This is a genomic window from Litoreibacter sp. JB4-2, from assembly GCF_055693445.1.
Genome location: NZ_CM146334.1, coordinates 1128758 through 1183510, shown reverse-complemented (window position 1 = coordinate 1183510; position 54753 = coordinate 1128758). Strand labels below are relative to the sequence as shown.

General features: G+C 60.4%; 58 protein-coding genes, 3 tRNA genes and 3 pseudogenes (1 of these 64 running past the window's edge). 25 read left to right on the top strand and 39 right to left on the bottom strand.

The features are described from left to right. Nucleotides 1-196: 196 nt before the first annotated feature. Together ACZ1G7_RS05945 and pepN are read right to left on the bottom strand one after the other, a co-directional pair. Nucleotides 197-946, bottom strand: a complete 750-nt coding sequence (locus ACZ1G7_RS05945; protein ID WP_472662903.1) for a VPLPA-CTERM sorting domain-containing protein — start codon at nt 944-946, stop codon at nt 197-199. A 389-nt stretch (nt 947-1335) separates the two neighbouring features. Beyond that, entirely contained in the window at nt 1336-3885 is a 2550-nt protein-coding gene (gene pepN / locus ACZ1G7_RS05940; RefSeq protein WP_472662902.1) for an aminopeptidase N, read from the bottom strand. 217 nt (nt 3886-4102) lie between these two features. Here pepN and ACZ1G7_RS05935 point away from each other — a divergent pair, with 217 nt between their 5' ends. The 5 genes and pseudogenes from ACZ1G7_RS05935 to ACZ1G7_RS05915 all read left to right on the top strand — a co-directional run bounded on the left by ACZ1G7_RS05935 (nt 4103) and on the right by ACZ1G7_RS05915 (nt 9493). Next, nucleotides 4103-5704, top strand: coding sequence for an FAD-binding domain-containing protein (locus ACZ1G7_RS05935; RefSeq protein WP_472662901.1), 1602 nt, complete (start codon nt 4103-4105; stop codon nt 5702-5704). Next, a complete protein-coding gene (locus ACZ1G7_RS05930) occupies nt 5704-5847 on the top strand; it encodes a DUF2256 domain-containing protein (protein WP_472662900.1) in 144 nt (47 codons plus the stop codon). Before ACZ1G7_RS05935 ends, ACZ1G7_RS05930 begins: the two co-directional genes overlap by 1 nt. A 90-nt stretch (nt 5848-5937) precedes the next feature. Continuing rightward, nucleotides 5938-8085, top strand: a complete 2148-nt coding sequence (locus ACZ1G7_RS05925) for a malate synthase G (protein ID WP_472662899.1) — start codon at nt 5938-5940, stop codon at nt 8083-8085. A gap of 99 nt (nt 8086-8184) precedes the next feature. Then, nucleotides 8185-8613 carry a GlcG/HbpS family heme-binding protein gene (locus tag ACZ1G7_RS05920; RefSeq protein ID WP_472662898.1) on the top strand — a complete coding sequence of 143 codons (429 nt, stop codon included), beginning with the start codon at nt 8185-8187 and terminating at the stop codon, nt 8611-8613. Nucleotides 8614-8715: 102 nt separating this feature from the next. Then, nucleotides 8716-9493: pseudogene (locus ACZ1G7_RS05915) on the top strand (gamma-glutamyl-gamma-aminobutyrate hydrolase family protein). Here ACZ1G7_RS05915 and ACZ1G7_RS05910 read toward each other — a convergent pair. The 4 genes from ACZ1G7_RS05910 to ACZ1G7_RS05895 form a co-directional block, all read right to left on the bottom strand. After that, nucleotides 9490-9780 carry an SCP2 sterol-binding domain-containing protein gene (locus tag ACZ1G7_RS05910; RefSeq protein WP_472662897.1) on the bottom strand — a complete coding sequence of 97 codons (291 nt, stop codon included), beginning with the start codon at nt 9778-9780 and terminating at the stop codon, nt 9490-9492. The pseudogene ACZ1G7_RS05915 and the gene ACZ1G7_RS05910 sit on opposite strands and share 4 nt — an antisense overlap. Nucleotides 9781-9857: 77 nt before the next feature. Then, nucleotides 9858-10733, bottom strand: a complete 876-nt coding sequence (locus tag ACZ1G7_RS05905; protein ID WP_472662896.1) for an amidohydrolase family protein — start codon at nt 10731-10733, stop codon at nt 9858-9860. Between the two features lie 45 nt (nt 10734-10778). Then, on the bottom strand, nt 10779-12374 hold the full coding sequence (locus ACZ1G7_RS05900) for an ATP-dependent DNA ligase (RefSeq protein ID WP_472662895.1): 1596 nt from the start codon (nt 12372-12374) through the stop codon (nt 10779-10781). After that, complete coding sequence (locus ACZ1G7_RS05895; protein ID WP_472662894.1) at nt 12371-13381, bottom strand: ligase-associated DNA damage response exonuclease; 1011 nt, start codon at nt 13379-13381, stop codon at nt 12371-12373. Before ACZ1G7_RS05895 ends, ACZ1G7_RS05900 begins: the two co-directional genes overlap by 4 nt. 218 nt (nt 13382-13599) lie before the next feature. Between ACZ1G7_RS05895 and ACZ1G7_RS05890 the strand changes: the two genes are divergently transcribed. The 4 genes from ACZ1G7_RS05890 (at nt 13600) to ACZ1G7_RS05875 (ending at nt 16406) form a co-directional block, all read left to right on the top strand. Then, nucleotides 13600-13755 (top strand): RSP_7527 family protein, encoded by a 156-nt coding sequence (locus ACZ1G7_RS05890; protein WP_472662893.1) that lies wholly within the window; start codon nt 13600-13602, stop codon nt 13753-13755. A gap of 140 nt (nt 13756-13895) precedes the next feature. Beyond that, nucleotides 13896-14594: a DUF6778 family protein gene (locus ACZ1G7_RS05885; protein WP_472662892.1), complete on the top strand. Its 699-nt coding sequence runs from the start codon at nt 13896-13898 to the stop codon at nt 14592-14594. A gap of 59 nt (nt 14595-14653) precedes the next feature. Continuing rightward, nucleotides 14654-15862: an RSP_2647 family RNA methyltransferase gene (locus ACZ1G7_RS05880; protein WP_472662891.1), complete on the top strand. Its 1209-nt coding sequence runs from the start codon at nt 14654-14656 to the stop codon at nt 15860-15862. Nucleotide 15863: 1 nt separating this feature from the next. Next, on the top strand, nt 15864-16406 hold the full coding sequence (locus ACZ1G7_RS05875) for an RSP_2648 family PIN domain-containing protein (RefSeq protein ID WP_472662890.1): 543 nt from the start codon (nt 15864-15866) through the stop codon (nt 16404-16406). Nucleotides 16407-16509: 103 nt separating this feature from the next. On the opposite strand, the gene ACZ1G7_RS05870 is transcribed toward ACZ1G7_RS05875, so the two are convergent. From ACZ1G7_RS05870 to ACZ1G7_RS05845, 6 genes are all read right to left on the bottom strand, one after another. Then, nucleotides 16510-17202 (bottom strand): M48 family metallopeptidase, encoded by a 693-nt coding sequence (locus tag ACZ1G7_RS05870; protein ID WP_472662889.1) that lies wholly within the window; start codon nt 17200-17202, stop codon nt 16510-16512. Nucleotides 17203-17314: 112 nt separating this feature from the next. Next, nucleotides 17315-18502, bottom strand: a complete 1188-nt coding sequence (locus ACZ1G7_RS05865) for a vWA domain-containing protein (RefSeq protein WP_472662888.1) — start codon at nt 18500-18502, stop codon at nt 17315-17317. Between the two features lie 6 nt (nt 18503-18508). Then, nucleotides 18509-18679, bottom strand: coding sequence for a hypothetical protein (locus ACZ1G7_RS05860; protein WP_472662887.1), 171 nt, complete (start codon nt 18677-18679; stop codon nt 18509-18511). Further along, nucleotides 18679-20076 (bottom strand): DUF2927 domain-containing protein, encoded by a 1398-nt coding sequence (locus ACZ1G7_RS05855; protein ID WP_472662886.1) that lies wholly within the window; start codon nt 20074-20076, stop codon nt 18679-18681. Before ACZ1G7_RS05855 ends, ACZ1G7_RS05860 begins: the two co-directional genes overlap by 1 nt. Before the next feature lie 7 nt (nt 20077-20083). Beyond that, nucleotides 20084-20527 carry a GNAT family N-acetyltransferase gene (locus ACZ1G7_RS05850; RefSeq protein WP_472662885.1) on the bottom strand — a complete coding sequence of 148 codons (444 nt, stop codon included), beginning with the start codon at nt 20525-20527 and terminating at the stop codon, nt 20084-20086. 10 nt (nt 20528-20537) lie between these two features. Beyond that, complete coding sequence (locus ACZ1G7_RS05845) at nt 20538-21377, bottom strand: AAA family ATPase (protein ID WP_472663681.1); 840 nt, start codon at nt 21375-21377, stop codon at nt 20538-20540. A gap of 189 nt (nt 21378-21566) precedes the next feature. On the opposite strand from ACZ1G7_RS05845, the gene dksA reads away from it, so the two are divergent. Beyond that, entirely contained in the window at nt 21567-21989 is a 423-nt protein-coding gene (gene dksA / locus ACZ1G7_RS05840; RefSeq protein ID WP_472662884.1) for an RNA polymerase-binding protein DksA, read from the top strand. 68 nt (nt 21990-22057) lie between these two features. Then, nucleotides 22058-22651 carry a LysE family translocator gene (locus ACZ1G7_RS05835; protein ID WP_472662883.1) on the top strand — a complete coding sequence of 198 codons (594 nt, stop codon included), beginning with the start codon at nt 22058-22060 and terminating at the stop codon, nt 22649-22651. A 92-nt stretch (nt 22652-22743) separates the two neighbouring features. On the opposite strand, the gene xth is transcribed toward ACZ1G7_RS05835, so the two are convergent. Both xth and ACZ1G7_RS05825 read right to left on the bottom strand, forming a co-directional pair. Beyond that, nucleotides 22744-23526: an exodeoxyribonuclease III gene (xth, locus tag ACZ1G7_RS05830; protein WP_472662882.1), complete on the bottom strand. Its 783-nt coding sequence runs from the start codon at nt 23524-23526 to the stop codon at nt 22744-22746. Nucleotides 23527-23551: 25 nt separating this feature from the next. Then, nucleotides 23552-24283 (bottom strand): hypothetical protein, encoded by a 732-nt coding sequence (locus ACZ1G7_RS05825; RefSeq protein WP_472662881.1) that lies wholly within the window; start codon nt 24281-24283, stop codon nt 23552-23554. 174 nt (nt 24284-24457) lie between these two features. On the opposite strand from ACZ1G7_RS05825, the gene ACZ1G7_RS05820 reads away from it, so the two are divergent. Further along, the gene (locus ACZ1G7_RS05820; RefSeq protein WP_472662880.1) at nt 24458-24640 is read left to right on the top strand and encodes a hypothetical protein; all 183 of its coding nucleotides are present in this window, start codon (nt 24458-24460) and stop codon (nt 24638-24640) included. A gap of 16 nt (nt 24641-24656) precedes the next feature. On the opposite strand, the gene ACZ1G7_RS05815 is transcribed toward ACZ1G7_RS05820, so the two are convergent. Then, nucleotides 24657-24980 carry a HesB/IscA family protein gene (locus ACZ1G7_RS05815; RefSeq protein ID WP_472663680.1) on the bottom strand — a complete coding sequence of 108 codons (324 nt, stop codon included), beginning with the start codon at nt 24978-24980 and terminating at the stop codon, nt 24657-24659. An 80-nt stretch (nt 24981-25060) separates the two neighbouring features. On the opposite strand from ACZ1G7_RS05815, the gene ACZ1G7_RS05810 reads away from it, so the two are divergent. The 7 genes from ACZ1G7_RS05810 to ACZ1G7_RS05780 all read left to right on the top strand — a co-directional run bounded on the left by ACZ1G7_RS05810 (nt 25061) and on the right by ACZ1G7_RS05780 (nt 31984). After that, nucleotides 25061-26236 carry a deoxyguanosinetriphosphate triphosphohydrolase gene (locus tag ACZ1G7_RS05810; RefSeq protein ID WP_472662879.1) on the top strand — a complete coding sequence of 392 codons (1176 nt, stop codon included), beginning with the start codon at nt 25061-25063 and terminating at the stop codon, nt 26234-26236. 171 nt (nt 26237-26407) lie between these two features. Next, nucleotides 26408-28138, top strand: coding sequence for an arginine--tRNA ligase (gene argS / locus ACZ1G7_RS05805; RefSeq protein ID WP_472662878.1), 1731 nt, complete (start codon nt 26408-26410; stop codon nt 28136-28138). A gap of 88 nt (nt 28139-28226) precedes the next feature. Then, entirely contained in the window at nt 28227-29174 is a 948-nt protein-coding gene (locus ACZ1G7_RS05800) for an SPOR domain-containing protein (RefSeq protein WP_472662877.1), read from the top strand. Between the two features lie 51 nt (nt 29175-29225). Beyond that, the gene (gene nagZ / locus ACZ1G7_RS05795) at nt 29226-30218 is read left to right on the top strand and encodes a beta-N-acetylhexosaminidase (protein ID WP_472662876.1); all 993 of its coding nucleotides are present in this window, start codon (nt 29226-29228) and stop codon (nt 30216-30218) included. A 15-nt stretch (nt 30219-30233) separates the two neighbouring features. After that, entirely contained in the window at nt 30234-31061 is an 828-nt protein-coding gene (locus ACZ1G7_RS05790; protein ID WP_472662875.1) for a segregation and condensation protein A, read from the top strand. A 52-nt stretch (nt 31062-31113) separates the two neighbouring features. Beyond that, a complete protein-coding gene (gene scpB / locus ACZ1G7_RS05785) occupies nt 31114-31716 on the top strand; it encodes an SMC-Scp complex subunit ScpB (protein WP_472663679.1) in 603 nt (200 codons plus the stop codon). Nucleotides 31717-31789: 73 nt separating this feature from the next. Continuing rightward, nucleotides 31790-31984: a hypothetical protein gene (locus tag ACZ1G7_RS05780; RefSeq protein WP_472662874.1), complete on the top strand. Its 195-nt coding sequence runs from the start codon at nt 31790-31792 to the stop codon at nt 31982-31984. A 147-nt stretch (nt 31985-32131) separates the two neighbouring features. On the opposite strand, the gene ACZ1G7_RS05775 is transcribed toward ACZ1G7_RS05780, so the two are convergent. From ACZ1G7_RS05775 to ACZ1G7_RS05740, 8 genes are all read right to left on the bottom strand, one after another. After that, nucleotides 32132-33223, bottom strand: coding sequence for a 2'-deoxycytidine 5'-triphosphate deaminase (locus ACZ1G7_RS05775; RefSeq protein ID WP_472662873.1), 1092 nt, complete (start codon nt 33221-33223; stop codon nt 32132-32134). A gap of 63 nt (nt 33224-33286) precedes the next feature. Beyond that, nucleotides 33287-33363, bottom strand: a tRNA-Pro gene (locus ACZ1G7_RS05770). Nucleotides 33364-33447: 84 nt separating this feature from the next. After that, a complete protein-coding gene (locus tag ACZ1G7_RS05765) occupies nt 33448-34380 on the bottom strand; it encodes a MerR family transcriptional regulator (RefSeq protein ID WP_472662872.1) in 933 nt (310 codons plus the stop codon). Nucleotides 34381-34408: 28 nt separating this feature from the next. Continuing rightward, on the bottom strand, nt 34409-34711 hold the full coding sequence (ihfA, locus tag ACZ1G7_RS05760) for an integration host factor subunit alpha (RefSeq protein WP_472662871.1): 303 nt from the start codon (nt 34709-34711) through the stop codon (nt 34409-34411). 120 nt (nt 34712-34831) lie between these two features. Next, on the bottom strand, nt 34832-35803 hold the full coding sequence (locus ACZ1G7_RS05755) for a beta-ketoacyl-ACP synthase III (protein ID WP_472662870.1): 972 nt from the start codon (nt 35801-35803) through the stop codon (nt 34832-34834). Continuing rightward, a complete protein-coding gene (gene plsX, locus ACZ1G7_RS05750; RefSeq protein ID WP_472663678.1) occupies nt 35800-36861 on the bottom strand; it encodes a phosphate acyltransferase PlsX in 1062 nt (353 codons plus the stop codon). Before plsX ends, ACZ1G7_RS05755 begins: the two co-directional genes overlap by 4 nt. Before the next feature lie 95 nt (nt 36862-36956). After that, entirely contained in the window at nt 36957-37163 is a 207-nt protein-coding gene (gene rpmF, locus ACZ1G7_RS05745; protein WP_472662869.1) for a 50S ribosomal protein L32, read from the bottom strand. 442 nt (nt 37164-37605) lie between these two features. Further along, entirely contained in the window at nt 37606-38145 is a 540-nt protein-coding gene (locus ACZ1G7_RS05740) for a YceD family protein (RefSeq protein WP_472662868.1), read from the bottom strand. Between the two features lie 91 nt (nt 38146-38236). Between ACZ1G7_RS05740 and ACZ1G7_RS05735 the strand changes: the two genes are divergently transcribed. Beyond that, nucleotides 38237-38707, top strand: a complete 471-nt coding sequence (locus tag ACZ1G7_RS05735) for an outer membrane protein assembly factor BamE (protein ID WP_472663677.1) — start codon at nt 38237-38239, stop codon at nt 38705-38707. 3 nt (nt 38708-38710) lie between these two features. On the opposite strand, the gene msrB is transcribed toward ACZ1G7_RS05735, so the two are convergent. Then, a complete protein-coding gene (msrB, locus tag ACZ1G7_RS05730; protein ID WP_472662867.1) occupies nt 38711-39109 on the bottom strand; it encodes a peptide-methionine (R)-S-oxide reductase MsrB in 399 nt (132 codons plus the stop codon). Between the two features lie 119 nt (nt 39110-39228). On the opposite strand from msrB, the gene ACZ1G7_RS05725 reads away from it, so the two are divergent. The 3 genes from ACZ1G7_RS05725 to ACZ1G7_RS05715 are packed head-to-tail and all read left to right on the top strand — an operon-like array spanning nt 39229 to nt 42795. Beyond that, on the top strand, nt 39229-39966 hold the full coding sequence (locus ACZ1G7_RS05725; protein ID WP_472662866.1) for a GNAT family N-acetyltransferase: 738 nt from the start codon (nt 39229-39231) through the stop codon (nt 39964-39966). 41 nt (nt 39967-40007) lie between these two features. After that, nucleotides 40008-41825, top strand: coding sequence for an ABC-F family ATP-binding cassette domain-containing protein (locus ACZ1G7_RS05720; RefSeq protein ID WP_472662865.1), 1818 nt, complete (start codon nt 40008-40010; stop codon nt 41823-41825). Next, nucleotides 41818-42795 (top strand): Ldh family oxidoreductase, encoded by a 978-nt coding sequence (locus tag ACZ1G7_RS05715; protein WP_472662864.1) that lies wholly within the window; start codon nt 41818-41820, stop codon nt 42793-42795. Before ACZ1G7_RS05720 ends, ACZ1G7_RS05715 begins: the two co-directional genes overlap by 8 nt. On the opposite strand, the gene ACZ1G7_RS05710 is transcribed toward ACZ1G7_RS05715, so the two are convergent. The 11 genes and pseudogenes from ACZ1G7_RS05710 to murA all read right to left on the bottom strand — a co-directional run bounded on the left by ACZ1G7_RS05710 (nt 42792) and on the right by murA (nt 50032). Continuing rightward, nucleotides 42792-43238 carry a DMT family transporter gene (locus tag ACZ1G7_RS05710; protein WP_472662863.1) on the bottom strand — a complete coding sequence of 149 codons (447 nt, stop codon included), beginning with the start codon at nt 43236-43238 and terminating at the stop codon, nt 42792-42794. The genes ACZ1G7_RS05715 and ACZ1G7_RS05710 overlap by 4 nt on opposite strands. 67 nt (nt 43239-43305) lie before the next feature. Next, a tRNA-Phe gene (locus ACZ1G7_RS05705) sits at nt 43306-43380 on the bottom strand. Between the two features lie 102 nt (nt 43381-43482). After that, on the bottom strand, nt 43483-43689 hold the full coding sequence (locus ACZ1G7_RS05700; protein WP_472662862.1) for a DNA gyrase inhibitor YacG: 207 nt from the start codon (nt 43687-43689) through the stop codon (nt 43483-43485). A gap of 17 nt (nt 43690-43706) precedes the next feature. Next, nucleotides 43707-44729: a ribonuclease E/G gene (locus tag ACZ1G7_RS05695; RefSeq protein WP_472662861.1), complete on the bottom strand. Its 1023-nt coding sequence runs from the start codon at nt 44727-44729 to the stop codon at nt 43707-43709. After that, nucleotides 44726-45316 (bottom strand): Maf family protein, encoded by a 591-nt coding sequence (locus tag ACZ1G7_RS05690; protein ID WP_472662860.1) that lies wholly within the window; start codon nt 45314-45316, stop codon nt 44726-44728. Before ACZ1G7_RS05690 ends, ACZ1G7_RS05695 begins: the two co-directional genes overlap by 4 nt. A 90-nt stretch (nt 45317-45406) precedes the next feature. Continuing rightward, nucleotides 45407-45625, bottom strand: a complete 219-nt coding sequence (gene infA, locus ACZ1G7_RS05685) for a translation initiation factor IF-1 (RefSeq protein WP_007205486.1) — start codon at nt 45623-45625, stop codon at nt 45407-45409. 429 nt (nt 45626-46054) lie between these two features. Then, nucleotides 46055-46510: an arsenate-mycothiol transferase ArsC gene (locus tag ACZ1G7_RS05680; protein WP_472663676.1), complete on the bottom strand. Its 456-nt coding sequence runs from the start codon at nt 46508-46510 to the stop codon at nt 46055-46057. A gap of 9 nt (nt 46511-46519) precedes the next feature. After that, nucleotides 46520-46984, bottom strand: a pseudogene (locus ACZ1G7_RS05675) (UPF0262 family protein); the annotation flags it as partial. Then, nucleotides 46981-48281 (bottom strand): annotated as a pseudogene (hisD, locus tag ACZ1G7_RS05670) (histidinol dehydrogenase). The pseudogenes ACZ1G7_RS05675 and hisD, both read right to left, overlap by 4 nt. 6 nt (nt 48282-48287) lie before the next feature. Continuing rightward, on the bottom strand, nt 48288-48767 hold the full coding sequence (locus ACZ1G7_RS05665) for a DUF2948 family protein (RefSeq protein ID WP_472662859.1): 480 nt from the start codon (nt 48765-48767) through the stop codon (nt 48288-48290). After that, on the bottom strand, nt 48764-50032 hold the full coding sequence (gene murA / locus ACZ1G7_RS05660; RefSeq protein WP_472662858.1) for a UDP-N-acetylglucosamine 1-carboxyvinyltransferase: 1269 nt from the start codon (nt 50030-50032) through the stop codon (nt 48764-48766). The genes ACZ1G7_RS05665 and murA overlap by 4 nt, the downstream gene beginning before the upstream one ends. Before the next feature lie 273 nt (nt 50033-50305). On the opposite strand from murA, the gene ACZ1G7_RS05655 reads away from it, so the two are divergent. Then, nucleotides 50306-50380 (top strand) — tRNA-Thr (locus ACZ1G7_RS05655). 66 nt (nt 50381-50446) lie between these two features. On the opposite strand, the gene ACZ1G7_RS05650 is transcribed toward ACZ1G7_RS05655, so the two are convergent. Next, the gene (locus ACZ1G7_RS05650; RefSeq protein ID WP_472662857.1) at nt 50447-51223 is read right to left on the bottom strand and encodes an anti-sigma factor family protein; all 777 of its coding nucleotides are present in this window, start codon (nt 51221-51223) and stop codon (nt 50447-50449) included. Then, nucleotides 51220-51816 carry an RNA polymerase sigma factor gene (locus tag ACZ1G7_RS05645; protein ID WP_472662856.1) on the bottom strand — a complete coding sequence of 199 codons (597 nt, stop codon included), beginning with the start codon at nt 51814-51816 and terminating at the stop codon, nt 51220-51222. The genes ACZ1G7_RS05650 and ACZ1G7_RS05645 overlap by 4 nt, the downstream gene beginning before the upstream one ends. A 188-nt stretch (nt 51817-52004) precedes the next feature. Here ACZ1G7_RS05645 and ACZ1G7_RS05640 point away from each other — a divergent pair, with 188 nt between their 5' ends. Continuing rightward, the gene (locus tag ACZ1G7_RS05640; RefSeq protein ID WP_472662855.1) at nt 52005-52382 is read left to right on the top strand and encodes a COG4315 family predicted lipoprotein; all 378 of its coding nucleotides are present in this window, start codon (nt 52005-52007) and stop codon (nt 52380-52382) included. Between the two features lie 144 nt (nt 52383-52526). Here ACZ1G7_RS05640 and ACZ1G7_RS05635 read toward each other — a convergent pair whose 3' ends face one another. Both ACZ1G7_RS05635 and ACZ1G7_RS05630 read right to left on the bottom strand, forming a co-directional pair. Further along, complete coding sequence (locus ACZ1G7_RS05635) at nt 52527-54587, bottom strand: S8 family serine peptidase (RefSeq protein ID WP_472662854.1); 2061 nt, start codon at nt 54585-54587, stop codon at nt 52527-52529. Beyond that, nucleotides 54584-54753 carry the end of a phosphatase PAP2 family protein gene (locus tag ACZ1G7_RS05630; protein ID WP_472662853.1) on the bottom strand. Its footprint extends 940 nt past the window's final position, so 170 of the gene's 1110 nt are visible here — the last part of the coding sequence; the start codon falls outside the window, past its right edge; its stop codon occupies nt 54584-54586. Before ACZ1G7_RS05630 ends, ACZ1G7_RS05635 begins: the two co-directional genes overlap by 4 nt.

The window sequence follows — 54753 nt, the reverse complement described above, 5'->3', positions numbered from 1 at the left end:
GCGGTGCCGGGCATGCGAATCTCCAACTACACGTGCTGCGGCGCAGCATTGCACGTCGCGACCTTAGATGCACGCGGCTTGACATGGCGCGCCGAGGCGTGTGCAGCGGCCATGCCGGAAAATTGCCGCAGGCAGGCAACGAAAAAGGGCCGCCGGACTGCTCCGACGACCCTTTCAAACTTGAAGGTGTTTTGGCTTATGCTGCCTTGCGCTGCTTGCGGCGCATGTAGCCGAATGCACCGGCGCCGAAAGCCAGCAAAGGCAAGCTTGCAGGTACTGGAACAGGTGTCAGGCCAACTGTGACATCGTCAATCGAGAAGCCGTCGTTGCGCGCATTGGTGCTGCCGCCGAAGCTTGTGAAGTTCGACAACTCAACGCGGAGCGATGTCACGGCCGTGTCGAGCGAGATTTGCACCAGCGATGTGTTTCCGTCGCGCAAGCGGCCGCCGACACGTTGTTCCGCTGTCACACCATCGGCGATGACGCGCAGGAACGAGAACTCAGACGCATCCATCAGCGAAAAGACCAGCGTGTCGAACATGTTGCCCGCATTTGTCGCGTCCCAGCCGATGCCGAACGTGTCGTTGCTGTCGAGGAAGAACGATCCGTTGGGCGTCGTGTTGTGCCGGCCGTAAACATTGCCGTCGCGCAGTGCGACGTTTTTGCCAGTGTTGCCAGCTAGGTCATGGACTGTGCCGCCCGAGCCAGTGCCGCCGATGGTCGAGAACGTGCCGACATTGGTCGGAAGCAATGTGTTTGCGGCAATTTCACCTTCGCCGCGGGACGCGCCCAGGCCTTCGAATGTCTCTGAGCTGGACTTGCGCAGGTCAGTTGTCGCTGCGGCGAAATCGCCCGCAGAGAATTCGGAAATAGAGATTGTTGTGGCCGAGGCGGAAGTGCCCAAGGCCAGCGTTGTCAGCAATGCTGCGAGTGTAACATTTTTCATTTTTGGTACCATTTATGGGGGTCTGCTTGAGGATAGGTAGCAGGCCAACAGTCCCCGGATTAGGGGAATAATTGGAAACTATTGCCACCCATTCGGAAACACCCTTTCCGAAAGCTTAACCCGCGTATCCGGGCAATTTCTGGGCAGATTCGGGGCGAGGTTAAGGTTTTAAATAAAATTATTTTTATTCAGTGTGTTACGTTGCTTTTGGTTTTCCAAATTCGAAGGATTTTTGCTGTTCGAATATACGATCAGGCCAGTATCGTGCCGGCCGGGGCTTGCCACTGCGCGCAAGCAGGGCGCGCGCCGAAACCCTGCTCGCCATCCGACTGTCTTTCCGGGCGAAAAGATCACCCCCAAAACGGCGCGATTGTTTCGCCCAGTGCCGGTTAGTCGCCCAAAATCCGAGTCACCATTTCTGTCGTGTCGCGGCTCAGCCCGTCGGTGCCTTGGATACGCTTTAATTCATCGCGAATCATGGCTTGCCGGTCCACGTCGTAGCGGGTCCAGGTCTCAAACACGCTCGACATGCGGGCGGTGGTTTGCGGGTTCATCTTGTCCAGCGCAATCAACGCGTCGGCCATCACTTTGTAGCCTGCGCCTGACGGGTCGTGGAATCCCGCCGCATTGCCAGCCAAGGCGCCGTAAACCGCGCGGAACCGGTTTGGGTTGGTCATCGTGAAATCGGGGTGCTGGCTCATCTCGACGGCCTTTGGCGCGGCGCGGTCAAGTTTGGCGTAACTCACCTGCATCCCGAACCATTTGTCCATCACCAACCGGTCGTCTTTCCACTGGTCGTAAAACGCCGCGTTCTGTGCTTCGCCAACCTCTGCGCGCAGCAGACACCCCAAGGCGGAAAGTTGTTGCGACATGTTATCCGCGCTTTCATATTGCTTGACCGCCTGCGCCCCACCATCCAGGCGCGACAGCATAGCCAAAGCCGCATTGCCCAGGAACCGCCGGTCGGCATCCTCGCTGCGCGGGCTGTAGGGGCCGTCGACCTGCATTTCCGCGTACATGCGCGGCAGCAAGTCCTGCATCGCCTGGCTGATCGTCAGATTGAAGGTCTGCGCGGCAAGATAGATCTTGGTCGGATCAGGCGTCATGCCGCCATCGACCAGCGCCTGTTGGATGTCGTCATTGGAGGGGCCGGAGAAACACATCGCCTTGAAGCCCGGCTCCAATGTGTCGTCGCGCGCCACGGCAATCAGCGCGTCCAGATAGGCCTGATCCGGCGTGGCATCTTCCGTCACCATGCGGATCAGCACGTCGCGGGCAAGCGCGCGGCCCGCCTCCCATTTGTTGAACGGGTCGGTGTCATGGGCCAGCAGGAAGGCGCGTTCCGCGTTGGTCTGGTCGCGCTCTAGTATAATGGGCGCGGAGAACCCGCGATTGATCGACGGCACGGGTTTCGCGTCCAACCCGGTGAAACGGAATTTGTGAACCTCATCCGTTACCTCGCAAATCTTGGTGGGGTGAATTTCATCACCCGCATCGTTCAACAGCCCAACGGCCAGCGGGATGACGCGTGCGTCCTTTGTGTCCTGGCCCGGCGTCGGCGGCGTCGATTGGGTGAAGGTCAGCGTGTAGGTGCCGTCCTGAAAGCTCTCGTCCACGGCCACGCGCGGCGTGCCGGCTTGGCTGTACCACAGCTTGAACTGGGTCAGGTCGCGGCCTGTGGTGTCTTCAAAGCATTTCAGCCAATCCTCGATCGTGCAGGCCTGTCCATCATGGCGGGTGAAATACAGATCGCACCCTTTATAATAATCCTCATCCCCGATCAGGGTCTTGAGCATGCCGATCACCTCGGCACCTTTCTCATAGACTGTGGCGGTGTAGAAATTGTTGATCTCCACAAAGCTTTCGGGCCGAACCGGATGCGCCAGCGGGCCATTGTCTTCGCGGAATTGCCGCGCGCGCAGCTGCATAACGTCGGCGATGCGCTCAACCGCAGCCCCGCGCGTGTCGCCGCTGAATTGCTGGTCGCGGAACACCGTCAGACCTTCTTTCAGGCACAGCTGGAACCAGTCGCGGCAGGTGATGCGGTTGCCGGTCCAATTGTGGAAATACTCATGCGCGATGATCGTCTCGATCCGGTGGAAGTTATTGTCGGTCGATGTGTCGGGGGAGGCCAGAACGGCGGAAGAGTTGAAAATGTTCAACCCCTTGTTCTCCATCGCGCCCATATTGAAGTCGTCGACCGCCACAATGTTGAACAAGTCCAAGTCGTATTCGCGCCCGTAAACCTCCTCATCCCATTTCATCGAGCGTTTCAACGCGTCCATCCCAAACGCCGTCTTGTGCAAATCGCCGTCGCGCACCCAAATGTTCAGCGCGACCTCGCGGCCCGATTTTGTGGTGAAAGTATCGGCCAGATTAACCAGATCGCCCGCGACCAAGGCGAATAGATAAGCTGGTTTCGGATGCGGGTCGTGCCACTTTCCATCGCCAAGATCATTGCCGTTCGACAGTTTGATCTTTTCCGCGCCCTCAATGCTTACCGTGAACACTGCCATCACGTCGGGGCGGTCGGGGTAATAGGTGATCTTGCGAAACCCCTCCGCCTCGCATTGGGTGCAATACATGCCGTTCGACATATAAAGGCCCTCAAGCGCGGTGTTCGTCTCCGGGCTGATCTCGACCTCTGCCTCAAAAATAAACGGCGCGTCGGGCACCTGTGCGGTCAGCCCCAGATCTGTCAGCTTCGGCTCTATTGCCGCGCCGTCGATCTTGGCGGAGATCAGCTTGAGCTGCTCACCATGCAGATAGAACGTTTTATCCGTCGCCGCCGGGTTGGGCCGGAATGCGATTTTCGAACGCACCCGCGTGGCCGTCGGATGCAGTGCGAAAACCAGCTCGACCGTGTCGATCAGATAGGCCGGAGGGGTGTAATCTTTGAGAAAGATTTCCAAAGGGGCAGGGACAGCGGCGTCTTTCATGGGGGGCGAGCTCCTTGGTTTTGGACCTCGCCAATAAGTCACGGGCGCAAGTTCGGTGCAACCAAATTGGCCCGGAATCAAGCGGCGCAGCCGCGCCGGGCCAGCGGTCGTCCGTCCCGCAGGGCGACCGCATCTTGCCAGCGATGCGCGAAGCGGGAGATTGAAGATGCGTCTAGCCACCATAATGCGCACCGACGCACCCAAAATGCGGTCCCCCATGGACGACCACTGGCCCGGCGCTCTGGGCATTGTCGATCCGTTCACGCCACCTAGGTTCTATGCCATGTCGAGCCCAACCCTTCTCTGGTTCAAACGCGACCTGCGCATCCATGACCATCCGGCGCTTGCCATGGCCGGGCAGGGCAGCGTTGTGCCGCTCTATATTGTAGAGCCCGATTACTGGGCCTTGCCGGACACATCCGGACGGCAATGGGCGTTTCTGCGCGAAAGCCTTGAAAGTATGAAAACCCAGCTCGCCCATCTTGGTGCGCCGCTCGTGATCAGAATGGGCGATGCCGTTCAAGAGCTTGAAAAGCTACGCGCCGAAACCGGCGCGGACACCCTCATCAGCCATGAAGAAACCGGCAACGCATGGACCTTTGTCCGCGACCAGAGGGTCGCCGCTTGGGCAAGGTTGAACGGTGTTGCATGGCATGAGTTGCCGCAATCAGGCGTCACACGCCGCCTGAAAGCCCGCGACGGTTGGGCCAAAAAGCGCGACGGGTTTGTCTACCAGCCGCAAATCGCGCCGCCGCGCGCGCTGCCGCCCCATAAAGTCGAACCCGGGGTACTGCCGCAGCTTGATCTGCCCGATCACTGCCCCGCGCGCCAAACGGGCGGGCGCCAGCAGGCGCTGTCATTATTGGGCGGTTTTCTGACCGAACGCGGGCAAACATACCGCAAGGCGATGTCATCGCCACTGGCGGGCGAATGGGCCTGTTCGCGCCTGTCACCGCATATCGCGCATGGCACGATCTCGGTGCGGGAGGCCGCGCAAGCCGGCCGCGCGCGCAAGCAGGAATTAAAAGGCACGCGCACGGGCTGGCTGGGGTCCATGCGCTCGTTCGAGGCGCGGCTCGCATGGCGTGATCACTTCATGCAAAAGCTCGAAGATGAGCCGCGCATAGAGCTGGAATGCCTGCACCGCGCCTATGAAACCCTGCGCCCGCGCGAAACCGACCTGTCGCGCCTGAACGCGTGGCAGAGCGGGCAGACGGGCTTGCCGTTTCTGGATGCTTGCATGCGGTTTTGCGCGGCCACCGGCTGGCTGAATTTTCGCATGCGGGCGATGGTGACGGCTGTGGCGTCCTACCATTTCTGGCTCGATTGGCGCAGCCATGGCCCGGTGCTGGCCGCCATGTTCACCGATTATGAACCCGGCATTCATTGGTCGCAGGTGCAGATGCAATCGGGCACGACGGGCATGAACACGGTAAGGATTTATAACCCGGTCAAGCAGGGTCAGGATCAGGACCCGGACGGTATTTTCACCCGCCGCTGGTGCCCCGAGCTGGCCGAGGTGCCCGACCAATATCTGCAGGAACCCTGGCGCTGGGACAGTGCGGGCAAGGTGCTGGGCCGCGCCTACCCAGAACCGATTGTCGATGTCAAAGCCGCAGCCAAAGCCGCGCGCGACGCGGTTTGGGCGGTGCGCAAGGGTGATGCGTTTCGGCGCGAGGCGGCGCAGATCGTGCAGAAGCACGCCTCCCGCAAGGATCCGCGTTTCGTCAATGACCGTCAGGCAAAGCCGCGTCAGGCAAAACCGCTTCAGGCCAAGCGCGCTGCGCCGGCCGATGATCAGTTGGGCTTTGATTTCTGATGGCCAAAATGCGCAAAAAGGGCGATTTGCCGCAAAAGACTTGTGCAACCTGCGGCAAACCCTTCGCCTGGCGCAAGAAATGGGCCGATGTCTGGGATCAGGTGCGCTACTGTTCCGAACGGTGCCGTAGGCGCAAAGCGTGAATTGGTAAAATATTTTTACCAGTTATTGCATTTGCGAAAATTGTTTCGTATTGGAAACATGACGCCACAAGAATGCAAGGAAGACCAACGATGACCGACCGCGCCACCCGCTCGGAGCTGCAAGTTGACCCCATTTTAGCCGATTTCATTGAAAGCGAAGCGCTGGACGGGACAGGTATTTCCGCTGACACCTTTTGGGACGCGCTGTCGAAGCTGGCCCATGAGATGGGGCCGAAAAACCGCGCCTTGCTGCAAAAGCGCGAAGATATTCAGGCAAAGCTCGACGCTTGGCATGTCCAAAACCGCAATAAAATGCACGATCACGCGGCCTACAAAGCGTTTCTGGAAGAGATCGGGTACCTCGTGCCTGAGGGCGGGGATTTCCAGATCGATACCGCCAATGTGGACCCCGAAATTGCAACTGTCGCGGGGCCGCAGCTGGTCGTTCCCATCACCAATGCCCGCTATGCGCTGAACGCGGCGAATGCGCGCTGGGGGTCGCTCTATGATGGGCTCTATGGCACGGACGCCATGGGCTCCGCCGCGCCGAAGGGCGCTTATAACAAGGGCCGCGGCGCGCGGGTCGTGGCACGTGCGCGAGTGTTTTTGGACGAGGCTTTCCCGCTGGAAGGCACCAGCCACGCTGATGCCCGCCGCTACGCGATCACCGACGGCGCGTTGCTGGTCGATGATCTGCCGTTGGCGCAGCCGGAGAAATTTGTGGGCTATCGGGGCCATCCGAAAGCGCCCGATGCCGTGATCCTTCGCAACAATGGCCTGCATGTGGAGCTGGTGTTTGACCGCACCCACATGATCGGGTCGCGCGATCAGGCGGGCTTGGCCGATGTGCGGCTGGAAAGCGCGGTCTCCGTGATCATGGATTGTGAGGATTCTGTCGCTTGCGTCGATGCCGAGGACAAGGTGCAAGCCTATGGCAACTGGCTTGGGCTGATGAAAGGCGATCTTGAGGAGGAGATGCACAAGAACGGCAAGCCGATCATCCGTGCGCTCAGCCCCGATGTGTCATTTTACGGCCCCGGCGGCGAGAAAACCCACCTCAAAGGCCGCGCCTTGATGCTGGTGCGCAATGTGGGGCACCTGATGACGAACCCGGCGGTGCTGGATCGCGACGGAAATGAGATTTTCGAAGGCCTGATGGACGCGTTGGTCACCGTGACCATCGCTTTGCATGATCTCAAACGCGACGGCGGCAATTCGACGACGGGCTCGGTCTATGTGGTCAAACCCAAGATGCACGGGCCTGAGGAAGTCGCCTTCACCGACGAGATTTTCACCATGGTGGAGGCCGCGCTTGGCCTGCCGCAATACACGGTCAAAATCGGCATCATGGATGAGGAGCGGCGTACAACCGTTAACCTTAAGGAATGCATCCGCGCCGCCAAATCGCGCGTGGCGTTCATCAATACCGGGTTTCTGGACCGCACTGGCGACGAGATCCATACCTCGATGGAAGCAGGGGCGTTTTCGCGCAAGGATTTCATCAAACGCAAAGCGTGGATCGGTGGCTACGAGAACCAGAACGTCGATATCGGGCTGGAATGCGGGCTGTCCGGCAAGGCCCAGATCGGCAAAGGCATGTGGGCGATGCCCGACATGATGGCCGCGATGCTGGAACAGAAGGTGGAGCACCCCAAATCGGGCGCCAATTGCGCCTGGGTGCCGTCACCCACGGCCGCGACCCTGCACGCGTTGCATTACCACCGCGTCGATGTGTTTGCGGTGCAAGACGCGCTGCTCAAAGGCGGACGCCGTGGCCATGTCGAAACGATCCTGGAAATCCCGCTGGCCACCTATGGCATGTGGACCGAAGATCAGGTCATGCGCGAAGTAGAAAACAACGCGCAGGGTATTCTGGGCTACGTCGTGCGCTGGATTGATGCGGGCGTCGGGTGCTCAAAAGTGCCTGATATCAATAATATAGGGCTGATGGAGGATCGCGCGACCTGCCGCATCTCCAGCCAGGCCCTGGCTAATTGGCTGCATCATGACGTGGTCAATGGCCAGCAAGTCATGGGCGCCCTGCGCAAGATGGCTGCCGTGGTGGACGAGCAAAATGCGAACGATCCAGCCTACCGCCCGATGGCGCCAGAATTCAACGGGATCGCGTTTCAGGCGGCCTGCGATCTGGTGTTCAAAGGCCGTGTCCAGCCGTCAGGCTATACCGAGCCAATTTTGCATGCGCGCCGGTTGGAATTGAAAGCCGCTGTAAGCGCTTAATCAGGTTTTTCGCTGCGCCTGCGCGCATCGACAGGCTGGGGAGGGCTTTGCCCTCCCCCAGACCCCCACCCAGAATTTTTGTGACCAAACGGAGATAAGATGGCCGAGATATCAATGAACAAGGCGCGCACGATCATTCGCAAAACGATTGCGACGGGGCGCGAGATGGACCTGAAACCGCTCTCCGTTGTGATTGTGGACACGGGCGGCCATGTCAAAGCGTTTGAACGCGAAGATGGGGCCGCGCCGGGGCGGTTCGCTATTGCTTATGGCAAAGCCTATGGCTGCGTGATGACCGGCATGTCTGGCAGCGCGCAAATGGCCCGAGCAGAGCAGCAGCACTACTTCATGACGGCCTTAAATGGGTTGTTCGGCGGCAATGTGGTGCCGGTACCGGGCGGCGTTTTGGTGCGTGACAAACGTGGGTCGATCATCGGTGCGGTCGGGGTAACCGGCGACACCTCTGACAACGATGCCGCGGCTGCTGTTGCAGGCATCGAGGCCGCAGCGCTGCAGGCCGAGATTTAAACGCCTTATTAAGATGCACAAACTATGTGCTGTCTTGCGGGTCGACCTGACGTGTCTGTTCGCGTATGTATGCGTTTAGTTTGAACAAAATTTGGTATTGCCATGTCTCGGCCACTGATTGGTGTTTTTGGAAACCACTACATGATCAATGACGATTACCCCGCCTACGCGACGGGGGAAATGAGCTGTGACGCCGTGGTTGAGGCGACCGGCGGTATTCCAATGATCGTGCCGACCGACCCGAAATACGCAACCATTGCTGAGCTGATGGACGTCTGCGATGGGTTTGTCTTCACCGGCGGGCGCCAAAACGTGCATCCCGACGAATATGGCGAGCAACCGACCGAGGCGCATGGCGCGTTTGACCGGGGCCGCGACGCGGTCGCCCTGCCGCTGATCCGGGCCTGCGTCACTGCCGGGTTGCCGATTCTGGGCATATGCCGTGGCTTTCAGGAAGTGAATGTCGCAATGGGTGGCACTCTGCACCCTGAGATCTCGCGACCTTCCGGGCCGTGACAATCACCGCATGCCGCCGGATGGCACTTTGGATGAAAAATTTGCGCACCGCCATATTGTGACCGTCAGCGAGGGTGGTCCCTTTCACAAAGTGTTCGGACAGACTGAAGTGCTGACCAATACGCTTCACGGTCAAGGTATCAAAAACCCTGGTCCGCGCGTCGTGATCGACGGGACCGCGCCGGATGGCACGCCGGAAGCGATTTATATCAAAGACGCTCCGGGGTTTTCCCTGTCGGTGCAGTGGCACCCGGAATATAAGGCCAGCTCTGACCCTGTGTCGCGACCGCTTTATGAGGCCTTCGGCGAGGCCGCCAAACGGTGGAAAGCCGGCGAACGCCCGAAAGTCTTGAAAAGCGCCTAGGCCGTCAACAGCGCGCTGATCTTGAGCGCGCGCATCTGGTTGCCATCGACCTTCAATTTGCCCGACATCACCGCCATGACCGGATTTTGTGTGCCCGCCAGAATGGCGCGGAACGTTTCGGGCGATGCTTTCAAGGTGACATCAGCCTCTGTGTCGCCGGCGACCGCGCCTGTTTCAGACAACATCACGGCGCCGTGCTCCCCAAGGTCCAGCTTTGCCGTGCCCTTGATGGCACCAAGTGCTTTGGGGTGGAGGGTGGCGACAAATTCTTCAAGGATATCTGACATATAGGGCCCAGGATCTGATGATGTGACGTGAACGTCATTTAGCATCCCATCGCGTAACCGCACAGAAAGACGTTGCGTCAGACCTCAAAGCCGTAAAGCGCCACAGGCGCGTCCACCAGAATCGTGGCGCGATCGGCGGCACTGGTGACGACCCGGTGAAACGCATCCAATGCCATGCCTGCATCCGGCATCACCGCATCTGCCAACATGATATACGGGAAGTCGGACCCCCAGAGGCATCGTTCTGGGTTCGCGCGCACCAGTGCTGCGACAAGCGGATCAGTGTCAGCCCAAGGGGCCTGTGACACCCGATAAAGTCCCGATAATTTCACATAAGCCGCGCCATCGGCCACAAGCCGAACCATGTCGGCAAAGCCGGGCTCCGTTGGGCCCGCAGCGACATCGGGCCAGCCGATATGGTCAAACACGACCGGGCAGGGGAGCGCGCGTATCTCTGGCGCGATCTCGGACATGTGCTTGTCGGCATTCACCAGCATTTGCAGATGCATGCCACGCGCAGCCAAAGCGGGTGCAAGCGCTTTGGCGCCTTCCCAGCTCAGCACGCCGCCATGCACGTAATTCAGCCGAATGCCGCGAATACCGGCCTGGGCCAGATGGTCGAGTTCCGCCTCCGTCGCGCCGTCACGCACCAAGCCGATTCCTCGCGCGTCCGGGCCCAGGCGGCGGACGGCTTCCAGCGTGACCGCGTTATCGGCGCCGTAAACGATGGAATGGACGACAACCGTGCGCGTGATCCCCAAACGTGCGCATTGGGCGCGGTAGGCCGCAAGATAACCCTCCATATCCAGCGGTGCGGGCGTTTCGACGCGTGTCTGTGACAAGGGGAATTCTGCGGGTCCGGCGAGCATATGGATATGCGTGTCCACCGCGCCTTTTGGCGCTTTTTGCTGCGGAGCGGAGGCCTTGCGGGGCGGCGCGCTTGTTGGGATCATCGGAGCCTCCGGCGGGAATATTTTTGAAACAACGAAGCGGACGCCTCAGCCATAGGTGTCGAGCATTTCTTTCAGATCGTCCAGTGTATTGGCCTCTGAAATTGGTTTGTCATGGCGCCATCGGGACATGCGCGGGAAACGCAGTGCGACCCCGGATTTGTGCCTGGGGGAGGCCTGGATGCCCTCAAACGCGATCTCGAACACATGTTCAGGTGTGACCTGGCGCACTGGGCCGAAACGCTGCATCGTGTGTTTCTTTACCCAGGCCGTGATCTTGCGAAATTCGGCGTCCGTCAGCCCGGAATAGGCCTTGGTGAAGGGAACCAGTTCGGTGCCGTCCCACACCGCAAAGGTAAAATCGGTGAACAGACCGGCGCGCCGACCCGACCCCGCCTGCGCATAGATCATTACGGCGTCGATCATCAGCGGGTCGACCTTCCATTTCCACCAATCGCCTTTCCTTCGGCCTGCCAAATAGGGGCTTTCGCCGCGTTTGAGCATCACGCCCTCCGCCAGACGGTCGCGGGCGGTCTCGCGTGTCTCAGCCAAAGCTTTCCAGCTGTCAAAGGCCAGATTGGCCGACAGCCTGACGGGGGCCTCGGCGGGTAAACCGGCGATCAGATCCGTCAACGCCGCGCGGCGCGCGTCATAAGGGTGATCGCGCAGATCCACCCCGTCTTTTTCCAGCAGATCATAGGCGTAAAGAACCGCCGGTGCCTCTTTCAGCAGCTTTTTTGGCACAGTTTTGCGGCCGATGCGCGGTTGCAGCGCGTTGAAGCTTTGCGGCGCGTCGGTGGCGTGATCCCATGCCAAAATCTCACCATCCAAAACGCAGTTTCCGGGTATGAAATCGGGCAGCATTGCAAATTCGGGGAACCGGTCGGTGATCAGCTCCTCCCCGCGAGACCAAAGGAAATGAGTGCCGCCGCGCACCACAAGCTGGCCACGGATACCGTCCCATTTCCATTCGGCGCGCCAGTCCTGTGCGGGCCCGAGCGTCTCCAGATCTTCAAGTTGATAGGCCAGATAAAAAGGGTAGGGTTTGGAGGCGTCGGCTTCCGGGTCATGGGTTTCGATCAGCGCCTCAAAACTGGTGGTATCCGGTGTCCAGTCTCCCATCAACCGATGCGCTAGCGTGGTTTCTTCGATCCCGGTGGCTTTTGCGAGCGCGCGCGTCATAAGCTTCTGGCTCACCCCAATGCGCAAACCGCCCGTGATCAGCTTGTTGAACAGGAACCGCTCGACAGGCGGCAGGCTGTCCCAGGCGTCCAGCACAATGCGCTTTTTGGCGTCCACATCATGTTGGCCCAGGTCACGCACCACCCCAAGCCAATCGGTCAAAGACCTATCGGCGCGGCGTTTGGCGGGCGGCAAAACCAGCGCAATCGTTTCCGACAGATCGCCCACGATTGGGTAGCATTCCTCGAACAGCCATAGCGGGATACCGGCGCGCTCCGCCGCCCATGCGCGCAACAGCGTCGTGGTCACGCCGCGTTTCGGCCTGCGCCCGGATAGCAGCGCAATGGTCCACAGCTTGTCGCTATCGGGTGCCGCGCCGAAATAGCCGGCCAAGGCCGCGACCTTCGCGTTGGTTTTGGTGGTTTGGTCCAGCGCGGTGAACAGCTCGGCGAAACGCTTCATTCGGACGCCTCCGTGTCCGGCGCGTCCAGCGTTTCGCCTTCAAATTCCGTCTCGACCACCTGCGCATCATAGCCCTGTTCGCAAAGCCACCGGGTGAATTGCTGCGTATAACCGTGTGTGACGAAGACCCGCTCCGCCCCGGTTGCCTTGATCGCGGCGTTCAGCCCGTCCCAATCGGCGTGGTCGGACATCACGAAGCCCCGGTCGGCGGACCGCCTGTGCCGGACGCCGCGCATCGCCATCCATCCCGACGCGAACCCGGTGGAGGCAGGGCCAAATTTGCGCGCCCATGGCCCGTTCATCGCTGATGGCGTGGCAATCACCAAAGCGCCGGGGAAGTCTTTGACGTTCACATCTGCAGTGACCCGCACCGTGTCGGGCAAGAAAATGCGCTGCGCGCGCAACACCTCATTGGTGTTTTCAATGGCACCATGGGTCAGGATAGGTCCGATCGTGCTGTCGATATGGCGCACAATCCGCTGCGCCTTGCCCAAAGCATAGGCCCCAATGATCGAAACGCGCCCGGCATCACGGTTGCTCTGCCACCAATCGTTGATGCTGGCGACCACGTCTTCTTGCCGGTCCCATTTGAACACCGGCAACCCAAAGGTGCTTTCGGTGATAAACGCGTGGCACGGTACGGGCTCGAATGCTTCCGACAGCCCGTCATCGACGGTTTTGTAATCGCCCGAGGCGACCCAGACCTCGCCGCTGACCTCGATCCTTATTTGCGCCGATCCCGGCACGTGGCCCGCCGGGTGGAACGACACGGATGCATCCCCGATGCGCAGCGTCTCGCCGTAACCCGTCGTCTCAAGCACCACGTCGCCAAGCCTGTGCCGCATCACGGGCGCGGCCGTTTCAGTTGCCAGATACCGGCCCATGCCCCAGCGCGAATGGTCGGCATGGCCATGCGTGATCAAGGCGCGCGCGACGGGCCGCCAAGGGTCGATGAAGAAATCACCCGCCGGGCAGTAAATCCCCTCGGGCCTGAATGTGAGTACCATGCCTCTAACGTAGCGGTTCTGTCGCGCGGGACGAGGGTCGATTTTTCGGCTTAGGTCGGCTCAAGGGTTTTTAGAAAAACGCTATTTAAATGAAGTGCTTGGCGCCTCGCCATGCGTTAGACGCATAGCGGATTTTCGCTTTTTAGGGGGTGTCGCTAGGCAGCGGTGCTCCTAAATCAAAGGCAAGCAACAAGGCACGAAATAGAAGGACTGATGATATGGACTATGACGTCGACAATATCCCCTACGCCGAAATCGAAAAACGCGCACGTGAACAGCGCGCCCAGGTGATGAAGGCCGGGTTGATCGCGATGAAAAATGCCGTGAAATCTGTATTTTCCGGCCTACATACATCGGGACATAAGACAGCCTGAAGAACACCATCCCCTCGGTGCTGAAGGCTAGAGGGTCCCGGATCGCCATCAAAGCGGTCCGGGATTTTCTTATTTATGACAGAGTTTTAGTCAAATTACTCGCAACTTTACGCGGTGGGACCGCTCCAGAAAGGTGCGACATGACAGTCTATAAACAGATCTTGGTTTTGGTAAGTGCGGCGTTTTTATCGGCCTGCGCCGGCTCGGATACGGTCACGCGTGGCTCTGGGCTGACGCCTGAGACGTTGGTGCCATCCGACATGCGCGCGGATAGCCGCAACTGGACCGTCGCCGATCTGCGCATCACCGTGCCAAAGACGCTCAAGGTTTCCGAAGCCAATCTGTATTACCCGTTTGCTGACATTGTCTGGCGGGGGGAGCCGTTCGGCAATCGCTTCGCGCAGGTCGAACGCATCCTTGATGCTGGCCTGAGCCGCGGTTTGGCCCATCTTGACGGCCCGCGCGCGGTGCATGTCGACATCACGCTCAAACGGTTTCACGCGCTGACCGAAAAGGCCCGTGCTTCTGTCGGTGGGGTGCATAACATCATTTTTGACATCGATATTCATGACGCCGTAACGGGCGCGCAATTGCATGGCCCTGTTGAGATTGAGCTGGACCTCAAAGCCTATGGCGGGACCCGCGCCTTTGAGGCGATGCGCGAAGGCCATACCCAAAAGGTGCGGATCGAAAGCCACCTGACCAACACGATGCGCCGCCAGTTTGGTGCGGGCAAAATCAACGCGCTGACCTACCAACCGATCCCGACGCCTGAACAGGCCGCCGCTGACGCCGCCGCCGCGGCGGAGCTTTTTGGTACCGAAGCCCCTCAAGGCTAAGCGCGGCCTGAAAGCAAACGGTGCTTTCGCCGCAGGAAAAGACAGACTAAAGGGGGGCCATGACAGGCACCCCGAACACACCCGCTCATCCGATTGTACGTCTCAAGCCCAAGGCCGATGCCTCGCGCATTCGCGCGGGCCAGCCGTGGGTCTATGCCGACGATGTCGTCACCGATCGGCGCACGAAGAAGATCGCGCCCGGCGCGCTTGCTGTGCTGCAAGATGCGGGGCGCGAAACCATTGGGCTGGTCGCGGTCAATGGTCTGTCAAAAATCATGCTACGCATTTTGGACCCCGACCCGCTGGCGCAAATCGATCAGGCGTGGTTTGAGGCGAAACTGACCCGCGCCCTTGCGCTGCGCGAGCGTCTGTATCCGGCGCGCTTTTACCGGCTGGTCCACGCCGAAGGTGACGGGTTGCCGGGCTTGATCATCGACCGGTTTGGCGATCTATGTGTGATCCAGCCCAATGCGGCGTGGATCGAGCAGCGGCTCGATATGCTCGTCGCGGCTGTCACTCAGGTCACCGGCGTAAGCGCGATCTACAAAAGCGCATCCGGCCGCACGCGGGAGCTTGAAGGGTTAGATGGCGACAGCACACTTCTCAGCGGCACCCTGGAAGGCCCTATCCAAGTCGCCATGAACGGTGCGACCTACCTTGCCGATATCGCGGGCGGGCAAAAGACGGGGCTGTTCTATGATCAGCGTCCCAACCATGCTTTTGCGGCCGGTCTGGCCAAAGATGCGCGCGTTTTGGACGTGTTTTCCCATGTCGGTGGTTTCGGACTGGCCGCACTTGCAGCCGGGGCCAAAAGCGCCTTGGCCGTAGACGGTTCAGAGCCCGCATTGGCGCTCGCCGCGCAAGGCGCAGAGGCGATGGGCGTTGCCAAAGCTTTTGAGACCCGCAAGGGCGACGCGTTCAAGGTGATGGAGGCGCTGCAAAAAGACGGTGCCAGCTTCGATCTGGTCATCGCCGACCCGCCCGCCTTCGCGCCATCGAAAAAGGCGCTGCAAAACGGGCTGACGGCCTATGCGCGTGTTGCGTCAAACGCCGCAAAGCTGACCGCGCCGGGCGGGTATCTGGTACTGTGCTCATGTTCTCACGCGGCCGATATCGTCAAGTTTCGACAGGCCTGCTTGCGCGGGATCAACAAGGCCGGACGCCGCGCGCAATTGATCCATACTGGCGGGGCTGGCCCCGACCACCCGATGCATGAGGCGCTGGTTGAAAGCGGCTACCTCAAAGCGCTGTTTTTCCGGCTGGATTAAGATGCGCGCATGCCTTGATGCCTGCGTTCTATTCCCGACCGTGCTGCGCGAAGTGTTGGTTGGGGCCGCCGCACGTGGGGCCTACACCGCTCTGTGGTCCGACCGAATTTTGGAAGAATGGGCGCGGGCGACAACCAAGCTGGGCCCGGTTGCCGAAACGCAGGCCCGCGGCGAGGTGGCGCTGCTGCGCGCCAAATTCCCGAAAGCCAGCGTCACCCCGAACGCGGGCGACTTGGCGCGGCTGCATCTGCCCGATGAGAACGACATCCACGTGCTCGGGGCCGCGATTGCGGGCTCCGCCGATGTGATCGTGACGTTCAACGCCAAAGATTTCCCGCGTCAGACATTGGCGTTTGAAGGGCTCAGGCGCGACAGCCCGGACGCGTTCTTGATGGAGCTGTGGATGCACGATGCCGCCCCCATCGACGCCGCCGCGCGCGCGGTGCACGCGACCGCACAAACCATGTTGGGGGAGGAGATCGCGCTGCGCGCTTTGATGAAACGCGCCCGACTCCCGCGATTGGGCAAAGCTCTGACGGCGTGAGTGTTGAGGGTTTGCGCTGCGCTTCGCGCATCGCCCGGGCGAGGGGCCAGCCCCTCGCGCTCCCCGGAATATTTTTGAAACAATGAAGGGGTTGGGGGGCGCTTTAGGTTTGGGCGACGCCCCATTTGGCTTCATTGGCCTCAATCGCGGCGATGCGTTCGGCTGTTTTCGGGTGGCTCATCATCCATGCTGGCGCCCCGCCGCCCATGCCACCTGATAGCTTCCCAAGCTTTTCGAATAGCGATTTTTGCGGCCCGGTGCCGATCCCGGCTTTGGTCAAAAGGGCAGAGGCATAGGCGTCCGCCTCATATTCATCCTGTCGCGACAGGCGCGCGGCCAGCATCGAGGTCAAGATATTGGCCAGCCAGACGCCTGCAAACGGGATGATGCGCCCCAGGATCGAGGCGAGCACCACCCGGATCGCATTTTGCCCGGAGAAATCGACCATCCGTCGGCGCGAATGACCCAAGGCCACATGCCCCAATTCATGGGCGATGACCGAGGCCAGCTCTTCCGCTGACACATCGCCAGCCTTGTATTTGTTGTAGAACCCGCGGGTAATGAAAATCCGTCCATCCGGCGCCGCAAGCCCGTTGATCGGGTCGACCTCAAAAATATGAACTTTGATCTGGGGCACATCCAGTGCGCGCGCCATGTCGCGGTTCATTTTCTCCAGCGTCGGGTCGGCCAGGCGCGTTGATTTCTGGTCAAGCATGCGCTTCGTGTTCCACGCGGAAAAGTGGTACATCACGAACGCATAGGCGGCAGCCAAAAGGACGGGCATCAATTTGATCATGGGATAGATATGGGGCCGCTGCTTGCGCTAATCAAATTGAAAGCCTGCGGCTTGCCGTATTTATGTCACCCGTTCGCGCTCGGCCAGGCAAATTTGGCCTGTCAGCCCGGCCTTACCGCGTCAAAATGCGCATGCCGCGTTCGATCCCGTACAGGGTCATCGGCACCATGCGCTCTGCCCCGAAAATCGACTGGATCATCTGTGTCGATTGGGTGTGGCGCCAGTAGCGCTGATCCAGCGGGTTGATCCACAGATTGGACGGCCATTGATCGCGGGCACGGCCAAGCCAGACGTCACCGGCCTCCGCGTTCCAATGCTCATTTGCGCCGCCGGGATAGGCGATTTCATAGGGCGACATGGATGCATCTCCCACGAAAATACATTTGTAATCAGGGCCGTAGCTGCGCAAAAGTTCCCAGGTGTCGGTCTGCTCTGACCAGCGGCGTTTGTTGTCGGTCCAGACACCTTCATAGAGACAGTTGTGAAAGTAATAGTGTTTGAGATGTTTGAACTCGGTCTTGGCGGCGCTGAACAGCTCTTCGACGACCTTCACATGCGGGTCCATCGAGCCGCCGATATCGAGAAAAAGCAGCACTTTGACGGCGTTGCGCCGTTCGGGGCGGGTTTTGACGTCGAGATAGCCGTTTTCCGCCGTGGCCCTGATGGTGCCGCCGAGGTCCAGCTCATCTGCCGCGCCGTCCCGCGCCCAGCGGCGCAGACGTTTCAATGCGACTTTGATGTTGCGCGTGCCCAGCTCGACCGATCCGTCCAGATCGCGAAACTCACGCTTGTCCCAGACTTTGACGGCGCGCTGGTGGCGGCTTTCGTGCTGCCCGATCCGCACGCCTTCGGGGTTGTAGCCATAGGCCCCGAAAGGCGAGGTGCCCGCCGTGCCAATCCATTTATTGCCGCCCTGATGGCGTTTTTCCTGTTCTTTGAGCCGCTCTTTCAGCGTCTCCATCAACTTGTCGAACCCGCCCAGCGCCTCGATCTCGGCGCGTTCTTCCTCTGACAGGTGCTTCTCAGCCAGCTTGCGGATCCACTCCTCGGGGATCTCGGTGGCTTCCAACATCTCGCCCGCGTCGATCTGGTCCAACCCATCAAATGTGGCGGCAAACGCGCGGTCAAATCGGTCCAAATGGCGTTCATCTTTGACCATTACGGTGCGGGCGAAATAGTAGAACCCCTCCATGTCATAGGTCACCAGGCCTGCGCGCAATCCTTCAAGGAACGACAGGTATTCGCGCAAGGAAACGGGGACCTTGGCCATGCGCAAATTCTCGAAAAAGCGCAGAAACATGGCGGGTTAGCCGCCTTGGCGTGCGATGAAAATGCCGATGAACAGCGCCACGAAACCAAAGAACACACCAAAGCCCACGGCATATTGGCCGATGTCTTTTTTGTTGCCGCCGCGCCGCGCCATCAGGCCGCCGCCAAAAACCGCGCCAAGTGCCGCCCCGATCAAAAATCCGCTCATCAGCCCTGGCCCTTTTTGCCCGATGGGGTCAGTGCGCGGATCTCATTCACGCGCGCACGTATGTTCTTTTCCGAACCGAACCCATACCGGCCCCAACCCAGCGCGTCCAGCCGCACGGCGCGTGCAGCATCGACCTGTCCCATATTCTCCAACGCCTGGGCCTGAAGCAGCAAAAGCGTCGCCAGAACGGCGGCGTTTTCGCCAGAACGCGCGGCGGGCAGGGCCTCCGTGGTGATCGCGATTGCGGTTTCATTCTGGCCCGTCGACACCGCAAAAGCGGCGATCTGCGTAGCCATATGCGCGGCATGTAGCGATGTTCCGAACAGGTCGCGGTATAACGTGTTGGCCTTCAAAATGCTTTCAACCGCCATGACAGGCCGCTCTGACAGGTTCACCCGGCCATGCACGAACAGAGAGATCGCCAGACGGTTATCGGTCCAACCGCGATCTTGCGCAATATCAAGCGCTTGGCGGGCAAACTTCATGCGTTGTTTCGTTGGAACCTTTGGCCCCAAAGCCTGCGCAATCGACGCGTTCCAAAGCTTCGGCGTGACCGATAAAGGCCCGCGCAGCCCCGACGCACCGGCCGGGTTCAACCTGTTCAAAAGGCGCGGCAACAGCTCCGCCGCCTCCGCCCGCGAGATTTGGTTGCGCATCTCCGGCGCGTAATAGGCGCGCAAGATCAACATGTCGAAACCGGTCAGCACGTTGTGGAAATTGTCGTCGTTGAAGATAGAATCCGGCAGCCGGTAAAGGTCATTCAATGGGCCCAAAGCCTGCGCAATTTCCTCATGCAAACAGTCGCGCATTTCCTGCGGCGGCATGTCGGACGGGATCACAACAGTGGCCTGCTTGCGCGACGTCAGGCGCGACCAGTCCGTATCCGGGCTTTTGCGCGATTTGCGGTATTCGGCGAAGCTGGAGACATTCGGAACCACAAAACACGCCGCTTGCGGGATAAAGCTTTGCAGACGCGCAATCGGGATCGCATCGATGGTGATCTGTGCTTGTTCGCCCGGTTTGGCCCTAGAGATGTCGATCTTGGCCTCGCCGCGCAGACGCGCGATCAGCTCCGCCAGATCACGTTCCAGAATGGCGGATGAACTGCCGTTCAAAGCCACCTTTACGGGGCCATCAAAGCGGGTCAAAAACGGCAACTCCGCGCCGCTTTCCATCTCAAATGACAGATCCAGAAAGTCCCGCGCAATTTCTGCATTTGACCGATAGGCAGGCGGTGCCGCACGCGCTTTGAACCGCTTCATCGGGGGCAGGTCGGGCAGGGTTGCCGCGCGGCTGGGCTGCGCGCCCGCTGACGGCGCGGTGCCGCCACAGGCCGACAGAACCAAGCTGGCGGCAAGCAAAAACAGGGGCAGAATCGGGTTGGCAGGGCGGGTCATTACCGCCTTATACCCTGCTATATTTTATAAACGGTGTTTTTTGGCCAATGCGGTCGTAAAGCTGGCGCGCTGTTGCGTTAAAGTCTTGAGTTGTCCAATAGACATTCGGCGCTCCAGCGGCATCTGCCGCCGCATAGACCGCCTCAATCAAGGCACGCCCGGCCCCGGTGCCGCGAATGTCGGGGTCCACATAGAGGTCCTGCAAGTAGCAACAATTCTCGACGGACCAGCCGTGACGGTGGAACAAATAATGCGTCAACCCAATGGCTTGCCCGTCTTTCAAGGCGATCAACCCGGTGAAATCCTGCGGATCGTCGCCCAATAGCCGTTCAAAATAGATGTCGTAAATCTCTTGCGGGCGGGTGGTTTCATAAAAGGCCAGATAGGCCTCCCATAGCCGCGCCCATTCGGGCTTGTCGCCACGTTCCAAAGGGCGGATCACGACACTCATTTTTGGGCCCTCATCGTTGTGCTCTGGCCATGAAGGCCAGCCGTTCAAACAGATGCACATCCTGCTCGTTCTTCAACAAGGCCCCATGCAGTTTGGGCAGGGCATGCGCCCCGTCGCGTTTCAGGTCTTCCGGCGACAGGTCTTCGGCCAAAAGCAGTTTCAACCAATCCAAAACCTCAGATGTCGATGGCTTTTTCTTCAACCCCGGCGTCTCGCGAACCTCAAAGAACTGGGTCAGCGCGGTTTCCAGCAATGCGGGCTTTATCCCCGGGTGATGCAGCTCGACAATTTGCTTCAGCGTCTCGGCATCGGGGAACTTGATATAGTGAAAGAAACAGCGCCGCAGAAACGCGTCCGGCAGTTCTTTTTCGTTGTTCGAGGTGATGATCACAATCGGGCGCTGCTTGGCGCTGACCGTCTCGCCCGTCTCGTAGACGTGAAATTCCATCCGGTCGAGCTCTTGCAGCAGGTCGTTGGGAAACTCGATATCGGCCTTGTCGACCTCATCAATCAGCAACACCTTGCGCTCCTCGGCGGCAAAGGCCTGCCACAGCTTGCCGCGCCGGATGTAGTTGGCGACGTCATGCACCTTTTCGTCACCCAGCTGGCTGTCGCGCAAGCGCGATACCGCGTCATATTCGTAAAGCCCTTGCTGCGCTTTGGTGGTCGATTTGACGTGCCACTCGATCATCTCAAGCCCCATCGAGGCTGAGACCTGCCGCGCCAGCTCTGTTTTGCCGGTGCCGGGTTCGCCTTTGACCAGTAGGGGGCGCTCCAACGCAACAGCCGCGTTAACCGCGATTGTCAGGTCGTCAGTCGCGACATAGGATGTGGTGCCAGTGAATTTTATCAATCTATCAACCCTTTAGCCTGCGTTTTGATCATGGTTAACCCTGTCTTCAATTTCCTTTCATAACGCGCCTTTCGGGCGTGACAAGGTCTGGTGCATTCGTTACACCCTGCCACAGGGTTTGACCAAAGACATCGGGTCCGAGTCGGGGACCTCCTTAATGTCTTTGCAGTTAAGGGAGTTATTGGGATGAAAGCAGAAATGTTCCTGCCGGAGGATTACAAGCCGGCCGAGGACGAGCCGTTCATGAACGAACGTCAAACGGAATATTTTCGCCGCAAGCTTCTGGATTGGAAGCAATCGATCCTGGATGAGACCAACCTCACCATCGAAGGCATGCAGGAAGGCACGCGCAACATTCCTGATATTGCTGATCGCGCCTCGGAAGAGACCGACCGCGCGTTGGAACTGCGCACCCGTGACCGTCAACGCAAGCTGATCTCCAAAATCGACAGCGCCCTGCGCCGCGTCGATGAGGGCGAATACGGATATTGCGAAGACACCGGGGAGCCGATCTCGCTCAAACGCCTCGACGCGCGCCCCATCGCCACGCTGAGCCTCGAGGCACAGGAACGCCACGAGCGCCGCGAGAAGGTCCACCGCGACGACTGACTGTTACAAAGAACACCAGTTAAACGCCGGGCCTAGCGCCCGGCGTTTTCTTTTGTAAGGTGGCGCTCATGCTCAGTTTTGCCGCCGCCGTCTTCCTATTGATCATAACGCCCGGCCCCGGGGTCCTGTCGCTGGCGGGCGTCGGCGCGGCCTACGGGTTCCGCGCCGGGCTGCGCTATTTCATGGGGCTTTTCATCGGCACCAATCTGGTGGCACTCGCCGTGGTCACGGGGCTCGCCGCGCTCATCCTGGCAAACCCGGTCATCCGCACCGTGCTGATGGCCGCTTCCACCGCCTACTTGCTCTACATAGCCTATAAAATCGCCACGGCAGGAAGCAAAATCGGCTTTACCGCAGCGCCCCGCCAGCCTGGCATTCGCGACGGGTTGTTGCTTCAGGCAATCAACCCCAAAGCCTATGTGGTGAACACGACGCTGTTTTCGGGCTTCGCCTTCCTGCCGGGCGCCTATGCCGCCGAGGTCGCCATAAAATTCGCGATCACCAATTTCATCTGGTGCGCGCTGCATTTTCTTTGGTTGTGGGTGGGTGCGCGGATCAAGGCAATGAACTTGGCTGCGCGCACGCAACGCATCATCAACATCTTCATGGCCTGTGCTCTGATCGGGGTCGTCGCGCTCGCCTTTTGGGCGGCCAGGCCCTGACCTACATCTTCATTGTTTCAAAAATATTCCGGGGAGCGCGAGGGGCTGGCCCCTCGCCGTAGCGACGCGGGCGCAGCCGCGGCGCAAAATCTCTAAAGCGCCAGCTCCACCCAAACGGGCACATGGTCTGACGGTTTCTCACGGCCGCGGATCTCATAGTCGATCTTGCACTCCGTCAGGCAATCGGCCGCTTGCGGCGACAAAAGCAGGTGATCAATACGGATCCCGTCATTTCGGTTCCACGCGCCCGCTTGGTAATCCCAGAATGAGAACTGCTCGGGCGCCTGATTGCGGGCGCGGAACGCGTCGGTGAAGCCCAAATTCAAAATCCGGCGAAACGCGGCCCGGCTTTCGGGGCGAAACAGCGCGTCCTCCAGCCAGGCCTCGGGCCGTTTGGCGTCCTCTGGCTGCGGGATGATGTTGTAATCCCCGGCCATCATGGTGGGGATCTCTTCCGCCAAAAGCTCTTGGGCGCGCGCGCGCAGCCGCTCCATCCAGGCCAGCTTATAGTCATATTTCGGCCCCGGCGCGGGGTTGCCATTGGGCAGGTAGAGCCCGCAAATGCGGATCGGTTTTTCGTTGCCCATGACCAGCGCTTCGATCCAGCGGGCCTGTTCGTCGCTGTCATCGCCGGGCAAGCCGCGCCGGACGTCCTCCAATGGCAATTTCGACAGAATCGCCACGCCGTTGAAGCTTTTCTGACCATGGGTTTCGACGCTGTAGCCGCGGTCCTCAAACAGCTCGCGCGGGAAGCCTTCGTCGACTGATTTGATCTCTTGCAGCACCACAACATCCGGCTGCGCCTCGTCAAGCCAATCGGGCAGGGCGTTGATCCGGGCTTTGATGCCGTTAATGTTGAATGTCGCGATTTTCACGGGCGGCCCCCAAAGATGTTGCCCGTCAGGTATCCCCCAGCGCCGCCGTCGGGGCAAGGGCGGCTTGCAGCCAAAGTTGGTCAATCTCGTGCAGGGCTTTCGCGTCAAACTGGTCTTGGATGTCCCAATACCGGCCGGAAGGTACGAAATAGCCCAGCTCCTCCTCCCGCCGCATCGCCTTTTGCGCAGCGGCCCGGTCATAGGGCAGGGGCTCGCAGCTGCCCATCGTTTTCAGATTTGCGCGCGGGAACACCAGACGGCTCGGCCCGGTGGACAGGTTCACCAACGCGCAGCCCTGTTGCGCCGCCAATATCATCAGCCGGGCCGATTTGGCTTCCAAGGATTGCAAGGTCACGTCGTCGCGCAACGGGTCCGGCGCGCCTGAGCCGTAAAAATGCGTCTGGCCTTTGCTTTTGTCATAAATCATGTCGCAGCCAAAATAGGCGATGGTGCGCGGCTTGTGGTAGCGCAGCGCCCAATACCCGGCGGTAAACGCCATCGTGCCGCCTGCATAGACAAATCCGCCATAGACGTTTTGCGCGGGCACATAGGCGCTGGCGGTGACAATGCTTTGACCGGGCGCCAGTGTGGTCGGGTGGTTTTCAACGGGAAAATCTTCCGGGTGGATCAGGCTGTCCCAGTCCGGTCGCACGGCGTAGGCGTTGTTAATCGCCAATAAATGGTCAATGCCGGTGCGCGCCCAATCACGGGCGTCGACCGCATTTGGCGCGCTTCCTAAAATCAAAACAGTATTCATCTTCGAGAGCCCTCGACAACTCATCGCAGACATAGTGCCGGATTTCGCCAAGGCGAGAAGGTGCGACAAAATCGTACAACAGCAGCGCTAAATCCTTGAGCCCGATAGATAAAAATTGATCGGCCGGCGCAAATCCGCTACCACTTGAAAAAAACAAACGGTTTGAGGCCGACGATGCAGAAATTACTACTCCCCGCGATGCTGGGTGCACTTTGCGCATGCGGTGTGCCACCTGAAGAAGATGCGGTGTCCCAAGATGCCTATAAGCCACTCAACCGGTCGCTGATCCTGCCGGTCGAACCTGCAACGCTCGCGCAATCGCAGGCTTGGGCGGATTTGGTCAAAAGCTACGAATAATCAGCAGCTTATGCCGCTACATTGAGAATGAAGTGCCGCATCCGCAAGACGATGTCGCGTTTGGGTTTTCGATCACAAACCGCGCGCCGATGACTTCCTCAGTGAAATCAATCACTGCGTTTTCAAGGAAAGGCAGTGACACGCTGTCGATCACAACCGTCTCGCCCTCTTTTTCCAGCACCAGATCATCATCCGCTGGCGCGTCGAGCTTGATTTCATATTGAAACCCCGAACATCCGCCGCCTTCAACGGCCACACGCAAAGCATGCCCCTGGCCGCCCGCGCCAATCTCGGCAAGGCGGGCAAAGGCGCGGTCGGTTACTTTCGGGGGCAGGGCCAATTGCATCGGATCGGTTCTCGTATCTGTTACCTGACCAATGTAGGATGGCATTGGGACAAGAACAAGAAGGGGCCGCCATCATGACGCTGGCCAATTACGCATGCGACCCGGCCGCGAGCAGAGGCAGGCTCTACCCGGAAGATGAAAGCGCCTTTCGCAGCTGCTTTCAACGCGACCGCGACCGCATCATCCACGCCTCCGCCTTTCGGCGCCTCAAGCATAAGACGCAGGTGTTTATCGAGCATGAAGGCGATTATTTCCGCACCCGTCTGACCCATTCGATTGAGGTGGCCCAGGTGGCGCGCACCATTGCGGGCGTGCTGGGCCTGAATGTCGAGCTGACGGAGGCCGTCGCCTTGGCCCATGATCTGGGCCACCCGCCCTTTGGCCATACCGGCGAGGACGCGCTGGACGCGTTGATGGCACCCTATGGCGGGTTCGACCACAACGCGCAGGCGCTCAAAATTGTGACCTCTCTGGAACGGCATTATGCCGAATGGGACGGGTTGAACCTCACCTGGGAAACCCTTGAAGGCATTGCAAAACATAACGGACCGGTCGTGGGCGAGCTGCCCTTCGCCCTGTCGGAATATTCCACTCGCCATGATCTGGAACTGGGCACCTATGCAAGCGCCGAGGCGCAGGTCGCGGCCCTGGCCGACGACATCGCCTATAACAACCACGATCTGCATGACGGGCTGCGCGCCGAGCTGTTTTCTACCGATGAACTGGCGGAAATGCCGCTACTGGGCCCGTGCTTCGCCGAGGTCGATAAGCGCTACCCGGGGTTGAATTACTACCGCCGCCGGCATGAAGCGCTGCGCCGCTTCTTCGGCCTGCTGGTCGAGGATGTGATCGCCGTGGCCCAGCGCAATCTGCGCGCGCTTGACCCGGCATCCGTCACAGATATCCGCGCCGCTGGTCGCGCGATGGTGCAGTTTTCGCCCGAGATATGGGAACAGCTGAAAGTCATCCGCAGATTCCTGTTCGAGCGCATGTACCGCGCGCCCGCAGTGGTCAAAATGCGGGTGCAGGTGACACAGGTGGTCGAGGAGCTGTTTCCGCTCTTTATGGAAAAACCCGAACGCCTGCCCAAGCAATGGCGCAAGGATGTTGAAGAGGCGGCGGGGGAGGTCGACCTGGCCCGCATCGTGGCCGATTACATCGCAGGCATGACCGACCGTTTCGCCCTGCAAACCCACCAGCATCTGATCGGTGGCGTCGAAGCCGACAGCTACGTGCTGCCCCAGCCATAACGTACAAGCCGTGACCCAAATGTGCGGCTGCGCCGCGCGCGATGCTTTTGCGTTCGCCACGCGGGTTTGAGGGCTTTGCCCTCAAACTCCCAGAATATTTCTGAAACAATGAAGGGTGGACCGTGGGCGTGGTCGTGATAAACCGCGCGACATCACTGAAAAGGCAGCGCCATGAATATTTTTGCACAGATCCGGGAATTGGTCGTCACGTCTTTGGACGCGATGGTGCGAGAAGGCGTGTTGCCTGAGGGCTTGAGCTTCGACAATGTCGCGGTAGAGCCGCCGCGCGACGCAGCCCATGGCGATATGGCGACCAATGCGGCGATGGTGCTGGCCAAACCCGCCGGAATGAAGCCGCGCGATATTGCCGAGGCGCTTGCCGTGCATTTGCAAGCAGACCCGCGCATCGCAGGTGTTGATGTCGCGGGGCCCGGGTTCTTGAACCTGCGGCTCGATAGTTCTGTCTGGGCGGGCGTGGTGCAGGTCGCGCTGAAAACTGGTACGGATTTTGGCCGCTCCTCCATGGGGGCGGGGCGCAAGGTGAATGTCGAATATGTCTCGGCCAACCCCACCGGGCCTTTGCATGTGGGCCATACCCGTGGCGCGGTTTTTGGCGATGCTTTGGCGTCTCTTTTGGCCTATGCGGGCCATGCGGTCACACGCGAATATTACATCAATGATGGCGGCGCGCAGGTCGATGTCTTGGCGCGCTCCGTTTACTTGCGGTATCAGGAGGCGCATGGCCAAGAGATCGCCTTCCCCGATGGCACCTATCCCGGCGACTATCTGATCGCGGTGGGGCAGGCGCTGAAAGATAAGGTCGGCGACGCCTATCTGGACAAGGGTGAGCAGTTCTGGCTTACAGAAATTCGCGAATTCGCAACCGAGGCGATGATGGACCTGATCCGGGCCGATCTGAAGGCTTTGGGCGTCGAGATGGATGTGTTCTATTCCGAAAAGTCGCTTTATGGCACCGGCCGGATCGAGGCCGCAATCGCGGAACTTGACGCCAAGGGCCTGATTTATGAGGGCGTGTTGGAGCCCCCCAAGGGCAAAAAGCCCGAAGACTGGGAGCCGCGTGAGCAGACCCTCTTTAAATCCACCGAGCATGGCGATGATGTGGACCGGCCCGTCAAGAAATCTGACGGCGCCTGGACCTATTTTGCCCCTGATATCGCGTATCACTATGATAAAGTGTCGCGCGGCTTTGACGCTTTGATTGATGTGTTCGGCGCCGATCATGGCGGCTATGTCAAGCGGATGAAAGCGGCGGTTTCGGCCCTGTCTGAGGGGCAGGTGCCGCTTGATATCAAGCTCACGCAGCTGGTGAAGCTGACCAAAAACGGCGAGCCGTTCAAAATGTCGAAACGCGCGGGCACCTTTATAACCTTGCGCGATGTGGTCGATCAGGTTGGCCCAGACGTGACCCGGTTCATCATGCTGACCCGCAAGCAGGATGCGCCGCTTGATTTCGATCTCGACAAGGTGCTGGCGCAGTCAAAAGACAACCCGGTCTTTTATGTGCAATACGCGCATGCGCGGGTCTGTTCGCTGTTGCGCAAGGCCGCGGACCTGGGGATCAATACGTCTGATACCGCACTTGCCGCGACCGATCTGAGCGCCCTGACAGATGAGGGCCAACTGGCTGTTGCCGCCAAGCTGGCCGAATGGCCGCGCCTTGTCGAAATTGCCGCCCGCACGCAGGAACCGCACCGTATCGCCTTCTACCTTTATGAGCTCGCCAGCGAGTTCAACGCGCATTACACGCAGGCCGGGAAATTCGTGGATGAGGCCGATCTCGACGCCAGCCTGCCAAAAATTGCGCTCGCACGCGCCACGGCGATTGTTATTTCCGCAGGTCTTGGTATTCTGGGCGTAACTCCGGCGGATGAGATGCGCTGACGCCAAAAGATCAGCCTCCCCTGCCTGCGAGCGACGAGCAGACGAAAAGTGACCACCCGAACGCGAATTCGGGGGCGGAGAGGCGATAATGGCTGACGTTCAATATGGGGCAGAAATGCCCTCCACAGGCACCTATTCAAACGCACCCAGCGCGGCGGCGCACCATCCGGGGCTGGCCTCCAAGGCGATAAGCCATCTGGGCGCGTTCAGCTCTATCGCGCTGGTCGTAGGGCTGGGCATCTGGGGCTATGAGCTGACGATGCGCGATGTCACCGATGTGCCGGTCATTCGCGCCCTCGAAGGTCCGTCGCGTGTTCAGCCTGATGATCCGGGCGGGCAATTGGCCCAGCACCAGGGCCTGTCGGTGAATTCCGTGCAGGCCGAAGGCACCGCCGCCGGGCCCGCTCCACAGGTGATCTTGGCGCCAGAACCCATCGATCTGACCTCGGAAGATATTGTGCTGGCCTCCCCGTCAGAGGGCGAGGTCCCGCAAGATGAGCTGGCCGAAGCCATTGGTACAGTCGTCTCCCTGACGCTGGAAGAGCAAGACCTGACGGCAGAAGAGCGCGCCGCGCGTCTGGCCGAACGGCTTGCTGCGGGCACGCAGCCGCTGTTTGAAGATGTGGCGCAAGAGGGTCCTGAGGTCATTCCGGCCTCCGTGCCCGGTGTGACCCGCTCGCAGCGCCCGCTGACGCGGCCCAAGGTGAACTTGCAAAACCTTCAGCAAACCTCCGCGCAGGTTCCGTCGGCAACGACGCTGGATGTTGACCCGTCTGGGATCGCCACAGGCACGCGGCTGGTGCAGCTTGGCGCTTTTGATGATCAGCAAATGGCCAAAGCGGAATGGGACAAGATCGCCGCCAATTTCGCCGATTATATGTCGGGCAAGCAGCGCGTGATCCAGGAAGCCAAGAGCGGCGGACGCACGTTCTACCGCCTGCGCGCGGTCGGGTTTGACGACCTCAACGCGTCGCGTCGCTTTTGTGCGGTGCTTGTGGCCTCAAACGCCGCCTGTATCCCGGTTCTGGCACGCTAATGTTGGATAGTCACAAGCGCGGTTGAGACAAATTATGAAGGTCGCGCGCTAATGCCAAATAATTCATACATTTTTGGCTGCGCGGGCGAACAGCTCAGTCAGGACGAATATCGGTTTTTTGAAAGCGCCCAACCGTGGGGATTCATCCTTTTTGCCCGAAATGTCGCCGACAAAGACCAGCTCAAGCGCCTGACAGATGATCTGCGCGACGCCGTCGGCTGGCAGGCCCCGATCCTCATTGATCAGGAAGGTGGCCGCGTGCAGCGCATGCGTCCGCCGGTCTGGCAAGACTACCCGCCCGCGCTGGATCAGATGAAAGCAGCGGGCGACAAGGCGGCGCGCGCCATGTATCTGCGCAACCGGCTGATCGCGGCGGAGCTGTTCGAGGTCGGCATCGACGTCAATTGCGCCCCTGTGGCTGATGTGTTGCAGCCGGAAACGCACCCGGTGATGCTCAACCGCTGCTACGGCTATGACGTTGAAACCGTGGTTCAGATGTGCCGCGAAGCCGCTACGGGTCTGTTGGATGGCGGTGTTCTTCCGGTCTTGAAGCACATCCCCGGCTATGGCCGCGCCGTGGTGGACGGGCATCTTGATCTGCCGACCGTCGATGTGCCGCGCGATCAGTTGGACGCGCTGGATTTTGCGCCTTTCAAAGCGCTCAGCGACATCAAGATGGGCATGACCGCCCATATCGTCTTCCCCGTGATCGACGATCAGCCCGCGACGACATCCCCCAAAGCGATGCAGATGATCCGCGACGATATCGGTTTCGGCGGGTTGATCATGACCGATGACATCTCGATGCAGGCGCTGTCGGGCACGGTGGCGCAGCGGTCCGTCGCGGCCCTAAAGGCGGGCTGCGATATCGCGCTGCACTGCAATGGCAAATTGGCGGAGATGGAGACGATTGCCGCAAGCTGCCCGCCCATGAATGCGGCCGCGCAGGCCCGCGCCGCCGCCGCTTTGGACCAGCGCAAATCCCCCAGCGACATTGACATTTCCGCCGCCAGAGCAGAGTTTGAGGCCCTTATAAACGGGTAGGGCAGCCGCCGCGAAATGTCGGACGAACGCAGCAAAGAAACGGGCACGGATATCGACACGTCGTGGGAAAGCGAAGGCGTCGAAGCGCGTCTCGCCGCCGAGGCGCTGATCGTCGATGTCGACGGGTTCGAGGGCCCGCTCGATCTGCTCCTGACCCTGTCGCGCACCCAGAAAGTGGACCTGCGCAAAGTCTCCGTCCTGCAGCTGGCCGAACAATATCTGGGCTTCATCGAGAAGGCCAAGGAGCTGCGGCTAGAACTCGCCGCGGACTATCTGGTCATGGCCGCCTGGCTCGCCTTCCTGAAATCGCGGCTCTTATTGCCGCCCGATCCGACGGAGGAAGGCCCGTCCGGTGAAGAACTCGCCGCGCATCTGGCCTTCCAGCTCGAACGCCTTTCCGCGATGCGGGAGGCGTCTGCCAAACTGATGGCGCGCGACCAGCTGGGCCGCGATTTCTTTGCGCGCGGCGTGCCCGAAGACGTCACCCGCATCCGCAAGGTCACCTACACCGCAACGCTGCTCGATCTGATGCAGGCCTACGCCCGGATCAAAACCAAGGATGAATTCCGCCCCTTCGTGATGGACCGCGAAAAGGTTTTCACCATGGAACAAGCGCTCGACCGGATGCGCGGGCTGATCGGCTTTGCAGGCGAATGGTCCGACCTAACAAGCTGGCTGCCCGAAGGCTGGGAAACCGATCCGGTCAAGCGCAGATCAGCCACGGCGGCGACCTTTGCGGCCTCGCTTGAGCTGGCAAAAGCAGGACAAATTGAATTAAGACAGGGCGATGTTTTCGCGCCTATCCAGATCCGAAAAAGGACAGATGGTGACCGACGCAACTGACACACCTGAGGCCGAAACCCCCGCCACTGACAGCCTGTTCGAAGCCCCCCCGATGGGGGAGCAGGAGCGCATGGTCGAAGCCATTCTCTTTGCCTCTGCGGAGCCGATCACGGTGCGCGAGCTGGAAGCCCGCATGCCCCATGGCGCGGACCCGGCGGAGGCCTTGGTGCACCTGCGCAAACGCTACGAGGGGCGCGGCGTACATGTCGTCAAAGTGGGCGATGCCTGGGCAATCCGCACGGCGGGCGATCTGGGATTTCTGATGCAAAAAGAAACGGTTGAGACCCGCAAGCTCAGCCGCGCTGCGATCGAAACCCTGGCGATTGTCGCCTACCATCAGCCTGTGACGCGCGCTGAGATTGAGGAAATTCGCGGCGTGTCCGTCAGCCGCGGGACCGTCGATCAGCTGATCGAATTGGAATGGATCCGATTTGGCCGCAGGCGGATGACGCCGGGCCGCCCCGTGACCTATGTGGTCACCCAGCACTTCCTCGATCACTTCGGGCTGGAAAACGCCCGCGACCTGCCGGGCCTGAAAGAACTGCGCGCCGCAGGCCTTTTGGACAACCGCCCGCCACCCGGCTTGGATGCGTTGCCCGATGACGACGATGAGGAGGAAAGCCCCGAGGGACAGAACGAATTGTTTGAAGATTAAGCGTGACATGCTAGCTGGCATGCATATCTGAAAGCTCAAATACGCTTGGGGGGCTTTGAGAGGAGGTTCGCATATGAACCAGATTATCAACATGGTGATCCGTCAGGTGGTGCGCCGCCTGATCACATTGGGCATCGATAAAGGTGTCGACGCGGTCGCCAAACGGCGCGGCCAGGGTGAGCTGACACCTGAACAAAAGAAAGCCGCCGGTGAAAACAAAAAACGCGCACAACGAGCAATGCGGATCGCACGTCGGGTCGGACGGTAAGCGGGGCGCTAAACCGGTCGTTAAAGGAGCGGGGCGTTAGACGGGTTTCGTCGCGCTGACGCGCGCCGACAGGGTGGGGGCTCTGCCCCCGCGCGTTCCGCGCTCCCCCGGGATATTTTTAACCAAATGGAGATAGAGGGACGGCGCTTAGGCGGCGGGCGTTTTGAAGTGCTTGCTGAGCTTGAGGCCCTGACCCTGATAGTTCGACTTGATGTCGATCCCGTAAAGCTGTTCGGGAACTTCGGACATATGCTCATACACCAAGCGGCCAACAACCTGCCCATGTTCCAGCACAAACGGCGCCTCATGGCAGCGCACCTCCAACACCCCGCGTGAGCCTGTGCCTTCCTTTGAATAGCCAAAACCGGGGTCGAAGAACCCCGCGTAATGCACGCGGAATTCGCCCACCATCGCCAGATAGGGCGCCATTTCCGCCGCGCAATTGGGCGGGATCGTGATCGCTTCGCGGCTGACCAGAATATAGAACGCGCCGGGGTCCAGGATGATGCGGCCCTCGCTGGTGCGCACCTCTTCCCAATACTCGGCGGGGTCGTAATGGGCGAGCTGCCCCAAATCGATGACGCCAGTATGCGGCTTGGCGCGGTAGCCCACCAGATCGCCCGTGTCAGGGCGCAAGTCGACCGAAAAGCCCAACCCGTCTGAAATCACGGCTTCACCCGACACAATCGGGGTTTGTTCATGTAGCGCGCGCAACGCCTCGTCATCGATCAGCGTTTTGCCCTGCCGGAAAATAATCTGGTTCAGCATCTGCCCGGTCTTGGCCACGACCGAGAAAGAGCGCGGGCAAATCTCGACATAAAGCGGCCCGGTATAGCCATCCGGCACCCGGTCAAATTCGACCCCATCATCGGTGATCACACGGGTCAGCAAATCCAGTCGCCCGATGGATGATTTGGCCGAGGCCGCGCCAGATAACCCCGCAGGTAAAGCCAGCCCTTCCTGCAACGGCACGACGTAGACGCAGCCTTTCTCAAGCACCGCGCCTTGGGTCAAATCCATTTCATGCATGGCGAAATCATCTAGCCGCTCGGACACGCGGCGTCCGCGCCCGGCCAAAAACGAGGCGCGCACCCGCGTCGCGGTCGCGCCCAGTCGCAAATCCAGTGATGCGGGTTGGATTTGGCCTGTTTCGATAGGGTTTGACGACGTGATTTGATCTGCCGCGATCATCGCGCGCATCTGCCGGTCCGACAGCACTCCGGTCGCAAAATCAGCCATATTGCAGCCCCTCTCAGATGGACAAAACGCCCGCGCCCAAAGGGGCTGCGAGCGTTTGTATCATGGTCGGGCTAGCAGGACTCGAACCTGCGACCTTCCGTCCCCCAGACGGACGCGCTACCAGGCTGCGCCATAGCCCGACGATTGCGCCTTCATACGGTATTTGCACGCCAAGGCAAGGGGCGTTGCCGCTATTTCTGGCGTTGAAAGCAGGCATCAGGGAGTTAGCCCCGGCTCAGATCAATCGCGATGCGCTCCCGCAGGGTGTGCAGGCGGTCATGCCCGCGCTTGATCGCCTCGTCGGAGCCGCCGGCAAACACAGTGCCAACCCCTAGCCTGCGGAACTTCCGCAGGCGCTTGGTGCGGATGCGCTGCGCGTCGCTGGCCACAATTGTGCTGACGTCAATCGCGTCTGGCACAGGTGCGGGCGCGGGTGTGGGGACAGGCTCCGGCGCGGGTTCTGGTTCTGCTGGGGCGTCGTCCAGCGCAAAGCTCGCTTGCGGGGCATCCTCTGTGGCGGAGGTTTCAGGTGCGACAGGTGCCGGCTCAACCGGCGCTTCCGCGACGGGCTCAGGGACGTCCTGTGGTGCGGGTACAGGCACCTCATCCGTGGCAGGGGCCGCCGCGTCGCTGGCAACGATATCCAGCTCCGGTTCCGCGTCGCGCGGTTTGGACAGGGGCACAATATTGTCACCCGCAGGTGCCACGTCGGCGTCTTCAACATGCACAAACGGTGCTTCGTCGTCGGGCTTGGAGGGCGGCGGCGGTGGGGTCAGCTTCGGGGCCGCTTCGCCGGTTCTTTCGCGCGCTTGCTGGCGGGCCTGGCGGCGGGCGCGGCGGGCCTTGCGGCGGGCGGCGCCTTCTTCCTCGCTTGGCATGTCAAGCGCCGGGGCAAGCGCGGAGACCGCCTTGACGCCGTCTTCCTTGATCATCTTCTGGACGCCGCGAATGGTAAGCCCGTCATCATGCAGCAGCTTCTTGATCCCGCCGATCAACATCATGTCGGCGGGGCGGTAATAGCGCCTGCCGCCGGCGCGTTTCACCGGTTTGATCTGTGGAAATTTGCTTTCCCAAAAGCGCAACACATGGGCGGGCACGTCCAGCCAATTGGCGACTTCGGAGATGGTTCGGAACGCTTCGCGCGCCTTTTCTGCCATGTCCCTGCTCCTCGCTTAAACGCGATGTTTAGGATTTGTTACCGTCTGCGACGCGGTCTTTCATCAGATGCGATGGGCGGAAGGTCAGAACGCGGCGCGGGTGAATTGGAACCTCTTCGCCGGTCTTGGGGTTGCGGCCAATGCGGGCCGATTTCTCGCGCACGCTGAACGTGCCGAATGAGGATATTTTGACCTGCTCGCCGCGCACCAGCGCGTCCGACATATGCTGCAATACACTCTCTACAAGGTCGGCGGATTCGTTGCGCGACAACCCCACCTCACGAAAAACCGCTTCGCTTAAATCCATACGCGTCAACGTCTTGCCAGCCATTCTGTCCCCCAGCAGTAATCATCATTTAATTCAGGCACGATACGTGCGACGCAAATTCAGAGTCAATATCAAGGGCTTGCAACACAGCGTTTAAGCGCAGTTTGGGGCAGTGAAACCCGCCTACAGGCGCAAAATAACCGCCCCCCAGGCCAGCCCGCCGCCAATAGCCTCCATCACAAGCACCTGGCCGGGGGCCAATTTGCCCTCTGATTTGGCCACAGACAGTGCCAAAGGAATCGATGCAGCCGAGGTATTGCCGTGGTCTTGCACGGTCATCACGACCCGGTCCATCGACACGCCCATCTTCTGCGCGGTGCGGGTGATGATGCGCGAATTGGCCTGATGGGGCACAATCCAGTCCACGTCATCCGCCGTCAATCCGGCCTTGTCCAACGCCGTCTCAGCCGTTTCGGCCAGCTTTTCAACGGCGTGGCGGAACACCTCTTTGCCCTGCATCACCAAGACGCCCGCGGTCTGGGTCGCGGACACGCCGCCATTCACATAAAGCAGGTCGCGGTAGCGCCCGTCGCTGTTGAGATCTGTGGCCAGAATGCCCGCATCCGCGTTGGTGCCCGTGCCCTCTGTGGCCTCCAAAATGACAGCGCCCGCGCCGTCGCCAAACAGCACGCAGGTGGTGCGGTCGTCCCAGTTCATGATGCGCGAAAAGGTCTCCGCGCCGATCACCAGAACGCGGCTGGCCTGACCAGATGCGATAAACGCGTCCGCCGTCGACATGGCATAGACGAAGCCCGCGCAAACCGCCTGCACGTCCAGCGCAAAGCCTGCGGTGCCCAGCGCGCCCTGCACGATTGTCGCGACAGACGGAAAAGTCGTATCGGGGGTGGATGTCGCCACGATGATCGCGTCAATCTCGCCCGCTTGCATCCCGGCATCATCCAACGCCGCCTGCGCCGCCTTGACCGCAAGGTCCGAGGTCAGCTCGTCATCTGCCGCAAAATGGCGTCGTTCAATGCCCGACCGGGTCTTGATCCACTCGTCGGTGGTGTCGACCATGGTCTCCATTTCCGAATTCTCGACAATGCGCGAGGGCAGGTAGTGGCCGACGCCACGCAAAACGGCTCTGCGGGTCATGATGTTCCCATGTTCGATGTGTCCCCAGCCGGATCATCCGTATCCGCGCTTTCGTCACCTTGGACCGAGGGTGCGTTGGATGCAACCCGCGCTGCCAGCTTCTCTGAAAAGCCGGTCTGGGACAGTTTGAACCCCAGCTTGATGGCCGCCGACACCCCGGTCGCATCGGCTGAGCCATGGCTTTTGACCACATTGCCGTTCAGTCCCAAAAACACGCCGCCATTCACCCGGCGCGGGTCGATGCGCTTGGACAATCGGCGCAATGACGTCAACGCCAGCAGTGCCGCGATCCGCGACAGGGGCGTGAACTTAAAGGCCTCGCGCAGCAGCTCGGAAATCAGCGACGCCGTCCCCTCTGCCGTCTTCAACGCGACGTTGCCGGTGAACCCGTCCGTGACAATGACGTCCACCCGGTCGCTTGGGATGTCGCCGCCTTCGACAAAGCCCACATAGTCAAAATCATTGCCTTGCGCGGCGCCCGCGATCATGTCGCCTGCCACTTTCAGCTCTGCGCGGCCTTTGTGCTCTTCGGTGCCCACATTCAGCAGCCCCACGCGCGGGCGGTTCAACCCAAACCCGTTGCGCGCATAAGACATGCCCATCAGCGCATATTGCAGCAAATCATCTTGGTCGGCGCGAATATCGGCGCCCACATCCAGCATGATGTTGAACCCGGTCGCATTGCGCGAGGGCCAGAGACACGCAATCGCGGGGCGGTTCACACCCTCCATCTTGCGCAGCCGGATCATCGAAATTGCCATCAAAGCGCCGGTATTCCCGCAGGAGACGCACACATCCGCCTCCTTGTTGCGCACGCTTTCAATCGCAGACCACATCGATGTCTTCTTGCCATGCCGCATCACGTGGCTGGGCTTGGCGTCCATCGACACCACTTCGCCCGCGTCGCGCAGTTCGCATTGTGCGTCTAATTTGCGTTTGGAGATCAGCGGCGCCAGATCCGCCTTTGGCCCATGTACGATGAACCGAATATTAGGATTCTTGGCCGCTGATTTGGCAATACCCGCCACAACCGTGGCGGGTCCGCGATCTCCGCCCATGGCGTCGATCGAAATAACTGTCTTGCTTGTGCCCAATGGACTGCCTGCCTGAACCCGTATTGACTTGGTATTACGGTCTTTCAGGCAGGATAATCTTACGCGGCGTCGTCGTCCAGTTCGATCTCGTCAACCATCGCAACGACTTCTTTGTCGTCGTAATGGCCGCAAGACGCACAGACGTGATGCGGGCGTTTCAGCTCGCCACAGTTGGAGCATTCGTTGCGGCTCTCAGCCGACAACGCGTCATGCGCGCGGCGGTTGTTGCGGCGCGACTTGGAAACTTTATTCTGCTGGACAGCCATTCTCGTCGTCCTCGGGTTAGGGGACAGGGTCTTGACCCCGTCACATGTTCAAATTCTGGCACCTGTTTTAGGCGGATTTGGCAGCATCTAACGACTCATATCGCGCGCGTCCAGACCGTTTTGCCAAAGGAGAGGCGGGTATACGGGGATTCTGTCACTTTTGCAAGGGGGATGGGGCGGAAGTAGGCAGGTATTTCACATGCGCGAAAGCGCGTATTGCGTGCCTGGGTCGATGCGTCAGCCTCTGTTTGATCTCAGTGGCACCGTGAAGCTGCTAATAAGGCGTTTGGACCGTTTTGTCGGTAAGGCATGCCCTAGACTTGAACGCTCAACCGTGCCGCATTCTAAGCTTTCCAAATCGTTAAAAAATTTTGAAAGTCGTTTTGTATCAGATGATTAGAAGATTCCCCGCATGCGGGGCACCTGCGGGCCGGGCGAAAAATCAGCTCCCGCCGTCCATTTTCTTCTTCAAATCCGCCAGCCCCGCGAAGGGTTTCACTGTGTCTTCATTCAACGGCTCGACCCCCGGCTCAGCATGAACCAGCGCCCCCAATTCCGCCCCCTCAGCCCGCGGATAGGCCGGCACCGCCAGCGACAGCGCCTCGATTATCGCCCCCATCGCATCAATCTCCGCCCCCAAAGCTTCCGAGCTGTCATCCTCCGGCATCTCGATCTCCGCGTCCTCCGGGTCCTGCCAATCAGAAATATAGTGGCGCAGCACGTCCTCCTCGATCCGGGTCGTCACAGGATCAAGCGTCACCACGCAAGGCTGCACCACGGTGGCCCCCAGATGGCCCGACAAGGTCCAGTCTGTCTTGCCCGCCGCCTTCAGCGATCCCGTGAAGGTCAGTTTGCGGATCTGGTCGACGCCTAGCTCTCCCGCCAGCTCGCGGCGTAAATCCGCATCGGCTGACAGCGAAATCTTGGTGTCGCGCTTTTGCGGCAGGTCGGCCACGCGGAGCGGGGGCAGGGGGTTGGACATGGTGTGGGGCCCTCATGCATCTTTCTTGAACCGGGTCGCGTCCTTCTGTAAGCCTAAGCCAAGCTAAAGAGCAAGGCGTGAGGCGGTGAGTATGGTTGGGTCAGGCAAGCACAAGCGGGCAAGGGTTTATGCTGTCCTGCTCTGCGGGGCGATGATGGCACTGGCGGCCTGCTCCGAAGTCATCCGCCAGCATGGCTACATCCCCCCTGAAGAGGACGTCCAGGCGTTGCTGGTTGGCGTCGACACAATCGACAGCGTCGAAGCCTCCATCGGGCGCCCCGCCACCTCAGGTGTTCTGCGCGACAATGCTTGGTATTACGTGGGCTCGCGCGTCCGCCACTACGGCGCGCGCAAGCCCGAGGAGATCGAGCGCCAGGTCATGGCGATCAGCTTTGATGATACGGGCGTCGTACAAAACATCGAACGGTTCGGTCTGGAACGCGGTCAGGTTGTGGTGCTGTCGCGCCGCGTGACCGAAACCACGGTCCGCGACGTCACCTTCATCCGTCAGATCATCCGCAACTTCGGCCAAATCGATATTGGCGAAGCGCTGGGCGGCTAAAGCCTACGCATCCTCAGGTTCATAGGTCAGCGCCACGCCGTTGATGCAGTAGCGCAACCCCGTGGGCTGCGGCCCGTCGGGAAACACATGGCCCAAATGTCCGTCGCAGGCGTTGCAATGCACCTCTGTGCGTTTCATGAACCAGCTGTTGTCCACGCTTTCGCCGACGGTATCCCCGTCGACGGGTGCGTAAAAGCTGGGCCACCCGGTGCCGCTGTCAAATTTGGTCTCGCCTTCAAAAACCGGCGTGCCGCAGCCTTTGCAAAAATAGGTGCCGGGCCCTTTGGGAAAATTGTCATGAGTGAATGCCCGTTCGGTGCCGTGTTTGCGCAGCACTTTATATTCCATATCGTCCAGCTGCTCTCGCCATTCGGCGTCCGATTTCACGACTTTGTTGACCATGGGGGCCTCCTTCCACTTCAAGCGTGTCGCCAAAACTGACACGCGACTTTTGTCTTTCTTATGATACATCTCTATCTAGGTCGGGAAAGAGGGCCGTCCAAGCCCCGTGGGAGGCTCAAATGGGCAAGCTGCATCAGGACTTTGTGAAGGGGCGCTACGCCGTCCGCCTGTCGCGGGCGTCAGAAGACATCGCCAAGGCCGAGCGATTGCGCGGGCTGGCTTTTCGGGGCGACGCGAGCATCCCCGATTGCGACAGCTTTGACGCGTTGTGCTGGCACGCGCTGGTGGAAGACGCCCGCACGGGTCAATTGGTGTGCTGCTTTCGCGTTTTGACGTTCAACCATGGTGTTGAAATCGACCACAGCTACGCCGCGCAACACTATGATTTGCAAGGACTTCGCGCATTTCCGGGTAAGATGGCGGAGCTTGGGCGTTTTTGCATCCTGCCCGGTCTGAGCGACCCTGACATTCTCCGCGCCGCCTGGGGCGCTCTCACTGACTATGTCGACCGGGAAGGGATTGAGCTACTTTTTGGTTGCTCGTCTTTTGCTGGAACGCAAGCGGCGCGCTACGGCGCCAGTTTCGCGCTGCTGTCGGAGCGCCATCTGGCCCCGGACCAATGGCGCCCGGGCCTGAAAGCCGCGCAAACCATTCCGTTGGCTGGTGCTGCGCGGGACATCAAAGCAGGGCTTGCAGGCCTGCCGCCTTTGTTGCGCACCTACCTGATGATGGGCGGTTGGGTCAGCGATCACGCGGTGATCGACCACGACCTGGACACGCTACATGTTTTTACAGGCGTGGAAATTGCCGCCATTCCGCCTGCGCGCAAACGGCTCCTGCGCGCGCTTGCCGCCTAAGCGCGGTTGACGCCGGTGCCTGCGCGCCTTAGCTGGCGGGCATGGCGCGCACACCTCTTTTACAGCTTTCCGACATCTCGCTGACCTTTGGCGGCGATCCCGTTTTCGAAGACCTCTCCCTTGTGGTCCAACCCGGTGATCGGGTCGCTTTGGTGGGCCGCAACGGGTCGGGCAAATCAACCCTAATGAAAGTCATGGGCGGGTTGGTTGAGGCTGACGCGGGCTCCCGCGTTTTGGCGCCGGGCACCACCACGGGTTACATGCAGCAGGACCCCGATCTCACAGGTTTTACCACGCTTGGGGACTTTGCGCTGAGTGAACTGGACCCAAGCGAGGAATACAAAATTCTAAGCGCAGCCGAGGGGTTGAAGCTCAATCTTGAAGCAGATGTGAACGCCGCCTCTGGTGGAGAACGCCGCCGCGCGGCTTTGGCCAAATTGTTGGGCGAAGCGCCCGAATTGATGCTTCTGGACGAGCCGACCAACCACCTTGATATCGAAGCAATCGCCTGGCTGGAACACCACCTCGCGACCACCCGCGCGGCCTATATCCTGATCTCCCACGACCGGGCCTTTCTGCGCGCGCTGACCCGTGCCACGCTTTGGATCGACCGGGGACAGGTGCGCCGACAGGAAACCGGCTTTGACCGGTTCGAGGAATGGCGCGACAAGCTGTGGGACGAGGAAGACCAGCAGCGCCACAAGCTCAACCGCAAGATCAAGGCGGAGGCCCGCTGGGCTGTCGAAGGCATCTCTGCCCGGCGCAAGCGCAACATGGGCCGGGTGCGCGCGCTGCAGGACCTGCGCGCAGAACGTGCTAGCCAGATCAAGCGCCAAGGCACGGCGGCGATGGAACTGGCCGCTGGCCCGAAATCCGGCAAACAGGTGTTTTTGGTGGAGGGCGTGTCGAAAAGCTATGACGGCACGCCAATCGTCAAAGATTTCTCGTTCAAGGTGAACCGGGGAGACCGGATCGCGCTGGTCGGCCCCAACGGCGCGGGCAAAACGACGCTACTTAAGCTGATGACGGGGGAGGTCGCACCAGATCAGGGCACCGTGAAAATGGGCACCAATCTGGAAATGGCGGTTTTCGACCAGAACCGCGCCGCATTGAACCCGGAAGACACGCTTTGGGCCGCCTTGACCGAAGACCCCGCAACCCGCGTGCGCGGCATGGGCGACCATATCAACGTGCGCGGCACGCCCAAACATGTCGTGGGCTACCTCAAAGATTTTCTGTTCGATGAGGCACAGGCGCGCGCCCAGATCAAATCGCTGTCTGGCGGCGAAAAGGCGCGGCTGCTGCTGGCCCGCATCATGGCGCGGGAGAGCAATCTGCTGATCCTCGACGAGCCGACCAACGATCTGGACATCGAAACGCTCGACCTGCTGCAGGAACTTATTGGTGACTATGACGGCACTGTGCTGCTGGTCAGCCACGACCGGGATTTTCTGGATCGCGTGGCCTCCACCACCATCGCCTTGAAAGGCGGTAAAGCCACTGTCTACGCGGGTGGCTGGACGGATTACAAAGCCCAAGCAGCCGAGGGCGGGGCCGAGGCGGTTTTGTCCGAAAAACCCGTCAAATCGCGCCGCGAAAAGGGCAGGGAGGCGGCGGAGGTCAAACAAGAAACAGGGCTGTCCTTCACCGAAAAACACCGTTTGGAAGCGCTGCCAGATGAGATGGCGCGTCTTGAGGCCGAGATCGCGAAGCTAACAGAATTCATGTCCGACCCCGACCTCTTCACCAAGGAACCGGCCAAATTCGCAAAGGCCAGCGACGCTTTGGTCGAGCGCAACACCGCACTGCAAGAGGCGGAAGAAGAATGGTTGATGCTGGAGGAAAAAGCCAATGCCTGACGTGACGCTAGACCAGATCGAAGAACTGTCCTTCAAAGCTTTGGCAAAACATGGTGCCGCCGACTGGATCGCGCGCGAGGTGGCGAAAGCCGTGCGCCGTGCCGAGGAAACCGGCAACGTCATCTGCGGGCTTTACTATTTGGAAAGCTATTGCACGCAGCTGGCCTCTGGCCGCGTCAACGGCACCGTTGAGCCCGTTATCTTCAAGCCCCGCCCCGGCGCGGTGCTGGCCGACGCGCAATTTGGCTTCGCGCAGCCTGCTTTCGCGCGTGGCTTTCAGACCGCCTGCGATGCGGCGCGCAAAAACGGCACGATCTCTTATGCGGTCGCGCATTCCCACACCTGCACCTCCCTTGGGTTTTTCACCGAACAGTTCGCCAATGAAGGTCTTATCGCCATCGGCATGACCAACGCCTCGCCGATCGTCGCACCGCCTGGCGGCACCGAAAAAACCATCGGCACCAACCCGTTCGCCATGTCTGTGCCGGGCCGCGAAGGAGGGGTGGCGATGCATTTCGACTTCTCCACCTCCGCTGTGGCCTTGGGCAAGATCACCATGGCAAAGGCAGCGGGCGAGACGATTCCGTTGGGGTGGGCAGTGGACGCAAAGGGTCAACCAACCACAAACCCGGAGGCTGCATTGGGCGGCGCGCTGGTCTCGGCCGGTGGGTACAAAGGCTGGGGGCTTGGCCTGATGGTGGAGCTATTGGCCGCTGGCATGACCGGCTCAGTCAATTCGCTGGACGTAAGTGGGCTCAAACTGCCCGACGGCCCGCCGCATGGGCTGGGGCAGTTTTATCTGGTGATGGACCCGGCGACCTATTCCGACGCCTTTTTCGACCGTTTCACGCGTGTTGCGGAAGCTGTAGAAGTGCAAGAGGGCGCGCGGGTTCCCGGCGCAAAGAGGCGTGAGATGAACGTGGTCGCCGTCCCAGATGCGTTGTGGGAGACGTTGTCGGGTTTGACTTAACGACCTGCGACTTGCGTCAAAAATACACCCAGTCCCATCACGGCGATCCCCAATGCGCGCATCGCCGAAAGCGGTGTCTGTGTCGCACCAAACAACGCAAAGTGGTCAATCGCGGCGGCAGAAATGAGCTGACCCAACAGCACAAAGAACACCGCGTTTCCGATTCCGAAATGCGGAGCGATATACGTAATCGACAGGACGTAGAAGGCAATCAAGCTGCCAGCAAGCAGCAAATGCTTTGGCGCGCCGGCCACTTTCGCAATGGCTTGGGGGCCGGTGATCAATGCAACAGCCAGTGCCGTCAAAAAGGCCACGACAAACAAAACAACCGAAGCCGCTGCCGGTCCCGAAATAAAACGCCCCAGAGCCGCATTCAACGCCGCAAGCACCGGAATTCCAATGCCCGCAAGCATCATGATCAGCGCGTAGGATGTATTTGACATATCGACCCTTCAGGCAATTACGAATGCCAGAAAATCATGCGACGAAGTAAATGGAAAGCGTGGAAGATGGTGCCCAGGGGCGGAATCGAACCACCGACACGAGGATTTTCAATCCACTGCTCTACCCCTGAGCTACCCGGGCACCGGGCGTTCGCGAGAGGTATATTGCTGCGAACGTTTGCGCTGTTTAGGGCAGCTCTCGCAGCCTGTCCAGAGGGGATGGGCGAAAAACTTGAGCCGTTGTTCAGTGCAGCTTTGAGCTGTCGTCAGGCCGCTCAGCGGACAGGGCTTGTTCTAACTCATCGGCCAGACCTTCGGCGTCTTCCTCGCGGGTAGCAGCGACGGCGTATTGACCGCTCATCCATTTGCCGAGGTCAATGTCGGCGCAGCGTTTGGAACAAAACGGGCGGTACTTCTGGTCCGCGTCTTTTTGGCAGATCGGGCAGCTCATGGACGGGGCTTTCCTTTCTAAAACAGCGCCTTGGGCACAGGCAGGCGTTCGCGTTTTCGTTGCAGTTCAAAATGCCCGATGGGGGTCCAGCCGACAAGGGCCGTTTCAATCGGGCAGGCTTTGAACGCGGCGCGCAGGGTCTGCTCAAACTGGCGGCGGTCTTTCTTGGGCATCGGTGCCAAATCCAGCGTGATCTGGCCCCCAAGGCCGCGACACCGCAGCTGGCGGGGCAGGGCGCGTGCGCAGGCGAGGTTGGCTTTGAGGCCAGAGGCGGCCGAAAAATCACCGCCTGTGTTCACGTCAACTGCGATCAGCGCCCGGGTCGGTTCAATAAAGATCGAGCCTTCGCCCAGCGGCACCTCAGCCCCCCCAAGCAGCGCCAAAGCGTCGAGCACGCCATGCGCCTCGAACCCCTCAACCACCGGCGCTTTTGGCCAGTCGCGCCACGCCAAAGCCTGTGCGTCTGACGCGTCGACCAACAACTCTGGCGCGCCGTCTGTGTCGGCCATGACCGCCGTGGCAAGCGCAAGCAGGTCTTCGACCTCCTCAGCAAGCTCGGCCTCATCTACCCCATCCGCACCGGAGCGGATGATCAGCCCATGTTCGGTCTGCGCCGCAGCCGTGCCATGCACGATGTCGAGGAGGCGCATCTTCTCTTCCTCGTCGCGGATTTGGCGCGAAACGTTTATGCCCTTGGCGCCCGGCGTGACGATTGCAAAGCGGCCTTTGAAGATCACCCGGTCGGTGACGGCAACGGCCTTTCCCGGTTCGGAATAGCTGGTGACCTGCACCAGCATGGCGGTGCCGGGTTTCAGACCTTTTGCGCCGCGAAACAGTGCCGTCTCACCGCCTGGCAGCTTCATCATCATGCCACCTTGTCCTTTTAAGGGGCGATCTGCGACAGCGCGAAATATCGCGCCGGGTGCGGGCGGGGCGTCGTCAGGCGGCGACAGCAGGAAATCATCGAGCTGCCCGTCACGCATCAGCGCCGCCGCTGGGCGGCCCGCGATGTGATCCATGACAATCTGCAAGCCCTTCACAGCACGACCCCCGCAGCCCTGAGCAACCCGGCGGTTTCCGCCACGGGCAAACCGACAACGCCGGTGTAGCTGCCTTGTATCCAAGGAATAAACGCGCCTGCAGGCCCTTGTATCGCGTAGCCCCCAGCTTTGCCGCGCCAGTCATTTGTCGCAAGGTAGCCGTTCAATTCCGCATCGCTTAGCATTTTCATTTTCACCGTTGTGACCACATCCTTGGCCCAGAAATCATCGCCACGGCGCACAACAACCGATGTGATCACCCTGTGCCTGCGCCCTGACAGGGCCAGCAGAAACGCGGCCGCTTCTTTCTCGTCCTCGGGTTTGCCCAGAATGCGGCGGCCCATGGCCACAGTCGTGTCAGCGCAAAGCGCGACCTCGTCCCCGGTCAAGACCAGTGCCTCCGCCTTGCCGCGCGCAATCCGGGCGCAATAGGCTCGGGGCAGCTCGGCCTGCAAAGGCGTCTCATCAATATCTGGGGGGCGCACGTCTGACGGGGTCAGCCCAAGCTGAGCCAGCAGTTCCAGTCGGCGCGGAGACCCGGACCCCAAGACCAGCTTGAGATTTGGGTCAGCTTTTCGCGTTGTCATAGCGGCACCCAGTTTTTCGGGCGCGTGCCGGGCCGCAATTTGCCGTTGGCAAAGCGCTTTCCCCGCACTGGTTCAAACATGCGTTTGAACCTACTTGAACCGGTAGTTAATCCGACCCTTGGTCAGATCGTAGGGCGTCATTTCGACCTGCACCTTGTCGCCTGCCAGAACCCGGATGCGGTTCTTGCGCATCTTACCTGCCGTATGCGCGATGATCTCATGGCCGTTTTCCAGCTCGACCCGAAACGTCGCGTTAGGCAGGAGTTCCTTCACGACACCGGGGAATTCGAGCAGTTCTTCCTTGGCCATGTTCACTCCATATTTGTGTCGCCGCCCAAACTGGCGGTCGTGGCACTAAATGCGCCGCCCTTAATGGTTTTTCAAGGAGAAAAGCGTTGCGCAGGGGACGCGAAGGCCGCGCGCGCCGGTGACGCCACGTTCAGGTTTGCGCGCTACACCGCCCCCTGACGTCAAAAACTGGTTTCGGGGTTTGCTGCGCGCCATAGGCGCAAGCGCAGGCCCATCTTGCCGAAATCGCAGCGATTTGGTGCCCGTCATGCGGGCGCGCAGGCAAATGCGGGGGCGCAGCAACACCCCCCGTCCGGCACAACCGATCTGGCGGCGCCGCCTTTCACTATCGCGTATGAGAGACAGCTCAAACCGCCGACCCGCATCGGGGACGGCGGCCAAAAGGCGTATTTTTGTGAAACCATGACGCTTGTGGTCGCGCTGGTCCCTTTATGTACGGGCAGGACCAAACCGCTTCAGGATCCGGTCTTTGATCTGGTCACGGGCCTGCCTGTAGGAATTCAGCTTCTCTTCCCGTCCTTCGCCCAGCCCCGTCGGGTCCAGGATCGGCCAATATTCGACCTCAAGGTGAAAAAGCCGCGTCAGCTCAAGTGCTTGGCGTTGCGACGCAGGGCTCAGTGCGATGATCAGGTCGAAGGCCGACAGATCGTCGCCCCATTCCTGCATCTCCTCGAAAGACCGGGTGCGGTGCCGGGTCAGCTCAACCCCCAGCTCGCCGCAAACCGCGACGGAGAACCCATCAATATCAAGGTCATTTTTGACGCCGGCTGACTGCACGTAGATGTCGGTGCCGTAAAACTGCTTCATCAGCCCCTCGGCCATGGGCGAGCGGACCGCGTTGTGATCGCAGCAAAACAGAACCGACTGTGGCAGCTCCTCGCCCATCTGATCAGCCCCGAAATGCAGCACGCAAATGAGCGTGAACAGACGTCGCGACGTGTCGATATCGACCTCCGCCTTGCCTTCCAGCCGCTCTTGCAGCACCCGGGCACCCTCGTTGTGGATGCCACGCCGCGCCATATCAATCGCCTCGATCTGGCTGGGGGGAAGCTTCTTCACCGCGTCGAAATAGCTTTCGCAAATCTGGAAATAGTCTTTTACCACCTGCCGAAATGGCCCCAGCGAAAGGTGGAATTCCGCAGCCGGGTCCGCGGCCTCGGTTTGGACGTCAAAGACCAAACGTCGTTCACGGATCGCAAGCGCCAGACGGTAGGGCCCGTCCGGTACATCCTCGCGCGGCACCGAAAAACTGTTGTCTTCAAGCAGGTCAAAAATCGCGACCTTGCGTTCCTGTTCGATCTCCGGCGTGGGTGTTGGCAGCCCAGCATCGTCGATTTCAATATGTACCAGCTTACTCATTGATTTAACCTGTCCAATCTTGCGCGCACTGACAACCCATGGGCTTCCAGCCCTTCGGATTTGGCCAGCGTTTCGGCGGCCGGGCCAATGGCCGACAAAGCCTCTGGCGTCATGCGCGACAGCGTGGTGCGTTTGACAAAATCCATCACCGACAGCCCTGATGAGAACCGCGCCGAGCGCGCTGTCGGCAACACGTGGTTCGGCCCACCGATATAGTCACCAATCGCCTCTGGCGTCCAAGCGCCAATGAAAATCGCGCCTGCATGTTTGATTTGGGCTGCGACTGCGTCGACGTTTTCGCATGCAATTTCAAGATGTTCAGGCGCGATCCTATCGGAGAGGGCGACCGCTTCGGCCATGTCGGCTACGGTGATGATTGCGCCAAAATCCTCCCAGGATTTTCTAGCGATGTCGCGCCGTTCCAGCGTTTCAAGTTGGCTGGCGACGGCTTTTGCCACCTGATCTGCAAACGCCGCATCATCCGTGATCAGTATGGATTGCGCGCTTTCGTCATGCTCCGCCTGGCTCAGCAAGTCGACCGCAATCCAGTCGGGGTCATTGTCCTTGTCCGCAATCACCAAAATTTCTGACGGGCCCGCAATCATGTCGATGCCGACCTTGCCAAAGACCCGGCGTTTCGCGGCGGCCACAAAGGCGTTTCCGGGCCCGGTGATCTTGTCGACCGGGGCGATGGTTTCGGTGCCATAGGCCAATGCCGCAATCGCCTGCGCCCCACCGATCCGGTAGATCGTGTCCACGCCACTGATCTCGGCGGCCAAAAGCACCAAAGGGTTGCAAATCCCGGCGGGCGTGGGCGCGCAAATCGCGAGCCGCTCGACACCGGCGACCTGTGCCGGGATCGCGTTCATCAGCACCGAAGACGGGTAGCTTGCCAGCCCCCCGGCACATAAAGCCCGGCGGCAGAGACCGGCGTCCAGCGCCAGCCCAACATTTCGCCATGCGGCCCGTTCCAGCTGTCATCGCTTGGCAATTGCCGCTCGTGATAGGCGCGGATTCGATCGGCGGCCAGCTGCAACGCGGCGCGTTCTTCGGGTGCTACTTTTGCGATCTCAGCGGCAATTTCGTCTTTTGAGAAGGCCAATGTCTCAGGCGTCAGCTCTAGCCGGTCAAACTTGGCTGTCAGCTCGATCACCGCCTCATCGCCGCGCGCACGCACATCGGCAATGATGCCCGCGACTACGTCATCCACATCCGGGCTGTCTTCGCGTTTCATGGTCAAAAGTGCGGCAAACCGCGCGTCAAAATCCGCGTCCAAGCTGTTGAGAAATTGAGGCATTAAGGTCTATTCCGGGTGGCTGGGCATCTTGCCCGATGGCGCAATATAGGGCCGTGTGACGTCCTGCAATGTGACATTGACGCATTCCACGTCCAGCGCGATAGCGCCGTCGCCTGCCAGCGTCAGCTCAAACCGGCCCGCGCCGTCCGCGCCCGGCGTCCAACCCACGGACAGAAGCGACATCACCATGTCCCCCGCATCGCGTTCCACGCCTTGGCTGGACACTTTGAGCACGTCGTCAAACATCAATACCGCCTGGGTGCGTTCAAAGTCGCGCGCGCTACGCCCCGCCTTGCCTGCATCTTCCCAACGGAACCGGTTCAGAAGGATCGCAAAGCGCCGTTCGGCGGGTTTCCATGCCATCTCCGCCAGTGGGAACACGGCGTCCTGCACCAGCGACGACAGGACTTGCAGATCCTCCGCATCCTCCGCCTTTAAACGCAGTGGGCGATCCGCCCCGTCTTCAAATCGCGCGTCACCGCTCATTCGCTCACCCGCTCAATCATAGCGCCAACCGCGCCTAGTTTTTCTTCGATCCGCTCATAGCCGCGGTCCAGATGGTAGACCCGCGCCACAACGGTTTCGCCCTCCGCCTTCAGCCCAGCCAGGATCAGAGAAACCGAGGCCCGCAAATCCGTCGCCATCACCTGTGCGCCTTTCAGGCTTTCAACACCCGTCACCGTCGCATGTCCGCCTTGGACATCGACCTTGGCGCCCATGCGGATCAGCTCGGGCGCATGCATGAACCGGTTCTCGAAAATCGTTTCATGCAGCACGGAAACGCCGTCGGCAAAGCAAAGCGCGGCCATCATTTGGGCCTGCAAATCGGTGGGGAAGCCGGGGAAGGGCTGCGTCTCCACATCGACCGGGTAAAGGCGCGATCCGTCATGGCGCACCACCAAACTATTGGGCGTCTCAATGATTTGCACGCCGGTGGTTTCCAACCGGTCGCAAAACGCCTCGACCAAATGACGCTGCCCGCCGAGCAATTCGACCTCGCCGCCCGCAATCGCCGGTGCGATCATGAACGTGCCCAGCTCAATGCGGTCCGGGATCACCTCATGCGTCGCGCCATGCAGTCGGTCGACCCCTTCGATGGTGATGGTCGAGGTTCCGGCGCCTTCAATGCGCGCGCCCATCGCGACGAGGCATTTGCACAAATCCACCGTGTCCGGCTCGCGCGCCGCGTTCTTGATGACGGTCGTGCCATTGGCTAGCGTCGCCGCCGTGATCGCGTTTTCGGTGCCGCCCACGGTGACAAAAGGGAACTCGATTTCGGCGCCAATCAAGCCGCCCGCGGGGGCTTTGGCGTGCACATAGCCTTCGTCCAGCGTCAGCACGGCGCCCAGTTTTTCCAGCGCCATCAGGTGCAAATCAACCTTGCGCGCGCCAATTGCGCAGCCGCCGGGCAGGGACACGGTGGCCTCGCCTTCGCGGGTCAGCAGCGGGCCCAATACGTTGAACGAAGCGCGCAGCTTGCGCACCATATCGTATTCCGCCTTGCGTGACGTGATCCGCCCCGCCGACAAAGCCATGACGTTGCCACCATTCAAAAGAGCCACTTCGCAGCCCAGTGATTCCAGCAGCGCGCCCAGCGTCTTGATGTCTGACAGGCGCGGCACATTGGTCAGCGTCAACGGCTCGTCGCTCAACAGCGCCGCCGTCATCAGCTTGAGGCAGGTATTCTTGGCCCCTGAGATTGGGATCTGCCCCTTCAAGGGGCCGTTGCCCCGGACCACGATTTTATCCATAACTGCCTGCCTCTACTCTTCTTTTTCTTGGTCCTCAGGCGCCTTCCGGGCCCGGGCCTGCGCTTTCCTGCGCCCCATATTCGACTTCAACGCCGCCTTGAGGCGGTCTTCGCGCAATTGGGCCTCGCTCTTTGGCCGATCCGCATTTGAAGATGTCGATTTTCCACGCATGCCCCCTCTTACAGCGAGGGCGCAAAAGGGTCCAGATAAGGGTTGCATGGGCGCGCGTTTGATCGTATCCCCCGCCCACGCGCCTGATACGGCGCTTGAAATGCTGTGGTAGCTCAGTGGTAGAGCACACCCTTGGTAAGGGTGAGGTCGGGAGTTCAATCCTCCCTCACAGCACCATTCACCTCTGCAAAATTTTTACCCACCCAATCTGCGTCGATGACTGGTTTCAGCGGATCGCTAGGATCAGACCTGCGACGCGGCGGCTTGGGCGATTTGTTGCATGTCATGCGCACCTTCATCGCCGATCACCACGAAATTAGCGTCCGTGCCGCCCCAGCTGACCATGTCAAACGCATTGAGACTGCGCTCGGAAAACCCGTCGCGTGGCGTGTCGGATTGTATCTGGCACAGGGCCACGACACGTGCGTCGGCGTCAGTGTACATCAGCTGCGCCACCGGTTTGCCACTGGCCACCAAAAGACGTGCGCCCTGGAACGTCAGGCCTTGGTCGGCCAGATCGGGGATGCGGACCTGCGATCCGATGGTCGCGGTCAGCCAAGTCTGAATATGGTCGGCCTCGGCGGCGGGGACCTCGACCAGATGGCGTTTCTGGCCAGCATAAACGCTGTGATAATCGGCAATATCGGCCAGCCAGCCCGGGGCAGCCGCCAGCTGCGTGTTTTGCGACGACCCGCCCAGATACCCGAAAACCCCGCCAGCGGCCAAGGCAATCACGGCAATGGCTGCGGCCATCAGCCGGCCTGACGCGCGCGGCGGCTCTGGCGCATTTGCGGGCGCCGCGACCGGAGCATCCTCAATGGCTGCAATCAACGCGGGCGGGACGGGTTCGCCCAACATCGCGGCAAAAGCGTCTTGCGCCCCTGCGTCAGCCGCCATCAACGCCTCAAGTGCGGATTGCAGGGCAGGGTCGCCCGACAGAGCCTCTTCGATTTCGCGCGTCTCGCTCTCAGGCAGTTCGCCGTCAAGGAAGGCGCTCAGTTTGTCCTCATATTGGGTCACAGGGATGCTCCCTCAGGATCCGAAATGTGTTTGGCCAAGGCTTTCCGGGCGCGATGTACGCGGCTCATCACGGTGCCAAGGGGGATGTCAAAAAGCGCCGCTGCCTCGGCGTAGCTGTAGCCCTCGACCGAGACGGTCAAAAGGACAGAGCCCAGCTCTTCAGGTAAGGCCGCGATACGGTCATGCAATTGCGCCGCGACAAGCGTCTGTTCGCCAGTCTCAGTGCTCTGCAGCTCTGGCGTTTCGTCGGCGGGCACATGGCCTTGCCCCAGGCGCACGCTGCGTTTGCGCATTTCGCTGATCCATAGATTGCGGGTGATGCGAAACATCCAGCGGTCCAGCGGTTGCGACGGATCCCACTGATCGGCGCGGCTCAGCGCGCGCAGGCAGGCTTCCTGCACCAGATCGTCCGCCTCGGTGATGGAGCGGGTCAGCGACCGCGCAAATCGCCGAAGTCGCGGCAAAAGCGCAATCAGTTCTGGTTTCAGGTCTCTCGACACGCGGCCCTCACGACGGTTCTCGGCGCGACTATGCGTGGCCGGCACCGTTTGTGCAATGACGGGCGGGGCGATGGGGCCCGCCGGGCCGCTCATGTGGCAATTTATGGCCGCTAACACACGCGCCTCCTTTTCCTTGTCTTGCAGGGGTTACGCGCGGGGCGGCTAAAAAATTTCAATTTTTTTTGAGAGGCCGGGAATAAACCGTGGGGCCGGTGCGTAGTGGTCATCAGTAGGGGCAGACAGGCCCTGCGAGACACACGATTTTAAAAGGATCAACGACCATGAAACCCATTTTTATTTCCGCAATCGCCGCCATGACTTTGCTGGCCGTACCTGCCACGGCCCAGCCTTTGGGCGCCGTCAATTCCGACATCGGCAAGGTCCTGGTTTCGGCCAAATCGGGCATGACGCTCTATACATTCCGCAAAGACGCCAAAGATGTCTCCAACTGCTACGGCGATTGCGCCGAGGCTTGGCCACCGTTTACCGCAGCGGCCGCCGCCAAGGCAGAGGGCGCGCTGGGCGTGATCGAACGCAAAGATGGTACCCGCCAATGGACCCTGCGCGGCCAGCCGCTTTATTTCTGGGCCGGCGACACGGAACGCGGTGACGCGACCGGCGACGGTGTTGGTGGTGTTTGGGACGTGGTGCGCAAGTAAGCCGCCCGGTCCTTTGTACTTGTTCTGAACGAGTTCACGTTTTCCAAGGTCCCTCTTTAACGAGTTACCGTTTTACCAAAGTCCCTCGTAAATAGTTCCAAGCGGTCGCAGCCCTTTGCTGCGGCCGCTTTTTTCCACGTGGGTTCAGAAGACCGAAGCGGTGCGGTCCCGTTGGCGCTTTGGTTCAGGCCAAGGCAGGCGGCCTTTTCCAAGCTTGGCGCGTGGCAGCTTGGCGCTGGGCACGGTTTCCGTCCGGCTGGCCAAGGTGCCAACCCACGCAACCGGATCGAAGGCGTCAATCTCGCTGACAGCTTTGGCTTTTGCTGTGATCTTGCACAGCTCGGCCGCGATCACCCGCGCCGCTTGGGCGGAGGCAAAGCTGGTGCCGGAGACCGGCAGCGTCACCCCGTCGCGGCTGCCCGCAGACAAAATCCCGACATGCACGGTTCCCGTTTCTGTCGGGCAAGACAGGGTCGGCATTTGCCAATCCTCACCCGCGAGGGGCCCGGTTGACGAATAATCCGCCGGGCGGCCATCCTGCACCAAATGGCCAGCCACAATCACAGTGCCCTGCGCGCTTGCGGTCGCGTTCAGGCTGCCATGACGCTTCACCTTATCGGCGACGTCCAGATTTTGCGGCGGGCCGTCAAACGGGTAGGCGTAGCTGTCCATAACACGACCGGTCGCGTCAAACCGGCGATAGGTTTTGTCGGTGAAGAATGACCGCAAGCCTTGCGCGCCACTGGGCAGCGGGGATTGATCGGTCTGCACCGACAGGCTGGCCGTGACCGGTTTGGAAGACTTGTTTTGCAGCCGGATGGTCCATTGGCCCGACGGGATCGTGCGGCGGGGATAGTCAAAATCAAGCGAGGCCAGCGTCGCCAGCACAAATTGCAGCCGCACAAATCCCGGCGCGCCGGGCTCGGGAAACTGACGCCGGTAGAGCGCGGCAAAGGGGCGCTTGTCACCTTGTTTTTGCAAGTAGCGTACCAACCCGATCTTGGGGCTGGGTCGCGCCTTGGCTTTGGTTTTGGCGGCTTTGCCCGCCGGTGGTGAGATAGACCCGCCTGGCAGGTCTACGTCGAGGACGATTTTGTCGACCTCCGCCTCAGGCAGCGGGTCGGTCCAGACCTCAACGAAGTTTTGCGACTGGTCCTCAGGCGAGACCATCCAATCCAGCGATTGCGTGCCAGTTTTGGCATCCAGGTCCAGCACTGCGTTGCCTTGCGACAGGTTGTCATTGCCGGTTGGGATCACCATCGTCAGGGGCGCGCCTGCAGGCCTGCTCGCACGTAAGCCACTGATCATGCTGTGGAAAAATCCGTTCCCGTTTTTGGGTCCTGCGTTTTTTCCAAAGGACATGTTGATCACAACGGGAAAGCCCTCTTGCCCCTTGGCGGGTTTGGTTTTCCAGCGCGATTTGTTCTCAGCCCAAAGCCAATCGGCCAGCTCCGCTATGCGGTAAATGCCAAGCGTCGTGAAATAGTCCAGAAACGTGCCAGACAGCCCGACCGTTTCGCGGTCCGGCAGGTTGACCGCGATGACATAGAGGTTGTCGGGCCATTCACCACTTTCATGCCCTGCCGTCAGATCCATCACGGAAGCACCATGCGACTGGCGGCGCGCAATTGCACGAGGTCCGAGTTTGTCGCCCATGTTGAGCAGTCCGAACCCTTCGTTCAACGCGTCCTCATCATGGCCATTGGCGGCGACAGCTTTGTCGATATCGCCTTTGTACAGCTCAGAGCCCATCGGCAGCAGCGCCTTGGAGCTGGCCGACCAGACCGCGTCTTGCTGCCAAGCAGCCACAATCCGGCTACCGTTTTTGTCGCGCAGTCGCATATGGTGCAACGGGATGCCGCGATCCACCACGCCCACGATCACCGCGTCGGGCGGCAAATGCGGAACGTCCCTTTTGGGCAGTTTGGGGCGCCAAATGCCCAGATCCGGGCGTCCTTGCGCGTCTTTGGCTTTTAGCACCTCGGCCCAGAATGCGTCATTCTCGGCCCCCTTGCGCATCGGCACCTGACCCGCCGGGAATTCGGTCAGGATCACTTCCGCCGCGGATGGGTCTGCTGACAAAGGTGCCATCTTCGGGGCTTTGAAGGCCTTTTCAGGCGGCTTTGTGCTGTTCCACCACGCCACATAGGGCGCGTGGGAGCCTGCCTTGTCATAGGCGGCCCAATCGCTCCATGTCAGGGTCATTTCTTGGCCCATTCCTTCACCGCCGCGGCCCAATGGGCTTTCAGCAGATCGCTGGGCAGATCGCTTGGTTTGGGCGCTTTCGTCTTAGCGCCCTTCATAGCGTCAGCGATATTGGCGGGCGTTGCATCCATCGCCAGCACATCGGGGCCGTCGCCAAAGTTGTGGT

Coding starts and splice junctions, on each gene's coding strand:
- ACZ1G7_RS05945 (WP_472662903.1), bottom strand. CDS start 946: ATGAAAAATGTTACACTCGCAGCATTGCTGACAACGCTGGCCTTGGGC.
- pepN (WP_472662902.1), bottom strand. CDS start 3,885: ATGAAAGACGCCGCTGTCCCTGCCCCTTTGGAAATCTTTCTCAAAGAT.
- ACZ1G7_RS05935 (WP_472662901.1), top strand. CDS start 4,103: ATGGACGACCACTGGCCCGGCGCTCTGGGCATTGTCGATCCGTTCACG.
- ACZ1G7_RS05930 (WP_472662900.1), top strand. CDS start 5,704: ATGGCCAAAATGCGCAAAAAGGGCGATTTGCCGCAAAAGACTTGTGCA.
- ACZ1G7_RS05925 (WP_472662899.1), top strand. CDS start 5,938: ATGACCGACCGCGCCACCCGCTCGGAGCTGCAAGTTGACCCCATTTTA.
- ACZ1G7_RS05920 (WP_472662898.1), top strand. CDS start 8,185: ATGGCCGAGATATCAATGAACAAGGCGCGCACGATCATTCGCAAAACG.
- ACZ1G7_RS05910 (WP_472662897.1), bottom strand. CDS start 9,780: ATGTCAGATATCCTTGAAGAATTTGTCGCCACCCTCCACCCCAAAGCA.
- ACZ1G7_RS05905 (WP_472662896.1), bottom strand. CDS start 10,733: ATGATCCCAACAAGCGCGCCGCCCCGCAAGGCCTCCGCTCCGCAGCAA.
- ACZ1G7_RS05900 (WP_472662895.1), bottom strand. CDS start 12,374: ATGAAGCGTTTCGCCGAGCTGTTCACCGCGCTGGACCAAACCACCAAA.
- ACZ1G7_RS05895 (WP_472662894.1), bottom strand. CDS start 13,381: ATGGTACTCACATTCAGGCCCGAGGGGATTTACTGCCCGGCGGGTGAT.
- ACZ1G7_RS05890 (WP_472662893.1), top strand. CDS start 13,600: ATGGACTATGACGTCGACAATATCCCCTACGCCGAAATCGAAAAACGC.
- ACZ1G7_RS05885 (WP_472662892.1), top strand. CDS start 13,896: ATGACAGTCTATAAACAGATCTTGGTTTTGGTAAGTGCGGCGTTTTTA.
- ACZ1G7_RS05880 (WP_472662891.1), top strand. CDS start 14,654: ATGACAGGCACCCCGAACACACCCGCTCATCCGATTGTACGTCTCAAG.
- ACZ1G7_RS05875 (WP_472662890.1), top strand. CDS start 15,864: ATGCGCGCATGCCTTGATGCCTGCGTTCTATTCCCGACCGTGCTGCGC.
- ACZ1G7_RS05870 (WP_472662889.1), bottom strand. CDS start 17,202: ATGATCAAATTGATGCCCGTCCTTTTGGCTGCCGCCTATGCGTTCGTG.
- ACZ1G7_RS05865 (WP_472662888.1), bottom strand. CDS start 18,502: ATGTTTCTGCGCTTTTTCGAGAATTTGCGCATGGCCAAGGTCCCCGTT.
- ACZ1G7_RS05860 (WP_472662887.1), bottom strand. CDS start 18,679: ATGAGCGGATTTTTGATCGGGGCGGCACTTGGCGCGGTTTTTGGCGGC.
- ACZ1G7_RS05855 (WP_472662886.1), bottom strand. CDS start 20,076: ATGACCCGCCCTGCCAACCCGATTCTGCCCCTGTTTTTGCTTGCCGCC.
- ACZ1G7_RS05850 (WP_472662885.1), bottom strand. CDS start 20,527: ATGAGTGTCGTGATCCGCCCTTTGGAACGTGGCGACAAGCCCGAATGG.
- dksA (WP_472662884.1), top strand. CDS start 21,567: ATGAAAGCAGAAATGTTCCTGCCGGAGGATTACAAGCCGGCCGAGGAC.
- ACZ1G7_RS05835 (WP_472662883.1), top strand. CDS start 22,058: ATGCTCAGTTTTGCCGCCGCCGTCTTCCTATTGATCATAACGCCCGGC.
- ACZ1G7_RS05825 (WP_472662881.1), bottom strand. CDS start 24,283: ATGAATACTGTTTTGATTTTAGGAAGCGCGCCAAATGCGGTCGACGCC.
- ACZ1G7_RS05820 (WP_472662880.1), top strand. CDS start 24,458: ATGCAGAAATTACTACTCCCCGCGATGCTGGGTGCACTTTGCGCATGC.
- ACZ1G7_RS05810 (WP_472662879.1), top strand. CDS start 25,061: ATGACGCTGGCCAATTACGCATGCGACCCGGCCGCGAGCAGAGGCAGG.
- argS (WP_472662878.1), top strand. CDS start 26,408: ATGAATATTTTTGCACAGATCCGGGAATTGGTCGTCACGTCTTTGGAC.
- ACZ1G7_RS05800 (WP_472662877.1), top strand. CDS start 28,227: ATGGCTGACGTTCAATATGGGGCAGAAATGCCCTCCACAGGCACCTAT.
- nagZ (WP_472662876.1), top strand. CDS start 29,226: ATGCCAAATAATTCATACATTTTTGGCTGCGCGGGCGAACAGCTCAGT.
- ACZ1G7_RS05790 (WP_472662875.1), top strand. CDS start 30,234: ATGTCGGACGAACGCAGCAAAGAAACGGGCACGGATATCGACACGTCG.
- scpB (WP_472663679.1), top strand. CDS start 31,114: ATGGGGGAGCAGGAGCGCATGGTCGAAGCCATTCTCTTTGCCTCTGCG.
- ACZ1G7_RS05780 (WP_472662874.1), top strand. CDS start 31,790: ATGAACCAGATTATCAACATGGTGATCCGTCAGGTGGTGCGCCGCCTG.
- ACZ1G7_RS05775 (WP_472662873.1), bottom strand. CDS start 33,223: ATGGCTGATTTTGCGACCGGAGTGCTGTCGGACCGGCAGATGCGCGCG.
- ACZ1G7_RS05765 (WP_472662872.1), bottom strand. CDS start 34,380: ATGGCAGAAAAGGCGCGCGAAGCGTTCCGAACCATCTCCGAAGTCGCC.
- ihfA (WP_472662871.1), bottom strand. CDS start 34,711: ATGGCTGGCAAGACGTTGACGCGTATGGATTTAAGCGAAGCGGTTTTT.
- ACZ1G7_RS05755 (WP_472662870.1), bottom strand. CDS start 35,803: ATGACCCGCAGAGCCGTTTTGCGTGGCGTCGGCCACTACCTGCCCTCG.
- plsX (WP_472663678.1), bottom strand. CDS start 36,861: ATGGGCGGAGATCGCGGACCCGCCACGGTTGTGGCGGGTATTGCCAAA.
- rpmF (WP_472662869.1), bottom strand. CDS start 37,163: ATGGCTGTCCAGCAGAATAAAGTTTCCAAGTCGCGCCGCAACAACCGC.
- ACZ1G7_RS05740 (WP_472662868.1), bottom strand. CDS start 38,145: ATGTCCAACCCCCTGCCCCCGCTCCGCGTGGCCGACCTGCCGCAAAAG.
- ACZ1G7_RS05735 (WP_472663677.1), top strand. CDS start 38,237: ATGGTTGGGTCAGGCAAGCACAAGCGGGCAAGGGTTTATGCTGTCCTG.
- msrB (WP_472662867.1), bottom strand. CDS start 39,109: ATGGTCAACAAAGTCGTGAAATCGGACGCCGAATGGCGAGAGCAGCTG.
- ACZ1G7_RS05725 (WP_472662866.1), top strand. CDS start 39,229: ATGGGCAAGCTGCATCAGGACTTTGTGAAGGGGCGCTACGCCGTCCGC.
- ACZ1G7_RS05720 (WP_472662865.1), top strand. CDS start 40,008: ATGGCGCGCACACCTCTTTTACAGCTTTCCGACATCTCGCTGACCTTT.
- ACZ1G7_RS05715 (WP_472662864.1), top strand. CDS start 41,818: ATGCCTGACGTGACGCTAGACCAGATCGAAGAACTGTCCTTCAAAGCT.
- ACZ1G7_RS05710 (WP_472662863.1), bottom strand. CDS start 43,238: ATGTCAAATACATCCTACGCGCTGATCATGATGCTTGCGGGCATTGGA.
- ACZ1G7_RS05700 (WP_472662862.1), bottom strand. CDS start 43,689: ATGAGCTGCCCGATCTGCCAAAAAGACGCGGACCAGAAGTACCGCCCG.
- ACZ1G7_RS05690 (WP_472662860.1), bottom strand. CDS start 45,316: ATGACAACGCGAAAAGCTGACCCAAATCTCAAGCTGGTCTTGGGGTCC.
- infA (WP_007205486.1), bottom strand. CDS start 45,625: ATGGCCAAGGAAGAACTGCTCGAATTCCCCGGTGTCGTGAAGGAACTC.
- ACZ1G7_RS05680 (WP_472663676.1), bottom strand. CDS start 46,510: ATGGGCGAGGAGCTGCCACAGTCGGTTCTGTTTTGCTGCGATCACAAC.
- ACZ1G7_RS05665 (WP_472662859.1), bottom strand. CDS start 48,767: ATGAGCGGTGACGCGCGATTTGAAGACGGGGCGGATCGCCCACTGCGT.
- murA (WP_472662858.1), bottom strand. CDS start 50,032: ATGGATAAAATCGTGGTCCGGGGCAACGGCCCCTTGAAGGGGCAGATC.
- ACZ1G7_RS05645 (WP_472662856.1), bottom strand. CDS start 51,816: ATGAGCGGCCCGGCGGGCCCCATCGCCCCGCCCGTCATTGCACAAACG.
- ACZ1G7_RS05640 (WP_472662855.1), top strand. CDS start 52,005: ATGAAACCCATTTTTATTTCCGCAATCGCCGCCATGACTTTGCTGGCC.
- ACZ1G7_RS05635 (WP_472662854.1), bottom strand. CDS start 54,587: ATGACCCTGACATGGAGCGATTGGGCCGCCTATGACAAGGCAGGCTCC.